This window comes from Metabacillus sp. GQ13 (genome assembly GCF_059758525.1).
Window position 1 is genome coordinate 230,685 of sequence record NZ_JCAXET010000007.1, and the last position, 53,424, is coordinate 284,108.

The 53,424-nt window shown below is 38.1% G+C and carries 48 protein-coding genes and 1 pseudogene (1 of these 49 cut by a window edge); 42 read left to right on the forward strand and 7 right to left on the reverse strand.

Features of this window, described 5'->3' with window-relative positions; translation table 11 throughout:
- The 5 genes from murA (AC6CHR_RS10935) to AC6CHR_RS10955 all read left to right on the forward strand — a co-directional run.
- Positions 1–353, forward strand: the final stretch of a protein-coding gene (gene murA, locus AC6CHR_RS10935; protein WP_498248748.1) for a UDP-N-acetylglucosamine 1-carboxyvinyltransferase. Its footprint begins 937 nt before the window's first position; only the last 353 of its 1,290 coding nucleotides appear in the window; its start codon lies beyond the left edge, outside the window; its stop codon occupies positions 351–353.
- 370 nt (positions 354–723) lie between these two features.
- Positions 724–2,007 (forward strand): transcription termination factor Rho, encoded by a 1,284-nt coding sequence (gene rho, locus AC6CHR_RS10940; RefSeq protein ID WP_498248750.1) that lies wholly within the window; start codon positions 724–726, stop codon positions 2,005–2,007.
- A 469-nt stretch (positions 2,008–2,476) separates the two neighbouring features.
- Positions 2,477–2,689 (forward strand): 50S ribosomal protein L31, encoded by a 213-nt coding sequence (rpmE, locus tag AC6CHR_RS10945; protein ID WP_498248751.1) that lies wholly within the window; start codon positions 2,477–2,479, stop codon positions 2,687–2,689.
- Between the two features lie 134 nt (positions 2,690–2,823).
- Entirely contained in the window at positions 2,824–3,444 is a 621-nt protein-coding gene (locus AC6CHR_RS10950) for a thymidine kinase (protein WP_498248752.1), read from the forward strand.
- A gap of 264 nt (positions 3,445–3,708) precedes the next feature.
- Positions 3,709–9,738, forward strand: a complete 6,030-nt coding sequence (locus AC6CHR_RS10955; RefSeq protein ID WP_498248753.1) for a lamin tail domain-containing metallophosphoesterase family protein — start codon at positions 3,709–3,711, stop codon at positions 9,736–9,738.
- 86 nt (positions 9,739–9,824) lie between these two features.
- On the opposite strand, the gene AC6CHR_RS10960 is transcribed toward AC6CHR_RS10955, so the two are convergent.
- Together AC6CHR_RS10960 and gloA2 are read right to left on the reverse strand one after the other, a co-directional pair.
- Positions 9,825–10,346 (reverse strand): MerR family transcriptional regulator, encoded by a 522-nt coding sequence (locus AC6CHR_RS10960; RefSeq protein WP_498248754.1) that lies wholly within the window; start codon positions 10,344–10,346, stop codon positions 9,825–9,827.
- A 183-nt stretch (positions 10,347–10,529) separates the two neighbouring features.
- The gene (gloA2, locus tag AC6CHR_RS10965; protein WP_498248755.1) at positions 10,530–10,916 is read right to left on the reverse strand and encodes an SMU1112c/YaeR family gloxylase I-like metalloprotein; all 387 of its coding nucleotides are present in this window, start codon (positions 10,914–10,916) and stop codon (positions 10,530–10,532) included.
- 312 nt (positions 10,917–11,228) lie between these two features.
- Between gloA2 and prfA the strand changes: the two genes are divergently transcribed.
- The 8 genes from prfA (at position 11,229) to AC6CHR_RS11005 (ending at position 18,392) form a co-directional block, all read left to right on the forward strand.
- Positions 11,229–12,299, forward strand: coding sequence for a peptide chain release factor 1 (prfA, locus tag AC6CHR_RS10970; RefSeq protein ID WP_498248757.1), 1,071 nt, complete (start codon positions 11,229–11,231; stop codon positions 12,297–12,299).
- Positions 12,300–12,305: 6 nt separating this feature from the next.
- Positions 12,306–13,202: a peptide chain release factor N(5)-glutamine methyltransferase gene (gene prmC, locus AC6CHR_RS10975; RefSeq protein WP_498248758.1), complete on the forward strand. Its 897-nt coding sequence runs from the start codon at positions 12,306–12,308 to the stop codon at positions 13,200–13,202.
- 274 nt (positions 13,203–13,476) lie between these two features.
- A complete protein-coding gene (spoIIR, locus tag AC6CHR_RS10980) occupies positions 13,477–14,142 on the forward strand; it encodes a stage II sporulation protein R (protein WP_498248759.1) in 666 nt (221 codons plus the stop codon).
- 179 nt (positions 14,143–14,321) lie between these two features.
- A complete protein-coding gene (locus AC6CHR_RS10985) occupies positions 14,322–14,765 on the forward strand; it encodes a hypothetical protein (protein WP_498248760.1) in 444 nt (147 codons plus the stop codon).
- Positions 14,766–14,931: 166 nt separating this feature from the next.
- The gene (locus AC6CHR_RS10990; protein ID WP_498248761.1) at positions 14,932–15,978 is read left to right on the forward strand and encodes an L-threonylcarbamoyladenylate synthase; all 1,047 of its coding nucleotides are present in this window, start codon (positions 14,932–14,934) and stop codon (positions 15,976–15,978) included.
- A 434-nt stretch (positions 15,979–16,412) separates the two neighbouring features.
- Positions 16,413–16,574, forward strand: a complete 162-nt coding sequence (locus tag AC6CHR_RS10995; RefSeq protein ID WP_498248763.1) for a hypothetical protein — start codon at positions 16,413–16,415, stop codon at positions 16,572–16,574.
- A 574-nt stretch (positions 16,575–17,148) separates the two neighbouring features.
- Positions 17,149–17,631: a DUF2798 domain-containing protein gene (locus AC6CHR_RS11000; RefSeq protein ID WP_498248764.1), complete on the forward strand. Its 483-nt coding sequence runs from the start codon at positions 17,149–17,151 to the stop codon at positions 17,629–17,631.
- 200 nt (positions 17,632–17,831) lie between these two features.
- The gene (locus AC6CHR_RS11005; RefSeq protein ID WP_498248765.1) at positions 17,832–18,392 is read left to right on the forward strand and encodes a manganese efflux pump MntP; all 561 of its coding nucleotides are present in this window, start codon (positions 17,832–17,834) and stop codon (positions 18,390–18,392) included.
- Positions 18,393–18,466: 74 nt separating this feature from the next.
- Here AC6CHR_RS11005 and AC6CHR_RS11010 read toward each other — a convergent pair whose 3' ends face one another.
- The gene (locus AC6CHR_RS11010) at positions 18,467–18,742 is read right to left on the reverse strand and encodes a YnaG family membrane protein (RefSeq protein WP_498248766.1); all 276 of its coding nucleotides are present in this window, start codon (positions 18,740–18,742) and stop codon (positions 18,467–18,469) included.
- Between the two features lie 169 nt (positions 18,743–18,911).
- Complete coding sequence (locus AC6CHR_RS11015) at positions 18,912–19,871, reverse strand: CobW family GTP-binding protein (RefSeq protein ID WP_498248767.1); 960 nt, start codon at positions 19,869–19,871, stop codon at positions 18,912–18,914.
- A gap of 212 nt (positions 19,872–20,083) precedes the next feature.
- On the opposite strand from AC6CHR_RS11015, the pseudogene AC6CHR_RS11020 reads away from it, so the two are divergent.
- The 5 genes and pseudogenes from AC6CHR_RS11020 to AC6CHR_RS11040 form a co-directional block, all read left to right on the forward strand.
- A pseudogene (locus AC6CHR_RS11020) lies at positions 20,084–21,499 on the forward strand (alkaline phosphatase); the annotation flags it as partial.
- Positions 21,500–21,952, forward strand: a complete 453-nt coding sequence (locus AC6CHR_RS11025) for an LPxTATN C-terminal sorting signal domain (RefSeq protein WP_498248822.1) — start codon at positions 21,500–21,502, stop codon at positions 21,950–21,952.
- A gap of 30 nt (positions 21,953–21,982) precedes the next feature.
- The gene (locus AC6CHR_RS11030) at positions 21,983–23,410 is read left to right on the forward strand and encodes an alkaline phosphatase (RefSeq protein ID WP_498248769.1); all 1,428 of its coding nucleotides are present in this window, start codon (positions 21,983–21,985) and stop codon (positions 23,408–23,410) included.
- Between the two features lie 141 nt (positions 23,411–23,551).
- Complete coding sequence (locus tag AC6CHR_RS11035) at positions 23,552–24,562, forward strand: permease (RefSeq protein ID WP_498248770.1); 1,011 nt, start codon at positions 23,552–23,554, stop codon at positions 24,560–24,562.
- Between the two features lie 36 nt (positions 24,563–24,598).
- Entirely contained in the window at positions 24,599–25,438 is an 840-nt protein-coding gene (locus AC6CHR_RS11040) for a TIGR03943 family putative permease subunit (protein WP_498248772.1), read from the forward strand.
- A gap of 287 nt (positions 25,439–25,725) precedes the next feature.
- Here the strand turns inward: AC6CHR_RS11040 and AC6CHR_RS11045 are convergent, their stop codons facing one another.
- Positions 25,726–26,178 carry an ASCH domain-containing protein gene (locus AC6CHR_RS11045; protein ID WP_498248773.1) on the reverse strand — a complete coding sequence of 151 codons (453 nt, stop codon included), beginning with the start codon at positions 26,176–26,178 and terminating at the stop codon, positions 25,726–25,728.
- Between the two features lie 388 nt (positions 26,179–26,566).
- On the opposite strand from AC6CHR_RS11045, the gene AC6CHR_RS11050 reads away from it, so the two are divergent.
- The 20 genes from AC6CHR_RS11050 to spoIID all read left to right on the forward strand — a co-directional run bounded on the left by AC6CHR_RS11050 (position 26,567) and on the right by spoIID (position 47,840).
- Positions 26,567–27,013: a low molecular weight protein arginine phosphatase gene (locus AC6CHR_RS11050; protein ID WP_498248774.1), complete on the forward strand. Its 447-nt coding sequence runs from the start codon at positions 26,567–26,569 to the stop codon at positions 27,011–27,013.
- 25 nt (positions 27,014–27,038) lie between these two features.
- On the forward strand, positions 27,039–28,328 hold the full coding sequence (locus AC6CHR_RS11055) for a methyl-accepting chemotaxis protein (protein WP_498248775.1): 1,290 nt from the start codon (positions 27,039–27,041) through the stop codon (positions 28,326–28,328).
- 59 nt (positions 28,329–28,387) lie between these two features.
- Positions 28,388–28,834, forward strand: coding sequence for a ribose 5-phosphate isomerase B (gene rpiB / locus AC6CHR_RS11060; protein ID WP_498248776.1), 447 nt, complete (start codon positions 28,388–28,390; stop codon positions 28,832–28,834).
- Positions 28,835–28,852: 18 nt separating this feature from the next.
- The gene (locus AC6CHR_RS11065; RefSeq protein WP_498248778.1) at positions 28,853–29,425 is read left to right on the forward strand and encodes a TIGR01440 family protein; all 573 of its coding nucleotides are present in this window, start codon (positions 28,853–28,855) and stop codon (positions 29,423–29,425) included.
- Between the two features lie 644 nt (positions 29,426–30,069).
- A complete protein-coding gene (gene glyA / locus AC6CHR_RS11070; RefSeq protein WP_498248779.1) occupies positions 30,070–31,311 on the forward strand; it encodes a serine hydroxymethyltransferase in 1,242 nt (413 codons plus the stop codon).
- A gap of 502 nt (positions 31,312–31,813) precedes the next feature.
- Positions 31,814–32,443 (forward strand): uracil phosphoribosyltransferase, encoded by a 630-nt coding sequence (gene upp / locus AC6CHR_RS11075; RefSeq protein WP_498248780.1) that lies wholly within the window; start codon positions 31,814–31,816, stop codon positions 32,441–32,443.
- 101 nt (positions 32,444–32,544) lie between these two features.
- Complete coding sequence (locus AC6CHR_RS11080; RefSeq protein ID WP_498248781.1) at positions 32,545–34,776, forward strand: S8 family serine peptidase; 2,232 nt, start codon at positions 32,545–32,547, stop codon at positions 34,774–34,776.
- A gap of 446 nt (positions 34,777–35,222) precedes the next feature.
- Positions 35,223–35,588 (forward strand): ATP synthase subunit I, encoded by a 366-nt coding sequence (locus AC6CHR_RS11085; protein WP_498248783.1) that lies wholly within the window; start codon positions 35,223–35,225, stop codon positions 35,586–35,588.
- Between the two features lie 21 nt (positions 35,589–35,609).
- Positions 35,610–36,344: a F0F1 ATP synthase subunit A gene (gene atpB, locus AC6CHR_RS11090; RefSeq protein ID WP_498248784.1), complete on the forward strand. Its 735-nt coding sequence runs from the start codon at positions 35,610–35,612 to the stop codon at positions 36,342–36,344.
- Between the two features lie 47 nt (positions 36,345–36,391).
- On the forward strand, positions 36,392–36,604 hold the full coding sequence (gene atpE, locus AC6CHR_RS11095) for a F0F1 ATP synthase subunit C (protein WP_146950229.1): 213 nt from the start codon (positions 36,392–36,394) through the stop codon (positions 36,602–36,604).
- A gap of 294 nt (positions 36,605–36,898) precedes the next feature.
- A complete protein-coding gene (gene atpF, locus AC6CHR_RS11100; protein WP_498248785.1) occupies positions 36,899–37,417 on the forward strand; it encodes a F0F1 ATP synthase subunit B in 519 nt (172 codons plus the stop codon).
- Entirely contained in the window at positions 37,414–37,959 is a 546-nt protein-coding gene (locus AC6CHR_RS11105) for a F0F1 ATP synthase subunit delta (protein WP_498248786.1), read from the forward strand. The genes atpF and AC6CHR_RS11105 overlap by 4 nt, the downstream gene beginning before the upstream one ends.
- A 15-nt stretch (positions 37,960–37,974) precedes the next feature.
- A complete protein-coding gene (atpA, locus tag AC6CHR_RS11110; RefSeq protein ID WP_498248787.1) occupies positions 37,975–39,483 on the forward strand; it encodes a F0F1 ATP synthase subunit alpha in 1,509 nt (502 codons plus the stop codon).
- A gap of 180 nt (positions 39,484–39,663) precedes the next feature.
- Positions 39,664–40,524: an ATP synthase F1 subunit gamma gene (gene atpG, locus AC6CHR_RS11115; RefSeq protein WP_498248788.1), complete on the forward strand. Its 861-nt coding sequence runs from the start codon at positions 39,664–39,666 to the stop codon at positions 40,522–40,524.
- A gap of 173 nt (positions 40,525–40,697) precedes the next feature.
- A complete protein-coding gene (gene atpD / locus AC6CHR_RS11120; RefSeq protein ID WP_498248789.1) occupies positions 40,698–42,116 on the forward strand; it encodes a F0F1 ATP synthase subunit beta in 1,419 nt (472 codons plus the stop codon).
- Between the two features lie 25 nt (positions 42,117–42,141).
- On the forward strand, positions 42,142–42,537 hold the full coding sequence (locus AC6CHR_RS11125) for a F0F1 ATP synthase subunit epsilon (protein WP_498248791.1): 396 nt from the start codon (positions 42,142–42,144) through the stop codon (positions 42,535–42,537).
- A 959-nt stretch (positions 42,538–43,496) separates the two neighbouring features.
- A complete protein-coding gene (locus AC6CHR_RS11130; RefSeq protein WP_498248792.1) occupies positions 43,497–43,727 on the forward strand; it encodes a DUF1146 family protein in 231 nt (76 codons plus the stop codon).
- Between the two features lie 289 nt (positions 43,728–44,016).
- Positions 44,017–44,745 (forward strand): YwmB family TATA-box binding protein, encoded by a 729-nt coding sequence (locus AC6CHR_RS11135; RefSeq protein WP_498248793.1) that lies wholly within the window; start codon positions 44,017–44,019, stop codon positions 44,743–44,745.
- Positions 44,746–44,777: 32 nt separating this feature from the next.
- On the forward strand, positions 44,778–46,079 hold the full coding sequence (murA, locus tag AC6CHR_RS11140) for a UDP-N-acetylglucosamine 1-carboxyvinyltransferase (RefSeq protein ID WP_498248795.1): 1,302 nt from the start codon (positions 44,778–44,780) through the stop codon (positions 46,077–46,079).
- A 747-nt stretch (positions 46,080–46,826) separates the two neighbouring features.
- A complete protein-coding gene (gene spoIID, locus AC6CHR_RS11145) occupies positions 46,827–47,840 on the forward strand; it encodes a stage II sporulation protein D (protein WP_498248823.1) in 1,014 nt (337 codons plus the stop codon).
- Positions 47,841–48,203: 363 nt separating this feature from the next.
- On the opposite strand, the gene AC6CHR_RS11150 is transcribed toward spoIID, so the two are convergent.
- Positions 48,204–48,590 (reverse strand): VanZ family protein, encoded by a 387-nt coding sequence (locus AC6CHR_RS11150; protein WP_498248796.1) that lies wholly within the window; start codon positions 48,588–48,590, stop codon positions 48,204–48,206.
- Positions 48,591–48,787: 197 nt separating this feature from the next.
- On the opposite strand from AC6CHR_RS11150, the gene spoIIQ reads away from it, so the two are divergent.
- On the forward strand, positions 48,788–49,735 hold the full coding sequence (spoIIQ, locus tag AC6CHR_RS11155; RefSeq protein WP_498248797.1) for a stage II sporulation protein SpoIIQ: 948 nt from the start codon (positions 48,788–48,790) through the stop codon (positions 49,733–49,735).
- A 22-nt stretch (positions 49,736–49,757) separates the two neighbouring features.
- Here the strand turns inward: spoIIQ and AC6CHR_RS11160 are convergent, their stop codons facing one another.
- Complete coding sequence (locus AC6CHR_RS11160; protein WP_498248798.1) at positions 49,758–50,222, reverse strand: VanZ family protein; 465 nt, start codon at positions 50,220–50,222, stop codon at positions 49,758–49,760.
- Between the two features lie 223 nt (positions 50,223–50,445).
- Here AC6CHR_RS11160 and AC6CHR_RS11165 point away from each other — a divergent pair, with 223 nt between their 5' ends.
- The 3 genes from AC6CHR_RS11165 (at position 50,446) to AC6CHR_RS11175 (ending at position 52,707) form a co-directional block, all read left to right on the forward strand.
- A complete protein-coding gene (locus AC6CHR_RS11165) occupies positions 50,446–50,628 on the forward strand; it encodes a hypothetical protein (protein ID WP_498248799.1) in 183 nt (60 codons plus the stop codon).
- 21 nt (positions 50,629–50,649) lie between these two features.
- Positions 50,650–50,955, forward strand: a complete 306-nt coding sequence (locus tag AC6CHR_RS11170; RefSeq protein ID WP_498248800.1) for a DUF4212 domain-containing protein — start codon at positions 50,650–50,652, stop codon at positions 50,953–50,955.
- Positions 50,956–51,057: 102 nt separating this feature from the next.
- A complete protein-coding gene (locus tag AC6CHR_RS11175) occupies positions 51,058–52,707 on the forward strand; it encodes a sodium:solute symporter family protein (protein WP_498248801.1) in 1,650 nt (549 codons plus the stop codon).
- Positions 52,708–53,424: the final 717 nt, after the last annotated feature.

Here is a 53,424-nt window from a genome sequence, read left to right on the forward strand (position 1 = left end):
TTTTAACAAGAGCTACAGGGACGAGTGTTGTAACCGATACTATTTACTCGGCCAGATTTAAACATATTGATGAGCTAAGAAGAATGGGCGCAACGATAAAAGTTGAAGGTCGTTCTGCGATTGTTTCAGGGCCAGCTAGACTTCAAGGTGCAAAGGTAAAAGCGAGTGATTTACGAGCAGGAGCAGCACTTATATGTGCCGGTCTTATGGCTGATGGAGTAACTGAAATTACCGGGCTTGAGCATATTGATAGAGGCTATAGCCAACTTGAGGAGAAATTAACAGGCCTTGGGGCAACAATTTGGCGTGAAAAATTAACAGATAAAGAAATTGAACAGCTGCAAAATTCCTAACTAGCTTTGGATTATACGGGTACCTATTGTCTTATAGGTATCGATTCATACAGTTAAAAATAAAGATACCTACCCTGAGGGAAAATGGGTGAAATTCCCGTTTTCCTCTTCAAAAACCTCATATTTATACTGGATTTTCTAAAAATGATTGATTAAAAGTGTAAAATAGGGTAAAAATAAAGAGTGCTGCGTTGAATGCATGAATGATAATCTACTTCAGGTTCACCTTCATTTTCCTTCACTATCCAATAAGTACGTATTTATTTCTCCATTGGTTCAACTAATGGTACATTTTTAAGCATATAGTAATGATCAAACCTAGATACCTATCTAGGTATTATATTGAAAAATAAAAAGAGTGGTGTTTTTTATGAATCAGGTCTCAATTTCTACTTTAGAAAATATGAAACTGAAAGAATTGTACGAGCTTGCACGTCATTATAAAGTATCTTATTACAGTAAGCTTACGAAAAAAGAGTTAGTTTTTGCTATTTTGAAGGCAAATGCTGAACAAGAAGATTTATTATTCATGGAAGGTGTTTTAGAAATTATTCAGTCGGAAGGCTTTGGTTTCTTAAGACCGATCAACTATTCACCAAGTTCAGAGGATATTTATATTTCTGCCTCACAAATTAGACGTTTTGATTTACGTAATGGGGACAAAGTATCTGGTAAAGTTCGTCCTCCAAAAGAAAACGAACGCTATTATGGATTGCTTCATGTAGAAGCGGTGAACGGTGAAGATCCAGAAACAGCAAAGGAACGTGTACATTTTCCAGCGCTAACTCCTCTTTATCCAGACAGACAAATTTACCTTGAAACAAAACCAAATGACCTATCAACAAGAATTATGGATCTTATTGCGCCTGTTGGTTTTGGACAGCGTGGATTGATTGTTGCTCCTCCTAAAGCAGGGAAGACAATGTTATTAAAAGAAATTGCTAATAGTGTGACAACAAACAATCCTGAAGCTGAGCTTATCGTCTTATTAATAGATGAAAGACCAGAGGAAGTAACAGACATTGAACGTTCAGTAGCTGGAGACGTTGTTAGCTCGACGTTTGATGAAGTTCCTGAGAACCATATAAAAGTAGCAGAGCTTGTCTTGGAAAGAGCAATGCGTCTTGTTGAACACAAAAAAGATGTGATTATCCTTATGGATAGTATCACTCGTTTAGCACGTGCTTATAACTTAGTTATCCCACCAAGTGGTCGTACATTATCAGGTGGTATTGACCCAGCTGCTTTCCATCGTCCTAAACGTTTTTTTGGGGCTGCTCGTAACATTGAAGAGGGTGGAAGCTTAACAATTCTAGCGACTGCTTTAGTTGATACAGGCTCACGTATGGATGATGTTATTTATGAAGAATTCAAAGGTACCGGTAACTTAGAACTTCATTTAGATCGTTCACTTGCAGAAAAACGAATTTTCCCAGCAATCGATATTCGTCGTTCTGGAACAAGAAAAGAAGAATTACTTGTACCAAAAGACCACTTAGACAAGCTTTGGGCAATTCGCAAGTCGATGACAGAATCTCCGGACTTTGTCGAAAAGTTCTTAAGAAAACTACGTCAAACGAAATCAAACGAAGAATTCTTTAGCAACTTAGATGTGGAAATGAAAGCAGCACCCAATCGTAATAATCGATCATAGGCGAGCTGCTTCACTTCTACACCCTTACTCATGTATTTTAAGAAAATTTTTAGCGATATTAAGTGTTGTACTTGCTGGCTCAGAGGTAAACCGAGGTTAACATTTTTAACTTTTTGGTAAATTGTTAAATTACGGTACTTGGATAGTCGACATCCAGCTCCAACAGTCCGACTTTGGAAAAGTCGGATGCCTAGCCCCTCGAGGAAAAAACTAAACCCTTTTTTCCTCGGCCATAAGCTGAATTGAAGGTAAAGAACACCTTCTATTCATGAGCGTCTTATTTGCCCTAGGCTGAACAGGCATTTCCGCTTTTGTTATTAGTAATATTTAACTTCGGCTTGCTTTTAGACCTAGCACTTGTTATAATTTCATCATGTGCTTTTCTAGTAATGACTCGTCACTCGGATGACTTATTCTAGATATTTAACTCTGTTTCGGATATGATTCAGGGCGGAAGGAGATGAAAAGAATGAAAACAGGAATTCATCCAAACTTTAATAAAGTTATGGTTAAATGTGCTTGTGGTAATGAATTTGAAACTGGATCTGTAAGCAAAGAGATCAAGGTTGAGGTTTGTTCTGAGTGCCATCCATTCTACACAGGACGTCAAAAATTTGCAGATGCAGGTGGACGTGTAGATAAGTTCAATAGAAAATATGGTATTAAACAAGAACAACAATAATAAGGTTTATCCAACAGGCAAGACGAATCTGCTCTTGCCTGTTTTTTCACGTCAACTTTTATAATTTATATAGATGATTTTAGGTACGGTCAATCAACTCGGATAGATTGACAACGAAGGGAGAGGCCGTTTTAATGTATGTAATGAAGCAAAGTGGTTGGCTCGAGGTGATTTGTGGAAGCATGTTTTCAGGCAAATCTGAAGAACTTATTCGTAGAGTTCGACGAGCGCAATTTGCGAAACAAGAAGTAAAGGTTTTTAAACCAGTTATAGATAACCGTTACAGTGAGGAAGAGGTTGTGTCACATAATGGCGTCTCGATTATTTGCAAGCCAGTTGCATCCTCCCTTGAAATTTTAGAACATATCACAGATAGTACAGATGTGGTTGCTGTCGATGAAGTTCAATTCTTTGATGAACATATTAGTGAGGTCATAACCCTTCTTGCCAATCAAGGATACCGAGTAATAGCAGCTGGTTTGGACCAAGACTTTAGAGGTGAACCCTTTGGTGTTGTTCCCGAATTAATGGCCATTGCCGAATTAGTGACCAAGCTTCAGGCAGTATGCTCTGTCTGTGGTTCACCTGCTAGCCGTACACAAAGACTCATTAACGGAAAACCTGCATCGTATCATGATCCAATCATCCTCGTGGGAGCATCTGAATCCTATGAACCAAGATGTAGACATCATCATGAAGTGCCAGGTTCTCCTGTGAAGGATTTTAAGAAAGAAAATAGAACATCAAAGCTATGAGCTTGGAGAAATGACTCCAAGCTCTTTTCTGTTTTCAACGATATTCCTTCAATTACACCAGATTAACTCGGTGCTCAGTCAACAAAATCTTCTTCTAAGTAATCATAATTTCCTCATTTACACACTTTTTAATTTTCAGCAAACAATTTACAAGAACTTAATATTCCTCATCAATCTTTAGAAACCTTTACACTCCTATTAAATTCTATTTACAATTTTCGATTAGTATTGACATGAATAGGTAGAGATTTTAAGGAGGATGTTATGAAAAAGCGCGAACTACGCCGAAAGGTCAGGAAATTATTTTTACTATTATCTATGGTTACGATCGTACTTGCTAACTTTATCTCGGTCATTCCCGTTCAACGGGTTTATGCAGAAGAAGTAATTGAGAGCAAGGATCTAGAGCAAACGGAACCAGGAGTAAACGAACCAGCTCAGGATGACGTTTTAACAGAAAGTCAAGATCAGCCTAATCAAGAACAACAAGAAGAAAAGCTTAATGAAGAAAAAGGCCAAAGTTCTGATGTAGAAACGACAGTAAAAGAAACGATAGAAAAAGAAGTGACACAACAATCAGAAGTGGACATAAAAGAACCAACACAAACCGTTGAACAGTCAAAAGAGACGGAGTCTATACAAGCTCCAGTAGTAGAAGAAGAAGATCGTGTAGAGGAACCAATTGTTGAAACGACTGAAGCAGTAGAAGAAGATTATACTAGTAATCCACAGCTACTCATAACAGAGATTTCTCCTGATTCAAAAGGGACAGATAACTATGAGTTTTTTGAGGTGTACAATAATACAAATCAGCCATTATCGCTAACGAATTACCATTTTATTTATCACTACACAGATACTGGTAAAGAAACGACATTTCCTATCCCCGCTACTACAATTGAATCCCAAGAAACACTTGTTTTTTGGTATAACAAAGCAGGACTTAATGTAGCTGATTTTAACAGCCATTATGGACTACAGTTAACAAGTGAGCAAGTGATTGAATACATGGATGGTTTTCCAGGCTTTGCAAATGGGGGCAATCGCGCCGCTGTTATTAAAGATCAGAATGGAAATGAAGTAACATCAGCAGGTTACCTACCAGGTGAAACGAATAACACTGGATTAGTTGTTCAATATAAATACCAACCAGCAAAAACGGCGATGGAAAAGCTTCAAGTATTGGCAGATCCTAGTCCGGGAACGATTGACGCTATTCAAGTTCCAACTAAACCGGTTGAATTAGCGGAACTCCCTGCTGATGCCGAAGCACCAATTATTGACCATTCAGCTATAACAGAAGGCAAGGCATTGGCGCCAATTAAAATAGAAGCGATCGTAACCGATAATCGTTCAACGCAAGATGTCACACTTCATTATAAGAATGAAGGTGATACCAGTTTTACATCCTTATCAATGACCAGAAATACAGAGAATCAGAATCATTATTCTGTTGAAATCCCAGGAGCTCAAGTACAAACGAATCTTGTTTATTACCTTGAAGCTACAGATGGTACACATACAGTTAAGACAGAAGAAAACTTGATTTCAGTTGAAATTCCAGAAGAGACATATAGTGAACAACAGCTTCTAATTACAGAATTATCACCAAACTCAACTGGTGGTGGCACCGATTATTATGAGTATTTTGAACTCTATAATAATACCAATCAACCACTACCTATATCTAATTATTCTTTTGTTTATAAGTATACCGATAGTGGCAACGAAGTCGTTTTCCAAGTTCCAACCACTACAATTGAACCGAAAGAAACACTTGTTTTTTGGTTTAATAATGGTGAGCGAACACTAGCAGAGTTCAACACAAACTTTGAATCAGATTTAACAAGCGATAACGTAATAGAATACAATTCTAGCTTTCCTGGATTTGCAAATGGAGGAAACAGAGCACTTCTTATCAAGGATAACGCAGGTACAGAGATTGTTTCGGCAAGTTATTTAGCTGGAGATTCTGATAACACAGGAGTTGGGATTCAGTACCTATTTCCAAATGCGGGAACTGAAATGGAAAAACTGCAGACACTTGCAATACCAACACCTGGAACAATCGAAGAGATTCAGGTACCAACAAAACCTGTTGAACTTGAAGAAGCACCAACAGATACCGAAGCACCGGTCATTACTCATACACCAGTTAAAGAAAGTGATGCATTTTTGCCAATCGTCATTGAAGCTAGTGTAAACGATGATAAGGCTGTGCCATTCGCTACATTGCATTATAAAAAAGAAGGAGAAGATACGTTTACTTCACTTTCGATGAATACAAGTACAGATTCTTCAACTTATACAGCGGAGATTCCGGGTACAAGTGTTGATTCTTCGATTACATACTATCTTGAAGCATCAGATGGAACAAATGTAGCGAAAACGGAAGAATATAAGATTACAGTAAAGAAAGAGGCAGTAGATACTAGTAAAATACCAAAATTTCTAGTAACAGAAGTGGTTCCAGATACAGCGAATGTTGATTCAGCAGATGGCTATGAATTTATCGAAATTTACAATAATACTGATAAAGACTTAAATTTCGGAGATTATAAAATTCAATATCGCTATGGAACAGATCCAGCTAGTGATGTTGTCTGGCCATCAATACCAGAGGATGTGGTCATTCCTTCAAAGGAAACCCTCGTATTTTGGATCATCAATTCAATGAATGGTGAACAGACCGTTGCCGATTTTAATGCCCATTTTGCTACGAATCTAGTAGAAAATAAAGATATCGTCAAAATTCAAAGTGATGGCATGGCAAATGGTAGCACGCGCGGACTAGTCGTTGCGACAAATACGAAGGAAGAAATCACGGTTTCCTATTACAACGAAGTGGCAAATGTCGATGATACTGTACCGGATAAAGGAATCATCTACAAATACCCAGAAGACGGTTCAACACAGTCAAGTAAAGTAAGTGCTGGGATCCAAGATGCTACTCCGGGAGCAGTAGAATCATACCAAGTTCCAAATCAACCAGTACATATTATAGATGACTCAGCACCTCCTACAATCATAAATAAAACAGCTGTTACAGAAGTCAATCAAACAGATGATATTGAAATCTCTGCAGAAGCGAATGATAATGTAGGGGTTAAAACAGTTCGCTTATTTTATCGGACAAACGATCAGGAATCATTTAATGAAACGCTATTAGCACTAGATTCTGAATCACAATTATATAAAAATATGATTTACGCTTCAGATCTGATTGCAAAAGAATATGTAGAATATTTCTTTGTAGCATCAGATGGAACAAACGAAGTGAAAAGTGACACATATAAGATTGATATCAAAAGCGAGATCGATGACTCAGATCTTCGTTTAAATGTAAAAAATGAAGACATTCTTGCTGGTAAAAAAGTTCTAAAAGGAACATCTAAGGTAGACGGACCAGATGATGTCTCACTATCTATTGATAATCAAAAGATACAGGAAGACACACATAAATCATTAGAAACGCAAGCTTATCTTGCGCTTGAAGTAAATGGTCTGAATACGTATTTCCAAAATGCAGTGACAATGGGAGACGATATTCTTTTCTTAATGGATAAAGATTGGTTATCACATTGGAAGACATTCACGATTCCTATAGAAGCTGATCGTCTTAAAATAGGAGACAATACGCTTACTGTTCGTGCCGGAAATAAAGCATCACCATTTCAATTAGAAGAAAATGAAGAAAATCGTGATGACTATAACATACGAAATGTTCGGTTGATTTTAGCGGATGGGACTGTATTAAGAGATACAGCAAAGGCTGATCCTGAGCAAGTATATGATATGGGTGATGATGGCACATACCGACCATTTGAGGATTTTACCTTTGCTATAACGGATGATCACACACATTCCAAAACATATACATGGGACACAACGAAAGTGGCAGATGGAGAGCATGTAATCAAGGCTCAAGACAAAGATGATGAAGTAACGTCGACAATATACGTTGATAATACTGCACCAGCCATCGACACAACGATAGATGAAGGCAAAGAATATAAAGGTGCTTTTACAATTGATACAGATGTAACAGACAAAATTGCTGGTGTCCATTCTGTACAAGTGATGCTTGATAATGAGCAAATTGAGGTGCCGTATGAAACAGCTTCTTCACAGCTTGAACCAGGTGAGCATCAACTGAAAATTAGCGCTGTGGACAAGGTTGGCAATGAGGCAGAGTTAATCGTTCCATTCTCGGTAAATAATGAAAATCCAAACAAACCTGAACTCATTTCACCAACTAATGATAGTGCTACTCTTGTAGAGGGTGATCCAACATTAAAGGTGAAAGTAACGGATCCAACAGGTGATGATCTTGATGTAACATTCTTTGAAGGTTACCAATATGATGCATCCAATATGAGTAATGTAAAAGCGTACAAACATGCAAATGATATCGAACCACCTCAAACAATGGTTCCTGAAGGAGAAGAAGCATTAACGACTGAAGACAGATCATTAGTATCTGAAACAGATGGAAAATACTTAACGACTGATTCAAGTACCCAATTTCCATATCATCGTTTTGATGTGACAGTAGATCCATCAGTTGATGAAAATGACCGAATTGAACTTTCTTGGCGTGGAAACTCGTTTGAAGGTAGAAAAGTCTCAATGTATGCGTGGAGTCATGAAAGCAATCAATGGGAATTGATAACCTATAAAATTGCTGGGAAGGAAGACTTTGATTTAACAGGGAATGTAACTGGAAATGAGTTTATTAAGGACTCAAAAATCAATGTCTTAGTGCAAGATGAAATTCCGAGTAGCCCAGAAGACTATGATTATACGTTTGTATGGATGTCTGATACACAATATTATGCGGAAAGCTATCCACATATTTTTGAAAGACAAACAAATTGGATTGCAGAGAAGCAGGAAGAATTGAAAATTGATTATGTATTCCATACGGGTGATCTTGTTGATAATTTTGATCAAGTCTCAGAATGGAATTATGCGGATGAATACATGGGAGTCCTCGATGAAAATAATATCCCTTATGGTGTATTAGCAGGAAATCATGATGTTGATCAATTATCAAATGATTACACGGAGTATTACAAGTATTTTGGCGAGGATCGATTCGAAGATAAATCATATTACGGAGATTCGTACAAAAATAATAGAGGTCACTATGACTTAATTTCATCAAATGGAAATGACTTTATTATGGTCTACATGGGATGGGGTGTACAAGATGAGGATTTAGAGTGGATGAATGATATTCTATCTCAATATCCTGATCGTAAGGCGATCCTAAGTTTCCATGAATACTTATTAGTTTCAGGAAACCGTAGCCCACTAGGTAATGATATTTTTGAAAAAGTTGTAGAAACAAACGAAAATGTTATTGCAGTTCTAAGTGGTCACTATCACGACTCTGAAACATTAGTGAGTGAAATAGATGATGATGGCGACGGAGTAGCAGACCGCGAAGTGTACCAAATGCTTGGCGATTACCAAGGTGGTCCTGAAGGCGGGCAAGGCTACATGAAGCTGCTGCATTTTGATCAGGACAATAACAGAATTATTGTTAATACCTATTCACCATATTTAGATGATTATAATTTCTATGATCCAGTTGAATTCCCAGGTAAAGATGAATTAATCATTAACCTTGATTTACAGGTAGACGAAAAACGAGTAGCTACTGACTACTTTGCCGTCAATATAAAAACAGATACTGAAATCGGTAAACAAAAAAAGACTCCAAGCGGAAATACAGCTGAAGTGACATGGAAAGGACTAACCGAAAATAATACGTACTCCTGGTATGCAGTCGCAGAGGACGGTTACACAGGAAAAACAACCTCTGACATCTGGACATTCACAAAAGGCGAAAATAACCAACCAGAAGGTCCAGGAGATGGTGGAAGCGACAAACCGGACAAAGGAACAGACGGCCCAGATGGTGGAAGCGACAAACCGGACAAAGGAACAGACGGCCCAGATGGTGGAAGCGATAAACCAGATAAAGGAACAGACGGCCCAGATGGTGGAAGTGACAAACCAGACAAAGGAACAGACGGCCCAGATGGTGGAAGTGACAAACCAGACAAAGGAACTAACGGCCCTAAAGATGGAAGCGACAACCTAAAGGATGGATCAAAAAAACCAGAAGGTCCTTCTAACAAGGACAGTTATCAAAAGAATGGCTTTGGTTTGCCAAGCACTGCGACAAATCTCTTTAATCTAATCGTGATAGGAGCGATTATTTTCGCAGTAGGAGGATTCCTGATCTTTATTCAGCGAAAACGAACTAGACTTAAACAGCAATAAGAAAGCTAAAAGAGGCTGGACCCTATTCGATGGGGTTCAGCCTCTTTCTCTATCAATACGAGCATTAAAAGGGATAGGAAACACCTCTACAAACTAAAAATTGAACTGATTAAATTTTTTCGTTTCGGCCGTTGTGGAGCAGTAGGTTGGTCAAAAACTAATACCTTATCTTTAATAGGTTCACGTTTTTGTTGGTTGCTTTCTAGTTTCTCTACTTTTTCTTCAAGCATCGTAATCTTACCTAATAGCTCTTCCATTTCTTTGCGATGTTGAAGGATTTGATAGGACACAACATCATCTGCCTTGCTGCGGATTCTCCGTTCCAGGTCATCTACTCGTTCGTTTAGAGCATTTACTTTGTTTGCATCAATCGATGCTGGACTTTTGACAACGCCTGTTCTACCCTTTTGAACAGGTTGAGAGATTGGTGTATTGGCAGCTTGGGCATTCGCTTGTTCTTGTATTTGTCTTAAGTGATCAATATCAGCATCGGTAAATTGATAATGACCAAGCTCATTTTTTTCTAAGTGCATACCTATTTGATCAACCCATCTCATAACCGTTCTCCGAGAAACACCAAGTAATTTTGCAACTGCAGCTGTACTCATTTCTTTTTCCTCCCCAATCGTAAAGTTTTCACCAATATTCAAGGAACAGATCCGATTTAAGAACTTATAGACTAGGTTTTCGACCTATAAAGGATAGTTCCTTTACGTTAGACAAAACTAGAATGGATTCGGCAAAGAAAGTGGAAGTTTTACAAAGTGCAAAATCATTGTCGATACGTAGGGTTATCCCTCATAAAGCTCAAGTGGTAAACCATCTGGATCTTGAAAGAAAGTAAACCGCTTATCCGTGTGTGGGTCGACACGAATGGGCTCAGCGGATACGCCTTTTTCAGTAAGCTCCCTAACCGCATCGTCTATATTGGGCACTTCAAAGGCTAAATGTCTAAGTCCAGCTGCCTCTGGTTGTGTCGGACGCTCTGGAGGGTTTGGAAAAGAAAATAGTTCGATTTGATAAGTGTCATTGACCATTAAATCTAATTTATAGGATTGACGTTCCTCGCGAAATACTTCAGCCAGGATCTTAAATCCAAGCGTCTCTGCGTAGAATTGTTTTGAAATTTGGTAATTTGTACAAATAATTGCGACATGATGGATTTTGTTAATCTTCATATGAAAGTGACCTCGTCTCTTTTCGTTTTTTGTTGGTGATCAGGTTTTCCTTTTCTCAACCGCTTTTCGTTTTAGTATCAGAATTTATATCTTTCCTTGTACTAAGTCTTGGTGTCTAGCTCCAGGCGCCATTGGCTCGAGGAAAAAACTTAAGGCATAAGACAATCCGTGATGGTTAAAGAGCAACCAACAGCCGCCTCGTCTAATGCTTTTCGCTTTGTGCTTTTCTTGTCAATATTCAATTTGCTTTTGACGCTTTAACTGACCTATACTATAATTATAACGTTATGCATGAAAATAGAGGTGAACAATATGTTAGATCGCTTACAATCGGTAGAACACCGTTACGAAAAATTAAATCAGCTATTGATGGATCCTGATATTATTAGTGATTCTAAAAAGTTGCGTGAATATTCAAAAGAACAGTCTGATTTACAAGAAACAGTTGAAGTTTATCGAGAATACAAAGACATCCGCGAACAAATTTCTGATACAAAATCAATGCTAAATGAAAAGCTTGATGCTGAAATGCGCGAAATGGCGAAAGAAGAGCTATCCGAATTAGAGGACAGTGAAAAAGATTTAGTAGCACGCTTAAAAATTCTTCTTGTGCCAAAGGATCCAAACGATGATAAAAACGTTATTGTTGAGATTCGTGGAGCGGCTGGTGGAGATGAGGCTGCGTTATTTGCTGCGAACTTATACCGTATGTATAGTCGGTTTGCGGAAATGCAAGGCTGGAAAATTGATGTGATGGAAACAAATGCTACTGGTACTGGTGGCTTAAAAGAAATCATTTTTATGATTAATGGGAAAGGTGCCTATTCGAAATTAAAATTTGAAAATGGCGCACATCGCGTACAACGTGTTCCTGAGACAGAGTCAGGTGGACGTATCCATACCTCGACTGCAACAGTAGCCGTTTTACCTGAGGCTGAGGAAGTCGAGATTGAAATCCATGACAAGGATATCCGCACTGATACCTTCACATCAAGTGGTCCAGGGGGACAAAGTGTTAATACGACGATGTCTGCTGTACGTTTAACTCACTTACCAACAGGTACAGTCGTATCATGTCAGGATGAAAAATCTCAGATTAAAAATAAAGAAAAAGCAATGAAAGTACTACGAGCACGTGTGTATGATAAATTCCAACGTGAAGTACAGGCAGAGATTGATCAAAATCGTAAGCTTGCCGTCGGAACAGGCGACCGTTCTGAGCGTATTAGAACATATAACTTCCCGCAAAACCGAGTGACGGACCATCGAATTGGATTAACCCTGCAAAAACTAGATCAAATTCTAGAAGGAAAGCTTGATGAAGTCGTTGATGCATTAAACATTGAAGATCAATCAAGTCGACTTCAAGCAGCGGAAGAATAAAAGCAAATGAATGTTGTATTCGAAGCCCTAAACTGGGCTTCTTCTTATTTAAAGGAAGCGGGAAGAGATGCAAATGCAGGTGAACTCTTGCTACTACACCATTTAAAAATGGAGAGATCATCCATGTTAGCCAACCTGAGACTGGTCCTCTCAGATGAGCAACAACAAGCATTTAAAACTGACGTGATCAAACATGTGAACGGAATTCCTGTACAATATTTGATCGGCTACGAAGAATTCTATGGAAGACGCTTCAAAGTAAATAAAGAGGTGTTAATTCCGCGCCCCGAAACCGAGGAATTAGTTGAAGGGATTCTAAAAAGTGCCACAAGACAATTCGCTGGAACTGAACAGCTACAGGTGGTAGATGTAGGAACAGGAAGCGGAGCAATTGCGATTACGCTAGCCCTAGAGAATTTGCGTTTTCAAGTCACAGCGATAGATATCGCAGCAGAATCGCTTAAACTAGCAGAAGAAAATGCCAACGAGTTAGCTGCAAACGTCCAATTTCTCCACGGAGATCTACTAGAACCAGTCTCTCATCATTTGAATCAAATTGATATACTAGTATCAAACCCACCCTATATACCTGACGGCGAAATCGATACCTTATCCCCTGTTGTCAAAGACCATGAACCAATGCGCGCCTTAGCAGGAGGACAAGATGGTCTAGACTTCTACAGAAGACTGACCACCGATATGCTACCCTTGCTAAGCCCAAATGCACTCATTGCCTTTGAAATAGGCGCCGGACAAGGACAAGACGTTAAACACCTACTCGAGCAAGCCCTACCAACAGCTAAAGTAGAAGTTGTATATGATATAAATGGGAAGGATCGAATGGTGTTTGCGTCTGCAGAGACTAACTACGGGGGCCAACTACGGGGCCAGTCCCCAAATTAGTTAAATTCGCAAAATATAAGAGAAAATGAATAGTTTGAGGGCCAGTCCCCAAACCAGCTAAACCCACCAAACATAAGAGGGGAAGGATGATTTGATTCATTCTTCTCTCTTTTTGGTATCTACCGGGGCCAGTCCCCAAATTAGTTAAACTCGAAAAGTATAAGAGAAAATGAATGGATTGGGGCCTGGCCCCAATCTAGCAAACTATTTTTAAAAAAGTAGTTTAACAATCTCTCACGCTGTCCATACTGTTTACCAAGGGAGCGTGAGTGAAATGAAAAAACAACTACTTGTACTTATATATATCTTCTTATTACTTATAGGAGCCATATTAAACTTATATAAAGAACCTGTCGCTGCTAGTGGCCAGGAACAAATGGTAATACCAGACGAAGCGATTCGGTTACGAATTTTAGCCAATAGCAATTCGGATGAAGATCAGCAATTGAAACGAAAAATCCGTGATGAAGTAAATAAGGAAATTACCCAGTGGGTGGCTGAACTAACTTCAGTAGAAGCGGCTAGACAATTGATTCAATCAAGACTTCCGGATATTGAAGCAATTGTTGAGGATACACTTGAAAAGGAAAACAGAGAGCAAACGTATTCTGTTAATTTCGATAATGTCAGCTTTCCAACAAAGCTTTACGGAAATTTTATCTATCCAGCTGGTGAATATGAAGCGATTTTAATCAGCCTTGGTGAAGCAAAAGGTGCAAATTGGTGGTGTGTGTTATTCCCACCACTATGCTTCTTAGACTTCTCGAATGGTGAAGCAGTTAAAGCTGAGGAGCAAGAAGAAACAGAAACAAAGCAAACGAATGACGAAGATAAAACAACTGAAAAATTAGTTTCACTACTAGAGGATGAAGAAGAAGAAAAAGAAGAAGTCGAAGTCAAATTTTTCTTAGTAGAATGGTTCCAAGGATTATTTTCATAGAATGGTTAAAAGAGTGGGGGCCAGTCCCCACTCTTTTATTTTGCCCGCCAGTTCTGACTGTTAGCGATAATGTAGTGGAGAAATTGCTAAATTGGGGCCTGTCCCCAATTTCAAAAAAAATGCATAAAACTAGTGATTACCTCATAGAGTTGGAGTAGAAATCAAAACGGGGTGATTGTGTGTTTTATCAATTGAAGGTTGTGGAGGAAAGTGATCTTGCGAAGCTAGCTAGTTTTGTTGAAAAGGCAGGGGTTAGTTCAGAGGGATTTGAAAGTTTACTAGATTATTTTGTGATAATGGAGAATGGTGAGAATGAGGCAGTTGCTTGTATGGGTGTTGAGCCGGTGGATGAGCATGGATTATTACGCTCGCTTGTTATATCGGACAAGCTGAAGCAGGCCCATATTTTAACGCTCTTTCAAAGTATTCAAACGTTAGCAGAACAAAAAGGGTTAACACATTTATACTTAGTGACAAACAAGGAAGCATCTGTTCAATTTCTTTCTATAATGGGCTTTGAGGAAATTGAGAAAGCGTCCATTCCACAACAGTTGCTATCTTTAAATCATATGAGAGAGTCTTTAAAAGAGGCAAATGCTAAGGTGATGGTAAAGTCTTCATAATGTGGATATATCCACATACTTTTCCACATTAAAACAAGCCTTATCCACAAATTGTGGATAAGGCTTGTTTTAATGTTAATATTTATATATAATTCCAAGAGTTAAGCATCTACTAAGTTCAATGATACCAAGTAGAAATGAACGGTTTACAAGGGAGTAAGTACATATGAATACAAAGCTATGGGTTGTGGATGATTTAGCTGACTTATCCACTAGTTATCCACAAATTTTGCAAGCAGCTACATTACTCAAGGAAAATGAAGTCGTTGCCTTTCCAACTGAAACGGTTTATGGATTGGGAGCCAATGCTTGTTCGGATGAAGCAGTACAGAAAATTTATCAGGCCAAAGGCCGACCTAGTGATAATCCATTAATTGTCCATATCGCTTCAATCAACAAGTTAGCTGAAATTGCTAAGGATGTTCCAAACTATGCGTATCAATTAATCGACCAGTTTTGGCCAGGACCGTTAACGCTTATCCTACCCAAAAAAGGTGAGCAGCTCTCAACACTCGTAACCGCCGGTCTAGATACTGTAGGTGTAAGAATGCCAAATCATCCAATCGCTCTTGCGCTAATACAGGAAGCGGATGTTCCGGTCGCCGCACCAAGTGCGAATCAATCTGGTAAACCGAGTCCAACATACGCTTCACATGTCTTCCATGACCTGAACGGGAAAGTAAGTGGAATAGTTGACGGTGGTGCAACTGGAATTGGCGTAGAATCAACTGTACTTGACTGTACAACAGAGATACCAACGATTTTACGACCTGGTGGTGTGACAAAGGAACAGTTGCAAGCAGTAATTGGGGAAGTAAATCTAGATCAGGCGCTTATGGAAGATGATCATGCCCCAAAAGCTCCTGGTATGAAATATACGCATTATGCCCCAAACGTTCCGGTCATCCTTGTAAACGGAAGTCGTGATTTTTTCCAAAAGCTTATTAAACAACAACAAAGCGAAGGAAAAAAGGTCGGTGTGTTAACGACTGAAGAGGGTATCGAGACTCTTAATGCTGATAAAGTGTTTGCCTGTGGAAGTCGCAAAGATTTAGATTCTGTTGCAGCTCAGTTATTTAATGTATTACGCAGATTTGATGAAGAAGACATTGACGTTATCTTAAGTGAAAGTTTTCCACAGACTGGAGTCGGAGAAGCGATTATGAATCGGTTACGGAAAGCAGCGGGTAATCACGTAATAGACGAAGTGTGAATTGAATAGCATGATTTTAATTACCCAAGGTTGTTTATTTTGCAGCCTTGGGATTTTTATTGCCGACCTTCAGCGAAAATACCAAATTAACGCAAGAACTAGGACAGAATGATGGGGATCTGTAAGAGGTAAACCAAATGGATATTACGATCTATTTATCTATTTGGGAGAAATCTACCATGGAAAATGTTGTATAATAAGTAATGAATACAATTACTTATGCGAAAAGCAGTTACTATGGTTTAGATTTATCCATGAACAGAGATCTACCTGTAAATATACTTTTGACAGTAAGCCTATCGGTATCCATTATTCGTTTTTACATTAATACATATCTAGATTAACTATTAATGTAACTTCCTTAGAAATCTAGTTGATCTCTAAAATGTACTTTTACACTTACCAATTTTTTAATGAAGAGGGGGAGATTAAACATGGAAACAAAAAATAGTACGGAACAGGTTATAAGCGGAATGATGAAATTTTTTAATGATCATCCGGTGCAAACTCTTTCCTTAACCGCGATCCTATTAATTGTTCTATTTTTAGGATCAGTAAAAGCAGGACAAAATATTGGAGATGCCTTCTGGGGCTAGTCACGAGTGTTTTGTGATTGACGTTTTTGATGGGTAAAGTTGAGAATCGAAGTTAAAATAAGAAATTGTCAGTAATGAATCTGCTCCTTTAAACAGGACTAGGTTTATGCTGACTTTTTTAAAGACGTTGTTTACGCGAAAATTGATGGTTTTCATAAAAGTATACCGGCTCTATTTTTCACTAGAAAAGATCGATTTACGGGATTAATAACCGACTCATTTCAGTAAGAAAAAAGTGAACACTGCATAGAGATAATTTAGTGTTTCATTTAGCCAAAAGCCTTACTACATTTCGTTTGTAGCAAGGCTTTTAATCAATGATTTTTACCCTCATGTTTGAATGCTGTGAATATAACGATCGGTTTAAGCACCCATAGTAAAAGGATAAATAGTTACAAACTCTACTCTACTAGAATGATTGCTACGATATTTTTCAATAGGTCAAGTGAAATCATCATTTTCACGTGGGGATTTTGACATATTCCATTAAAAAAGTCATAAAAACGTCACTTATGTAAAAGTTTTTGGGCATATATAATTACACTTATGCTCAAAAAAGAAGGGATGTTTTAATTTGCCAAGTAATAAAAAAGAAGGTATCATTTTCGGACTATTTATGTGTTTTGGAATGGTGTTTATAATGACAGCTTACAACACAGCTTTACACGGATTTTCATCAATGACAGTAGGGAGTTTAGTGATTCAATTTATCGTAACATTTATCGTCGCTTTTATCGTAGAGTCATTAGTTGAACCACAAGCGCGTAAACTTGCATTATCACTCCCGTATGATAAATCAAAAGAACTCAACTTTATTTTGGCGATTGGTTTTTGTATGGTCCCTATTATGGTTCTTATTATGTCAGTATACGGACTTATTTTAAAATCATCTATAGTAGGTATTGAAGGTTCACTTTTCACAGCGTACCTTAAAACAGTGGGTCTAAACTTTATCGTCGCTCTTCCAGCACAATTACTAATTGTTGGACCAATCTCACGTAAGCTATTAGCAAAATACATTAAACCATCGACACAAAAAGCAGAATTAAACGTGTAAAAACAAGCAAGCTACTTTTCACTTAGTAGTTTGCTTGTTTTATTAGAACATACAAAATGAGTTTTAATGATTTGCCTTGCTCTAACTAAGTTGGCCGTACTATGAAGGAATGCGGGTTTGCCTCTTTTCCTGCTCTTATCTTGTTCTATTCCAAATCAGCTACGCATAAAGATAAGTAGGCGTGTCCGAGGAGGGTAATCATGACAGTAGAAGCGATTATGGGTGAGCTTGCACCATTATTCATTATGGCATTAGCATTAGGAATGGATGCATTTTCTGTAGGCCTGGGCATGGGCTTAATTAAATTAAGATTTAGACAAATATTCTATATCGGTATAATAATTGGTGTGTTTCACATATGGATGCCATTAAGTGGTATGTTAATAGGTAGGCTGCTAAGCGATCGATTTGGAACAATCGCTACTTTTTTAGGAGGCGGATTATTAATTTTACTCGGTCTACAAATGGTCATGGCTTCATTTAAGAAGGATGAAAAACCGCTCATTACACCAGTAGGATTTGGATTAATTGTGTTTGCTCTTAGCGTTAGTTTGGATAGCTTTTCCGTAGGCTTAAGCTTAGGGATTTACGGTGCGAAGACTATTTTGACGGTCGTCATTTTTGGAGTCGTTAGTATGGTGTTGACTTGGATTGGGTTACTAATAGGTAAACGAGTTCAAAATTGGTTAGGTTCTTATAGTGAAGCACTGGGTGGAAGCATTCTCTTGGCGTTCGGTGTAAAATTGATGCTACCTTTTTAAGTGTGCCACCATTATACATAGCATGAATAAGAGCCTGGTGCCCTCCAAGCTCTTTTTGTTGATTCAATGGAAAGTCAAACACCAAATATCACGGTACCAAAAACCATATATAGAAACGGAAATAAAATTAATCCAGAATTGGCAATGATCGATACTAATGTTAAAGACTTCTTTTTATTTTCATATGCTTTTAATGACAAGAAGAGCCCAGCTGAACAGAAAAGCAGTGGGAGAAAGACTACAAGACCTTGGAATTTTTCCAATGTAACTATTTCAAATAAAAAGTTAAGGATTAGCAATAGTGGTAATAAAAAAAGAAAATAAGAGATAAGTGTATAATGTTTTTGCATTGACAAAACCCCTTTATATCCGTAATTGGTATGTAGTCACAATTGTTTACATATCCACCTTATCACATTTATCCCTTAAAATGGATGGGATAAAACACGAATGAACCACATTCTACCTAATTACAGGGTTCAAGTTTGCAAAAAAATGATATAAGTAATATCTATCTATCTAAACTTCGGAAAAATGGTTGGTGATCGTTTCCTTCACATTCAAGCTATTAATATTGTTACCAATTAAAATGATAACTGGAGTTTGGCTTTTCGTTGATTCTAGTTTCTCTAAAGTCAACCTACCTGATGCAAATTGGAAGGCATAGAATGATGGGTCCTCTTTGAATGTAATGATTCCCTTTCCGCGGAAGATCTCCTTTGGTAATTCCTTCAACCACTTTTCAAAAACACTTTTCGAAAATAGCGGTAAGTCCTCCATTTTCATAGCTTTAATGGTAGCATGTGCTGTATGAGAGTGGTCGTGCTCTTCAACTGGATGATTTCGAGTCGAGACATTCATTGTCTGCAATCTCGTTTTCAGTAATTCCTCTGTTGCAACTTCACCAAAGGTAGACAGGACAATTGGAGTATCAACGTCAACAGTCTTTTTCATTTGCATGATGATTTTATCGATTTTTTTTGCCGAGACTAGGTCTGTTTTATTCAAAACAAGCAATGATGAGGTAGTCATTTGTTCCTTCAGTAAGGTGCGGATTTCCTTTGAACTAGAAAAAATACTTTGGTATTCAAGAAATTGACTGGCATCAACTAGGCTGATGATCGACTTTATCGTAAAGTCGTCAATAAAGCCGGGGCTTGCGATCGCTTCGACAATTTCTGTAGGGTTGGCAACACCCGTTCCTTCAATTAATAATACATCGACAGGATTCTTCACAAATTGCGCGAGTGTCGTTTTTAAATCCTCCTGTATCGAGCAGCAGATACATCCATTTAAAAGTTCATAGGTATTCTCGTTTTCAAACAAATGACTTTCGACATTTGTATCACCAAGTTCATTTAAGATAATCCCAATTGTTTGCCCACTCTTTTTACAATCCTCAATCATTCTCTTCAGTACCGTCGTTTTTCCACTACCTAAGAATCCGCTAATAATATAGACAGCTATCGCTCGTTTCATAAAAAACCCCTCACTTACTTTTTATTTACTAATAGGAAGCATTACGATTAGTCATCATTAATGATAGAGTATATCTGGTAGATCGACAACCAATAGTACAAAAATTTACAAAAAATTTACCAAATCTACAAAATATTTAAATCCCACCTTAACATTGTATATCTACTATTAAAATTGTATGAAAAATAGATTAGGGGAGGAATGGAATAGTGATAGTGAATAGAAAATTCTCTAAAAAGCTAGTCACCATTGGCGTTCTATCGTCATTAGTGATTGGTAGTTTAGCAGGAATAAATCAAGATTCTGCTAAAGCAAACAGTGAAGCAATACCAGAAATAAAAAATGTGATTTTTCTAATCGGTGATGGAATGGGGCCGTCTCCTATTACGGCACATCGATATATGAAGGATGATCCATCAACAAAAGCAATGGAGATGACTGAATTCGACAAGTATTTAGTAGGGATGCAAACAACTTATCCCGAGGATCCGTCTCAGAACATTACCGATTCAGCTTCTGCAGCAACGGCAATGGCGTCTGGAATCAAAACTTACAACAATGCGATCGGAATGGATCCCAATAAAAATCCATATGAAACAGTCCTTGAAAAAGCAAAAGAAGACGGAAAGGCAACCGGTTTAGTCGCAACTTCTGAAATTACTCATGCAACACCAGCATCATATGGTGCACATGATGAAAGTCGTAAAAATATGGATGCAATCGCAAATGATTATTTTGATGAGTTAATCAATGGCAATCATAAAATTGATGTTTTACTAGGTGGAGGTTCATCAAACTTTATCCCTGAAGATGGACGGAAAATGGATGATCGTAATTTAGTAGAAGAGTTTAAAACAGATGGTTATAGCTATGTGACAACAAAAGAGGAATTACTAAATGATGAGAACGGGCAAGTGCTAGGCTTGTTTGCAACTGGTGGTCTACCGAAAATGATCGATCGCCCTGATAGTATTCCTTCTTTAGAAGAAATGACGTCTTCGGCAATTGATCGCTTAAGCCAAGATAATGAAGGTTTCTTCTTAATGGTTGAAGGAAGCCAAATTGACTGGGCAGAGCATGATAATGATATTGTCGGAACGATGAGTGAAATGGATGATTTCGAAAAAGCCTTTAAAGCAGCAATTGATTTTGCTGAACAAGATGGTCACACGTTAGTGGTCACAACGGCTGACCATGCTACAGGTGGATTATCATTAGGTGCTAATACAAAGACTTCACCAAATGGAGATTACAATTTCCATGTCGGACCTATTAAAGCATTCAGCAAAACGCCTGATTACATAGCAGCTGAAATTTTCGCTGCAGGTACTGACGCAGATGTAGAGGCAATCATGCAAAAACATATTGATGCAAGCTTTTATAACCAAATCACTACCGAAGAAATTCAAGCAGTAAAAGACGCTGTTGCAACGAACAATGGTACCGACATCGATAATGCAATAGAAGCGATCGTAAATGAACATTCCGTAACTGGTTGGACAACAGGCGGACATACAGGTGAAGATGTACCTGTCTTTGCATTCGGTCCACAAAAAGAACGATTCGAAGGGCTAATTGACAATACCGACCAAGCAAAAATAATCTTTGCCTTACTAGAAGAAAATAAAATACCAGTAACAGAAGTTCCGGATCCAAATGAAGTTCCAGATCCAAACGAAGTTCCGGATCCAAATGAAGTTCCAGATCCAAACGAAGTTCCCGATCCAAATGAAGTTCCCGATCCAAATGAAGTTCCAGATCCAAACGAAGTTCCGGATCCAAATGAAGTTCCAGATCCAAACGAAGTTCCAGATCCAAATGAAGATCCCGATCCAAACGAAGTTCCGGACCCAAATGAAGTTCCAAATCCAAACGGAGGAACAGTCAAACCAACTGATGAAACGAAATCATTAACGGATAAGACGACAACTGCAGAAAAGGGATCTGTTTCAGACAGTAGATTTAGGTTGCCACAGACGGCTACAGAAGTATTTAATCTATTAGCGATTGGCTTACTAGTCTTAGTAGTTGGTGGCGGAATTGTCCTTTATCAACGAAAAAAGGCAAAAGCAAATTCGTAACATATTAGAGAGAGTAGGAGGAGAAAATGGATGGTTTTTAAACGATCAATAACGAAAAAACTAGTAACTGCAGCCGTACTATCTTCAGTGGTCATTGGCAGTTTTGCGAGCTTAAATCAAGATGCTGCAAAAGCAGAAGATGAATCAGCAGCTAAAATAAAGAACGTCATTTTTCTAATTGGTGATGGGATGGGGCCTTCAACGATAACGGCCCACCGTTACATGAAGGATGACCCATCAACAAAAACAATGGAGCCATCAGTGTTTGATAACTATTTGGTAGGAATGCAAACAACGTATCCCGATGACCCTTCACAGAAAATCACAGATTCTGCATCTGCTGCAACGGCGATGGCATCTGGTATCAAAACATACAATAATGCGATTGGAATGGACCCAGAAAAGAATCCGTATGAAACCGTTCTTGAACGAGCGAAGGAATATGGAAAGGCAACAGGTTTAGTAGCAACGTCTGAAGTGACTCATGCAACACCTGCCTCCTATGGAGCACATGATGAGAGCCGTAAAAATATGGACGCGATTGCTGATGACTACTTTGATGAGTTAATTGCAGGCAACCATAAAATTGACGTTATTCTTGGTGGTGGTTCAAAGAACTTCATCCCTGAAGATGGACGTAAGAAGGATACTCGTAATCTAGCGGAAGAATTTGTTAATGATGGCTACAGCTTTGTCACCAATAAAGAGGAATTAATCAATGATGACAATGGTCAAGTATTGGGTTTATTTGCAACAGGAGGTATTCCGAAGGCAATTGATCGTGATGACTCAATCCCTTCATTGGAAGAAATGACAAGTCAAGCAATTGAGCGCTTAAATACCGATGAAGATGGTTTCTTCTTAATGGTTGAAGGAAGCCAAATTGACTGGGCAGAGCATGATAATGATGTCGTTGGAACAATGAGTGAAATGGATGACTTCGAACGTGCATTCAATGCTGCTATCGATTTCGCTAAACAAGATGGTGAAACGTTAGTCGTTACAACTGCAGATCACGCGACAGGGGGGCTCACTTTAGGATCAAACACTAAAGCAGCAGCTAATGGTGACTACAATTTCCATGTCGAACCAATTAAAGCTTTCACTAAGACTCCAGACTACATAGCAGCCGAGATCTTTGCAGCTGGTACAGGTGCTGATGTCGAGTCAATTATGCAAAAATATATTGCTGGCTCATTTTACAGTAAAATCACGACAGAAGAAATCCAAGCTGTTAAAGCAGCAGTTGAAACTGGAAATGGTACAGAAATTGACAACGCAATCGAAGCAATTGTCAACGACCATTCCGTAACAGGATGGACAACAGGTGGACACACAGGCGAAGAAGTTCCTGTCTATGCATACGGACCTGAAAAATCTAGATTTAAAGGATTAATCGACAACACCGATCAGGCAAAGATTATTTTTGGCCTATTAGAAGAGAATCAAACAAAATAGATTAAATATCAAATCCTCGGTTAAATAAAAATGTAATAACATACGAAGAGTAGAAAGCCAACATTTGGGCGTGGCTTTCTGCTTTTTCTAATCTACCTAAAGAGAAGCAAGCTAATACCTGGATAAAGGGGTTTTTAATAAATGAAAACAACAATGTTGAAACAGTCAAAGGAGTTAATCGGTTTAGCGCTTGTCGCTCTTTTCATCTACTTTTTTATTTTTTGGGACTACAAAGCCTTTCAAACACAGATCACAATCCCTCAAGATTGGTTGAATTTAAATACCATCTTCTTAAGCATCGTGATTGAAGCGATTCCGTTTATTTTATTAGGTGTATTTGTTTCATCACTCATCCAAATCTTCGTATCGGAGGAAATGGTAAAGAAGTATATTCCTAAGAATATGATTATTGCCGTCCTGCCAGCCGCCCTCCTTGGTGCTATCTTCCCTGTTTGTGAGTGTGCGATTGTGCCAGTTGTAAGAAGATTAATAAAAAAAGGGATGCCTTTACATGTTGCATTTGTTTTCTTAGCATGTGCGCCGATTCTAAACCCTGTAGTAGCAGCATCAACTTATTTCGCCTTTCGCTCTAACACAAGTATTTTAGTTGGACGAATGGGACTAGCATTTGTTTTATCAATGGTCATTGGACTCGTATTGTATGTATTCTTTAAAAATAGTGATCAATTAAAACATACATCAGAGGATTTAATTGGGACACAAACAGAATTACCCAAAACGCTTAATGTCAACAAGTTAAAGGCTACTCTTTATCATGCTAGTGATGAGTTTTTTGATATGGGTAAATACCTGATCATTGGTGCTTTTATTGCAAGCTTATTCCAAACATTCTTAGATAGAGAGATTCTCCTCAATTTAGGAGCAAATGAGTACACATCACCACTTGTCATGATGACTTTTGCTTTTGTTCTATCGCTGTGTTCTGAGGCAGACGCCTTTGTAGCGGCGTCATTTGGTCATGCATTTGCCCCAGGTGCCCTGCTTGCGTTCCTTGTATATGGACCGATGCTCGACTTGAAAAATGTGATTCTCTTATTTGCTTATTTCCGAACAAAATTTGTTCTCGTATTTATTGTTATCGTAACAGTAGTCGTTTACTTAGGGGTTATCCTCTACCAAATGACTTTCTAGTTAAGGGAATTTTATGAAATGAACGGAGGAAACAGGATGGAACAAACAACTGATTTAGGCTTCCAAAAATACATTCGCGGAATTATTTTAGTCGGATTTACCTTACTCTTATTTAAATTAGTCATTTCAGGTGACATTACCAATTTTATCGCGCCTAGAATGCTGCCATTTGTTTATTTTGCAACAGGAATCTTCCTTGTATTAGGGATTTTGCAAATATGGCGAAGCGATTCCAAGAAGGACTTAGATATTTACTGTGACTGTGGTATCGATCATAGTCGAAAAAAGTCACCAATTAAATCACTATTGGTTTACGCTTTATTTTTATTTCCTGTTTTAACAGGATTTATGTTCCCAGAAGTGATCCTCGACAGTTCGGTGATTGCAAAAAGGGGAATGAACCTTGGAACCGCCAGTACACAAACAGAGCAAGTGCAACCAACAAATACAAGTGAACAAGAAGGAACAGAAGCAAAAAGTGTCGATGAATTATTCCTCGAGGGCTTGCTTAACCGTGATAAAATAGTAGTAAGAGATGATGAGTATTCAAAAATAACCAATTATATTGAAACAAATCTAGATAAATTTGCCGGAAAACAAATTGAAATGGTTGGATTTGTCTACCGGGAACCAGATTTTAAGCCAGATCAAATGGCAATCTCAAGATTCACCGTATCCTGCTGTGTCGCTGACCTTCAGGTAATGGGCACATTGGCAACCGGAGAAGCGGCCAAGCAACTAAAAAATGACGAATGGGTCAAAGTCACCGGAACCATCAGCAAACAAAAAAGAGACGGCCAAGAAATACCAGAAATCAAAATTAACCAACTAGAAAAAATCGAAGCACCTTCAGATCCTTATATTTATGTGTTTTAGCTAAGCTCTTTTCGTAAACCTTTAATGCACAAGACTAATAAAAATCGGCAATTGGATTTTTATTGTCCTACACAAATCACAGTAACAACAATAAGACTCAATAAACCAGCGAAAAGAGTCCTAAGTATAAATGGAATCTAGTAGGCAGTGTAATAAAAATCAATATTCAAAGGGAAAACAACATGTTTCTAATGGCTCTAACCAGAATAGTACTAAATAAACCAACAATAAAGACAGCAAATTCGACAACATAGAATTTGCTGTCAAACTAGAAAATCACCTATTACTTATTTTTTCACATCAATTAATTCAAACCGCTCACATACTAGCATCATATCCTCTGAAAACTCAAGCCCTAAGTTAGCCAACTCTTCAGTAAAGAATTCTTCATGAACTTCTTTCCAATATCGATATGTTTTATCCCCTTCGCCTTCAGCGATAGCAAAATCCTCTGGAACTACATTCATTGGCATTATTTTCACATCGACTGTTTTAATAATCGCTAAAGGGTGGTCTTTGCTATTTAAGATTACACTATATTCTTCAACAGAAGGAATGGGCTCGTTTTCACGTTCATACAAAATGAAGGCTGAACAAGTAGCCGTTTTAACACCATCTATGACCAATTGAGCTAAATGGTCAGGATTAGCTCCAAAGGGCCATGAACTTACTAAGGTTGGTTTTTCTTTACCTTGGGATCTCCAATATTCATCCCAATACATTTGTGCTAGCTGGTTCATAAATGTTTCTCCCCCTATCAAAATGACTATCTAAAATAAATAATATCATGTAGCTTAAGATCTTCTAAAGTCTTTTCATCAGTAAACTTGGTAAGACAATGGATAAAGGTTGGTCTTAAACTAATTTAAGTTAATTGAGCGAACTGGATTAGAGTTCCCGTCAATCATGATCTTCAAGAAGTGAGAGCTTAGGGTAAAAGGGTCAGTACGTTTATCTATACAGGCGGGAGGAAAAAATTTTATAATGTGAAGTAGAGTGAGTGGGTTCGATTATTTAACTAACCCAAATTGAGTTACAATAATGACACGATAGATAAAAATAAAAAATTAATAATCAGACTATTTTATTAATAACGTTTCCATTATAATGAAGGAAGGAATGAGTCGCATGACTAAAGTACTATTCATTTGTACCGGTAATACATGTAGAAGTCCGATGGCGGAGGCTTTGTTTCAACAACTAAAAAGTTCAGGACAGCTTGAAGCAAAATCAGCAGGAGTGTATGCAATGGATGGAAACAATGCCACAGGTAATACAATTGAGGCATTGAAGGAAAAAGGGATAGAGATCAACCATCAATCATCTACTCTTAGCAATGAGTTAGTTGATTGGGCGACAATTATCTTAACGATGACGAATAATCATAAACAAGCTGTCATTGATCTCCATCCACACGCAGGTCGAAAGGTCTATACACTGACGGAATATGTCGCAGAAGACGATAATTTGGTAATGGATATTACCGATCCCTTTGGTGGATCTCTTCATATCTATCGCCAAACGGTAGCAGATTTAGAAGTGTTAATTAAAGCGTTATTAAAAAAAATTGAGTAATAGGAAATTTGGGGGAGAAACAACGATGCAGAAAAGAAAGAAGTATAAGTTTAGTTTACGACTAAAGCTTGTCCTATTCATCACTGTTTTAGCGGTCATAACGTATGCAACAAGTGGATTTTTTATTTATTTTCTAGTGAATTTTGCTGATCATTTAATCCCTAAAGAAGTATTTACCTTACTTACATTAATCATGGGGATCCTATGGTCAGGCGTTTTAGCTTATTTTGGTGCTGGTATCCTCACAAAAGCGCTACAAAAGTTAGAAGGTGCTGCTAATCGGGCTGCTGAGGGGAATATTCATGAGGATGTCGAAGTACCAAAAAGTGATGATGAAATTAGAGGACTTACACTAGCCTTTAATGACATGCAACAGAATATGAGAAATATGGTGAAAAGTATTGAATCGAATTTTCATCTAACAAGTGAACAGGTAAAGGAATTGACGATTGCATCAAATGCTGCATCCAACCAAGCCGAAGTCATCCAAGGGACAGTACAAGAAATTTCACGGGGAGCAGATCAATCAGCTATTTCGATTCAAGAAACAGCGACATCGGTTGAAGATATAATCGAATTTGCTTCACAGGTTGAGGAAAAGGCAGCATCTTCAGAGAAAATGTCTAAGGAAATGGTCACCTCACTTACTGAAAGTAAACAGGTATATGATTCGCTCATAACGGGTATTCAAACATTAGCAGGAGAAAATGAGAATTCTATGACAGCTGTCCGTCGATTAGAAGAGCATGCCAATGAAGTATCATCCATTGTTTCACTAGTTGGTGACATTGCCAATCAAACAAATTTATTAGCATTAAACGCATCAATCGAAGCTGCGAGAGCTGGAGAGCATGGAAAGGGCTTTGCTGTAGTAGCTGAAGAGGTAAGAAAACTTGCAGATGAAAGTGCTCATGCTGTAAAAGGAATAACAGGATTAATCCAAAATATTCAAGATGAAGTTCAAAACGTAGTCGGTCAGATTGGTGAACAAGTCGAAACGGCAAATAATCAAGCAGAGAACGGACAAGCTTCAGCAAGAATGCTTGAGGATACAAGTCAATCGATTATGGAAGTAGCAACAGCAGTCAACCAAATTAGTGACCTCATTCATCAACAGATGAATTCACTGCAAATGACAGGTTCACAATCCGAGGAAGTCGCTGCAATTGCAGAAGAAACGTCAGCTGGTGCACAAGAAGTTGCGGCAACGATTACCGAACAAACGGAAAAAATTGAGTATATGAACAAACTTGGTGAAAAACTAGCTGAAAGTTCTGAAGAGTTAAGAAAAACAATTGATCGTTTCATTATATAAGAGATAGAATAAAGAAAGAGAAATCTATTTCAAATCAAATCAACCTTTAGGAGGACATAATGAAAGTAGCAGTTGCTTCAGATCATGGTGGACTAAATATAAGAAAAGAAATCATCTCTTTACTTGAAGAGTTAAATATTGAGTATGAGGACATGGGATGTGAATGTGAATCGTCAGTGGATTATCCTGATTATGCTTTACCAGTAGCTGAAAAGGTAGCAAATGGCGAATTCGATCGTGGGATTCTTATTTGTGGAACAGGAATTGGCATGAGCATTTCAGCCAACAAAGTAAAAGGAATTCGCTGTGCGCTTGTTCATGACATGTTCAGTGCCCAAGCAACACGTGAGCATAATGACAGCAACATTTTAGCTATGGGTGAGCGTGTTATCGGGCCCGGGCTTGCACGTGAAATTGCCAAAATCTGGTTAACAACAGAATACCAAGGTGGGCGTCATGCGACACGAGTGGGCAAGATTACGAAATACGAAAACGAGCATCAATAAAAAGGAAGTCGTATATTAATGACAAATCTTGAAACTTGGCAACAGGATCTCTCTGACCTTTTAACAGACTTCCAAGCCCAAGCAAAATTGAAAAAAAACGATCTGCTTGTAATAGGGTGTAGTACAAGTGAAGTCATTGGTAAAAAAATTGGAACAGCAGGATCCGAAGATGTGGCGAAGATGATTTTTGATACCTTAGCCAATTTAAAAGAAACAACAGGAGCGCACCTTGCCTTTCAATGTTGTGAGCACCTGAACCGCGCACTCGTCTTGGAGAAGGAGGTAGCTACTACCTTGGGCTTTGAAGAAGTCACGGTCATCCCAGTTCGAACCGCGGGTGGAGCAATGGCCACTTACGCCTATCAACAAATGGAAAACCCAGTCATCGTGGAATTCATCAAAGCAGACGCAGGCATCGATATTGGCGATACCTTTATCGGTATGCATCTAAAACATGTCGCAGTACCAATTCGCAGTAAAATTAAGCAAATTGGCTCCGCACATGTCACGATGGCAAAGTCACGACCTAAACTAATCGGTGGCACCAGAGCCGTATACGAAGCAACACCAGAAAATAAATCATGTCACTAAGAAAGAATCAACAGCAACTAGGTTGATTCCTTTTTTTCGTTTTGGGGAAGTATTTAGGTAATTGATCTTGCCGAAAGTGACTATTTTAGGGTAGTTTGAGTGATTATCTCGAGGGAATTCCCAGTGAACATCTAGTTTGACAGGCGGATAGCTCTGAAATCTATCAACTTTGCCCAATAGATCTTAAATAGCCATCGGCCTATAGTCGATCATGTGTACATTTAAAGCCTCACAATTATGCCGAAAAGGCTATCAACCTTCACAAACATTACACGAACTCGCCAAACAATAAGCATCCCCATCTCTAATCATCAAAATATTCAATTATTTATATTGACTTTGTAAGAAAAAGTAACGACAATAGACATTATCCAATTGTACAACTAACAATTAATACTCATCACATCAAGAAATAGGAATGATCACAAAAAGAGTATGATAACGAATGATGATGTCTTTAAACGAGGTTAATATTCGTATTTGGAGTCATATTTCACAAAAAGAGACAAAATCGAGAAAAATATTTCAGAAAAACTTTTACAATACAGCTACTAAACGTGTACAATATAATTGGAAATAAACGTTTAAAGCTTTGTAAGATAAATCCAATACTATAGGTTTTGAATGAAGGGAGTAACAACCATATGAAATATTTACAAGATCAAGATGCGAAAATTTTTGAGGCCATTCAATTAGAGCGTACTCGTCAGGAAACGAAGATTGAACTTATTGCTTCTGAGAACTTTGTTAGTGAAGCAGTTATGGAAGCACAGGGTTCAGTCCTTACAAACAAATATGCAGAGGGTTATCCTGGTCGTCGTTACTATGGTGGCTGTGAGCATGTAGACGTTGTTGAAGATATTGCAAGAGATCGTGCGAAAGAGATCTTTGGTGCTGAGTATGTAAATGTACAACCGCACTCAGGCGCACAAGCAAACATGGGCGTTTACTTCACTATTTTAGAGCATGGTGATACAGTTCTTGGTATGAATTTATCACATGGTGGTCACTTGACACATGGTAGCCCGGTTAACTTTAGTGGCGTTCAATACAACTTTGTTGAATATGGTGTTGATGAAGAAACACACCGTATCAATTATGATGATGTATTAGCAAAGGCGAAAGAACATAAGCCAAAACTAATCGTTGCAGGTGCAAGTGCATACCCTAGAGCAATCGACTTCAAAAGATTCCGTGAAATCGCTGATGAAGTTGGCGCATATTTCATGGTGGATATGGCTCATATTGCTGGATTGGTTGCAGCAGGTTTACATGAAAATCCAGTTCCTTATGCTGACTTTGTCACAACAACTACACATAAAACACTTCGTGGACCACGTGGCGGAATGATTTTATGTAAAGAGGAATTTGGTAAGAAAATTGATAAATCGATCTTCCCTGGTATTCAAGGTGGCCCTCTTATGCACGTGATTGCAGCAAAAGCTGTTTCATTTGGTGAGACCCTTCAAGAAGACTTTAAAACATATGCAGCAAATATCATTGACAATGCAAAGCGTTTAGCTGAAAAATTACAATCAGAAGGACTCACATTAGTTTCTGGTGGTACTGATAATCATCTATTATTAGTTGATGTTCGCTCGCTTCAATTAACAGGTAAAGTAGCTGAGCATGTCCTAGACGAAGTCGGTATTACTGTAAATAAAAACACAATTCCTTTTGAAACTGAAAGCCCATTTGTAACGAGTGGTGTACGTATTGGTACTGCTGCTGTAACAAGTCGTGGATTTGGCGTAGAGGAAATGGATGAAATCGGAAGTATTATCGCCTTTGCTCTAAAAAATCACCAAGATGAGGCAAAACTAGCAGAAGCAAAACAACGCGTAACAGATTTAACAAGCAAATTCCCATTATACCGCAATCTATAAGAAATAAAGAACGGACGACTTAGTGGATAAGTTGTCCGTTTTTTTTGATCATCTTGAAAGAATCTGCTGAAAGTAAATAACCCCACCTCTTTAATCCACCCCTACATATAGTTAAGGAATGGCAGGAATTTCAATGGACATGTATAATTAAAACAGTGACAGTGTTCACCTACAGATTAATTATTAGAATAGTCTGTTTATTTTACAGGAAATAAGATATCTAAATAGCAAAATATTTACTCGAGGATTAACTTGAAACTAAAGACGATTTTCTGTAAAATCTATTGAGGTGTTAAAGAAGCTTTTTTACTAAGGTTATGCTTTTCAAATGAGTTTGAACGTAGCTAATCTTTGTGAACTTTTCGCCCGACTTACTCAAATTATTTTCTGCTAACGATTGGATTTTCAGTCTTAGAGCAACTATTTTTAACAAGGTTGTTTTCGCAAAGATTGTTTTAGAAAAGAGCCTTAACAAAGACCATAAAGAAAAGGAGATGATTTGATGGGGAAAGTATACGTTTTTGATCATCCATTAATTCAACATAAACTTACATATATCCGTGATAAAAAAACAGGAACAAAAGAATTTCGCGAGCTTGTCGATGAAGTAGCAAGTCTAATGGCTTTTGAGATTACTCGAGACCTACCATTAATGGAGGTTGAAGTTGACACACCTGTATGTACAGCGAAATCAAAAGTACTTTCAGGGAAAAAACTTGGCATCGTGCCGATCCTACGTGCAGGATTGGGAATGGTAGATGGAATTTTAAAACTAATCCCAGCGGCGAAGGTTGGACATGTTGGTCTGTATCGTGATCCAGAAACACTCTTACCAGTTGAATATTATGTAAAGCTACCATCTGACATTGAAGAACGTGAGTTAATTGTCGTAGATCCTATGCTTGCAACAGGTGGATCAGCAGTTGAAGCCATTAATAGTATTAAAAAACGCGGTGCGAAAAACATCAAATTCATGTGCTTAATCGCTTCACCAGAAGGTGTGGAAGTAGTAAAAGAAGCACATCCTGATGTTGATATCTATATTGCAGCATTAGATGAAAAACTAAATGATCACGGCTATATTGTCCCAGGCTTAGGGGATGCTGGCGACCGACTTTATGGAACAAAATAATAATAGCAATATAAGAGGCTGACTCACGTAGTTAGCCTTTTTTTCTTTACCTACATGTTTTTTCAATCCTTTGAACAAACTACTACTGAGGTGGAAAAAACATGTTCAACATGAAAAAAGTAATCATTCAATCTCTCCTACTAGTATGTATTCTCTCATTGCCGACGTATGTAAAGAGTGAGACATATCCTACAAGACCACCCCTTCCAACAGATACCCAAAAAGGAAATCAGCGAGTTATGTTGATCGTTGAAAAATCCGAATTCAATAAGATAGAAGAAAAAATACAACGTATTCCTGAACTTACGATTCAACACAGCTATCAACACGTATTTTATGGTTTTTCGGTAGAAGGTCCAAAAAACTTGCTAAAACGGTTAAAGGAAGATCCTGCTGTTCTTCATACAAGTCCTGTTGTTCGTTATGCAACTCATATCAATGAAAGTGTTCCGTTTATCGGTGGAGAAGAGGTAAGAGGTCTATTTGACCGTGAAAATAAACGACTAAGTGGCAGAGGTGTCAAGGTGGCGATCATAGATACTGGTATTGACTACAATCATCCTGATTTGTCTCGAAATTACCAAGGTGGCTATGATGTAATTGACGGCGATAATGATCCAATGGAGTCATTGGCAAAGGGGAAAGGGGCAACGATCCATGGTACACATGTTGCTGGAATTATTGCAGCAAATGGTAGACTAAGGGGGATTGCGCCAGAGGCAGATATTTATGCATATAGAGCGTTAGGTTCCGGCGGAATGGGTACGTCCGAGCAAGTGATTGCAGCAATAGAAAAGGCAATGGTTGATAAGGTAGATATTATCAATTTATCATTAGGAAATAGTGTAAATGGTCCTGACTGGCCTACTAGCCTGGCACTTGATCGAGCAGTTGAGTCAGGGATTGTTGCTGTGACCTCTAGCGGCAATTCCGGTCCAGATGTTTGGACAGTAGGTTCACCTGGCACATCAGCAAAGGCAATTTCTGTGGGAGCTTCAACACCACCATTGAAAATGCCATACATAAAGATTGCAGGTGTAAATAAAGATATTCCGATCAATCCTCTACAAGGAGCAAAACCTTGGGAACTAAAGAGTTTAGATGAAATCGTTTTTGCGGGATTGGGAGAAAAGCAAGAATTAACTGGGGAGATGCGAGGGAAAATTGTCTTGCTAGAAAGAGGAAAGATCACCTTTACAGATAAAGCACTTTATGCAAAACAAATAGGCGCAAAAGCAGTTATTATTTACAACAATGTAACGGGAGATTTCTCAGGAGCTTTAGAAACAAAACTAGATATACCTGTTGTTTCAATTTCAAAAGAAGATGGTCTAGCAATAAAAAAGAAAATCAAACAGAATCCACGTATTCGGACTTTATATAGAAAGGAAGAAGATGGACTTGCTTCATTTAGTTCCAGAGGGCCAGTAACAACTACCTGGGCGATAAAGCCTGATGTCGTTGCGCCAGGAGTAGCGATAGAAAGCACTGTTCCCGGTGGCTATTTATCTTTACAAGGAACAAGCATGGCTGCACCACATGTTGCAGGTGCATGTGCACTCATCATCCAAGCTCACCCAAATTGGAATCCAGAACAAATTAAGGCTGCGATCATGAATACAGCGAAGGTATTAGCAGACGAACAGCAAATAAGGTTAAAGCCTAATGAACAAGGTACTGGAAGAATAAATATAAAAGACGCGATAGAAGCAGAAGTTCTTATTTACCCAGGTTCACTTACATTTGGACAATACAAAAAAAATAACCCTCGGACAGAAAAAACACAAAAGATAACAATTGATAATCAATCAAATCGCGATCAGACGATTACCTTTCAACAACCAAAAAACAAGACGGGAATTCAATGGAAGCTTCCTACTAGTGTAACTGTTAAAAAAGGCGGGAAAAAGAATGTTGAGATAAGCCTAGATTTGACCCCTAGTCGTATAAAACAAGGGATTCACCAAGGTTGGTTGCAACTTAATCAAGGGAAGAACAAATTAGAGCTTCCCTATATGTTTGTTATAGATGAACCGAACTACCCGAGAGTAATGGGATTTGAATTTGCTTTAGGTGATCAACCAGACTCCTATAAGTATCAAGCCTATTTACCTGGTGGCGCAGATGAATTTGGAATTGCTTTATATGATCCAGACACATTGAGATTTGTTGATTTCTTAGATTGGCAAAAACAAGTTCCAAGAGGGGTTGTCGAAAAGGAGATAAAGCTAGATAAGATTAAGATACCGAAAACTGATTATAAAGCGATCATATTTGCGAAGGAAGATGGTCAGGAAGATCAGATTGAAGTAGATCTTTCACTAAGTGAATAATTCACAACATATAGTGATGTCAAGAGGGAAACTAGTAAAAATGTGAACGAATTGTGATGTTTTAAATAGATTGTGAATATTTTAACTTTAAACGGATTGACACAAACTATCTGCTATTGTATGCTAAATTAGGGTATTATGAGAAGGTTTACAATTCCAATTTAAAACCCGTTTTCAACCCCTAAATCCATTATAAATCAAGTAGCGAAGATTTATAGAATGTGCCAGAATGACACCATCCGCTACATGAAATGGGCCTCATGTCCGCGTTTCTTTCCCAATTAGTAGCTTTCATTCTAATTGGTGCATTTGGAGGAAAATGGATGGAAGATTTACACCAATAATCCACCGACTTTTGGTTATAGGCCTTCTACTTGGACTAGCTGCTTACATTTAGGCCATGCTTAAATTAGTCCACTACTTTTTCTCAGGAGATTAAATATTTCATGTTTGATTTACAACTGATGTTTCGCAGATATCGCAAGTACATTTTTTATCTACTTGCCCTTTATGTAATAGGTTGGGGCTTTACGGAATATCAGTCCGTGTTTCTAGGGTTAATGCTAGGGACAAGTATTAGTCTGTATAATTTGTGGGCAATGGTTAGGAAAAACAAACAGTTCAGCCTTGCTTTAGAAGAAGGAAAAAAGGCATCATTAGGAACAGCTTCTAGAATGGCAGCTGCTATTGTCGCTGTATTCTTCGCTTTGAAGTTTCCGGACTATTTCCATTTGATTAGTGTTATTTTGGGATTAATGACAATGTACATTGTTATTATGATAGATTTTGCAATACAACATTCACGCGCATAGCTTGGAAGAGAGGTGAATCTATTGGATCACGGAGCTCCTGTGAGAGAGTTTTTAGGTTTAACTTTTAATTTATCAAACGTATTAATGATTACGATTGCTAGTCTTATCGTATTCTTAATTGCATTCTCGGCAACAAGGAACCTGAAAATGGAACCGACAGGAATGCAGAACTTTGTAGAATGGATTGTCGATTTTGTGAAAAATATTATCGGCAGTACAATGGACTGGCAAACTGGTGGACGTTTTATAACGCTGGGAATGACCTTATTAATGTATGTTTTTATATCAAATATGCTAGGTCTACCATTTGCTGTCGTAGTTGACAATGATCTATGGTGGAAATCACCAACCGCAGACCCAGCCATTACGTTAACACTAGCAGTTATGGTGGTCAGCTTAACACATTACTATGGTATTAAGATGAAGGGTTTTAAGGCATATGGAAAAGAATTTTTCAAACCGATGTCTTTCATGTTTCCACTCAAAATCATTGAAGAATTTTCAAACACCTTAACACTTGGTCTTCGTCTTTATGGTAATATCTACGCAGGTGAAATTCTTCTAACGTTACTTGCAGGACTTGCAGTAAATGGCTATGATTCAGGCATATTTACAGGTATTTTCGGTACAATCGTAGCGGCTTTACCAATGATTATTTGGCAAGCATTTAGTATTTTTATTGGATCTATCCAGGCATTCGTATTTACGATGTTAACAATGGTCTATATGGCACACAAAGTGAGTCAGGACCATTAATAATAAATAATTAAAAAAGTATTTAATACTCAAGGAGGAATTATATAATGGGAGCTTTAGCTGCTGCAATTGCAATTGGATTAGCTGCATTAGGTGCAGGTTTAGGTAATGGTATGATCGTGTCAAAAACTGTTGAGGGGATTGCTCGTCAACCAGAAGCGAAAAACGCGCTTCAAACAACAATGTTCATCGGGGTTGCGTTAGTAGAGGCGATTCCAATTATCGCTGCTGTTATTGCATTTATCGTAATGTTCCAATAATAGTTTAAGTCTTTCTTAATACCGGTTCATGGTGGCGAAGTCGTCTCAAGTGAGAACCTTCGCCTTTCCTTTATCCGGTATATTATCATGTAAAATTAGTATGAGCTTATGTATTCAACAATTATTACGATTAGTAGACTTCCACATTTATCATGAAGGAAACGTATTCTTATCCTCCTCATTTTAGTAGATGGAACTGCTATGTCTAAATATTCATTTCGATAACCATTTAAGTGGAAAATTATGAACTATCATAACCCATCATGGAACTCTTGAAGGGAGTGAAACCGAGCTATGTTAACTTTTGATCTTGCAGTAGGGGCTGGAACTGGTCTTAATACAGGTGATATCCTATTTCAACTTGTCTGTTTCTTAATCTTACTTGCATTGCTAGGGAAATATGCATTTGGTCCAGTTATGAACATCATGAAGCAACGTGAAGAACATATCACAAATGAAATTACTAGTTCTGAGGAAAGAAATGTAGAAGCGAAAAAACTTATTGAAGAGCAACGTGAGCTTTTAAAGCAAGCGCGCTTGGAAGGTCAGACTTTAGTGGAAAATGCGAGGAAGCTTGGTGAGCAACAAAAAGAAGATATTATCCAAGCTGCTCGTTCTGAAGCTGGTCGACTTAAAGATGGTGCTCTTAAAGAAATCGAGCAAGAAAAAGAAAAAGCTGTTACAGCATTACGCGGGCAAGTTGCATCATTGTCAGTATTAATCGCTTCTAAAGTGATTGAAAAAGAATTGGATGAACGAGAACAAGAAAAATTGATAAACGACTACATCAATGAGGTAGGCGAAAGTCGATGAGTAAAGAAATCGTAGCGAAACGTTATGCAGTAGCTCTTTTTCAGTTAGCAAAAGAACAAAACAAAATCGATCATTTTGAAAAGGATTTGCTTGTTGTGAAGGAAGTTTTTACAACAAACAAAGAACTTTTGAATGTATTTAATCATCCTAAAGTTAGCATTGAAACGAAGAAGTCACTTGTAATGGAATCATTTGCTAGCCTGTCACAATCGGTAGTGAATACACTATTACTATTAGTTGATCGTCATCGGATTGATTATGTAGTTGATATCGTTGCTTATTACGTAGCAAGTGCGAATGAAGCTCGTGGTACTGAGGATGCAATTGTATACTCCGTTCGACCACTTTCTAAAATTCAATTAGCTGCAATATCATCTTCATTTGCTGAAAAAGTTGGGAAAGTTTCATTGCGTTTACAAAACGTAGTCGACGAAGATCTATTAGGTGGTCTGAAGCTACGAATTGGTAATCGTATTTATGATGGAAGTATTAGCGGTAGGCTAGAACGAATAGAGCGACAATTAGTCGCAAATAGATTGTAGATAGGGGTGAAACTCATGAGCATCAATGCTGAAGAAATTAGTTCGCTGATAAAAAAGCAAATCGAAAGCTATCAGTCTGATATAGAGGTTAGTGATGTAGGTACTGTAATCCAAGTAGGTGATGGTATCGCTCGTGCTCATGGCCTCGACAATGTCATGGCTGGAGAGCTCTTAGAATTCGCAAATGGCGTTATGGGTATGGCTCAGAATCTTGAGGAAAATAACGTTGGTATTATTATCTTAGGACCTTTCACAGATATTCGTGAAGGTGACGAAGTACGCCGTACAGGACGCATCATGGAGGTTCCTGTAGGTGAAGCGTTAATCGGTCGTGTTGTAAACTCATTGGGACAACCAGTTGATGGACTAGGTCCGATTGAAACAACAAAAACAAGACCTATCGAAAGTCCAGCACCTGGTGTAATGGATCGTAAATCTGTTCATGAACCACTTCAAACAGGTATTAAAGCGATTGATGCACTTGTACCTATTGGACGTGGACAACGTGAGTTAATTATCGGTGACCGTCAAACAGGTAAAACATCTGTAGCAATTGATACAATCTTGAACCAAAAGGATCAAGATATGGTTTGTATCTATGTTGCGATTGGTCAAAAGGAATCTACCGTTCGTGGAGTAGTTGAAACACTACGTAAGCACGGGGCATTAGATTACACTATTGTTGTTACTGCTTCAGCATCACAACCAGCACCAATGTTATACCTAGCTCCTTATACGGGTGTAACAATGGGAGAAGAGTTCATGTATAACGGTAAGCACGTTCTTGTCGTTTTTGATGATCTTACGAAACAAGCTTCGGCATATCGTGAGCTTTCATTATTACTTCGCCGTCCTCCGGGTCGTGAAGCATACCCTGGTGATGTGTTCTACTTGCATTCTCGCTTACTTGAGCGTGCTGCAAAATTAAGTGATGCAAAAGGTGCAGGTTCATTAACTGCATTGCCATTCATTGAGACACAGGCTGGTGACGTATCGGCTTATATTCCGACTAACGTTATCTCGATTACTGATGGACAAATCTTCCTTCAGTCTGACCTCTTCTTCTCTGGCGTACGTCCAGCGATTAATGCAGGTTTATCTGTTTCTCGTGTTGGTGGTTCTGCACAAGTTAAAGCGATGAAGAAGGTTGCTGGTACTTTACGTCTAGATCTAGCTTCTTATCGTGAACTTGAATCATTTGCTCAGTTCGGATCAGACCTTGATAAAGCAACACAAGCAAAATTAAACCGTGGTGCACGTACTGTTGAAGTACTGAAACAAGGTTTAAACAAACCATTAAAAGTAGAAAAACAAGTAACAATCCTATATGCGTTAACCCGTGGCTTCATAGATGATATCCCTGTAGCTGATATTACTCGCTTTGAAGATGAATTTAACGGATATTTAGATCAAAATCACGCAGCACTACTTGAAGAAATTCGTACAACTGGCGGATTACCAAAAGATGAAGAGATGAAGGCAGCAATAGAAGGATTCAAGAAGACCTTCGCTGTTTCTGAGTAAGTATCCTAAACATTCAAGATAACTAGTTTTAGTGGTAAGCATTAGCGTCTATCATCTTTCGAGGAAATTAAGAAGATTAACCTCTAAATTAGAGAGAGTTTTCTTATTTGTCCAAATGTAAAAGTTCGCTGCTGCTTTTCACTAATTCTGATGATTTTAAATAAAAGGTGGTGAGACCCTTTGGCATCATTACGCGACATTAAGTCAAGAATTACTTCAACAAAAAAGACTAGCCAGATCACAAAGGCAATGCAAATGGTTGCAACTGCAAAGCTTAGCCGCGCAGAAGCAAATGCAAAGAAATTTGTACCTTATATGAATAAGATACAAGAGGTTGTTGCAAGCATTGCAAGTGGTAATTCTGATGTTACTCATCCAATGCTAGAAAGCAGACCGGTTAAACGTACTGCTTATTTAGTGATTACGTCAGACCGTGGATTAAAAGGAGCATTCAACAGTAGTGTTTTACGTGCTGTTTACCAAGCAATTGAAAAGCGCCAACAGTCGAAAGATGAGGTTGTTGTCATTGCAATTGGTAAAATGGGGCGTGAATTCTTTAAGAAGCGTGGAATAAATGTAATCTCTGAAATCACTGGCGTTAGTGATGATACATCTTTTGCTAGTATTAAGGATATTGCAAGTAATACAGTAAATATGTTCATTGATGGTTCATATGATGAACTATATCTATACTATAACCACTTTGTAAGTGCGATCCAACAAGAGGTTACAGAGAAGAAGCTCCTTCCACTATCGGAAATTTCTTCAAATCAAAACAAACAAACTTCATATGAATATGAGCCGAACCAAACTGATATTTTAGAAGTGTTGTTACCACAATATGCTGAGAGTCTCATCTACGGGGCATTACTAGATAGTAAAGCCTCTGAGCATGCAGCACAAATGACAGCTATGAAAAATGCAACTGACAATGCGAAAGAACTTATTAATGGTCTTACATTGACATACAACCGCGCACGACAAGCTGCGATTACACAAGAAATCACAGAAATTGTTGGCGGAGCGGCGGCATTAGAATAGGTGAAAAATTTTATGTATTTTGTACTTAGATTAGTGTCTAGCTCCAGGCGCCATCGGCTCGAGTCATAAGCCAATCCTCTCTGAAAGGTAAAGAGCACCTTTCTGAGAGGCTCGTCTTATTCTTGTCGCCGATAAGCAGGCGTCTTCCGCTTTTCAGATAAGGAGGGAAATCGATGAATAAAGGACGCATTACTCAAATTATGGGTCCGGTTGTTGACGTAAAGTTCGAAAGAGGTCAGCTTCCAGACATTTATAATGCCCTTACAATTAAAACTGACACGACTGAACAGGGAGTCGGTATAGATTTAACTTTAGAAGTTGCCCTACACTTAGGTGACGATTCTGTACGTACAGTTGCTATGTCTTCTACAGACGGACTTGTGCGTGGTACGGATGTTCTTGATACAGGTGCACCTATTTCTGTTCCAGTAGGTGATCTTACATTAGGTCGTGTATTTAACGTGTTAGGTAATAGCATTGACCTTAATGAACCAATTCCAGCAGGTGCTCGTCGTGATCCTATTCACAGGGAAGCACCTAAGTTTGATCAACTTTCAACAGAAGTTGAAATTCTTGAAACTGGAATTAAAGTTGTAGACTTACTTGCTCCTTATATTAAAGGTGGTAAAATCGGTCTATTCGGTGGTGCCGGTGTAGGTAAAACTGTATTAATCCAGGAGTTAATTAACAACATCGCACAAGAACACGGTGGTATTTCCGTATTCGCTGGTGTTGGAGAGCGTACTCGTGAAGGAAATGACCTTTACTATGAGATGACGGACTCTGGAGTTATCAAGAAGACAGCGATGGTATTCGGTCAAATGAATGAGCCACCTGGTGCACGTATGCGTGTAGCATTAACTGGTCTTACAATGGCTGAATATTTCCGTGATGATCAAGGACAAGACGTTCTTTTCTTCATGGATAATATTTTCCGTTTTACTCAAGCAGGTTCAGAGGTTTCTGCCCTACTTGGTCGTATGCCATCTGCCGTTGGTTACCAACCAACCTTGGCAACAGAAATGGGTCAATTACAAGAGCGTATCACATCTACTAATGTAGGTTCTGTTACATCTATTCAAGCAATTTATGTTCCTGCCGATGACTATACGGATCCGGCTCCTGCAACAACATTTGCTCACTTAGATGCAACAACAAACCTTGAGCGTAAATTATCTGAAATGGGTATTTACCCAGCGGTGGATCCTCTTGCTTCAACTTCACGTGCACTGTCACCTGATATCGTTGGAGATGAGCATTATGCTGTCGCTCGTCAAGTACAACAAACATTGCAACGTTATAGAGAGCTTCAAGATATTATCGCGATTCTTGGTATGGATGAGCTTAATGATGAAGACAAGTCAACGGTTTCACGTGCTCGTCGTATTCAGTTCTTCCTTTCTCAAAACTTCCATGTTGCTGAACAATTTACAGGACAAGAAGGTTCATATGTTCCTGTTAAAGAAACAGTTCGTGGCTTCAAAGAGATTCTAGAAGGTAAGTATGATCACCTTCCAGAGGATGCGTTCCGTTTAGTAGGTCGTATTGAAGATGTAATCGAAAATGCTAAGAAAATGGGTGTAGAAGCCTAATTTTGGGACCTAGGAGGGTATGAGTATGAAGACAGTATTAGTCAATGTCGTTACTCCCGATGGCCCAGTTTACGATGCAGACGTAGAAATGGTGAGTGTAAAAGCTCAAAGTGGTGAGCTTGGAATTTTACCAGGTCATATTCCTATGGTTGCGCCATTAGAAATTGGAGCAGTTCGCCTAAAGCAAGGGAGCGGCACTGAATACGTTGCTGTTAGTGGCGGCTTTATTGAAGTACGTCCTGATAATGTAACGATTTTAGCTCAAACAGCTGAAAAAGCAGAGTCCATTGATGTGTCTCGTGCAGAAGCAGCTAAGAAACGTGCTGAAGAGCGTCTAAATCATAAAACAGATGAAATCGATTTTAAACGGGCTGAATTAGCACTTCGTCGTGCAATCAACCGTTTAAACGTAACGAAATAATAGGAAAAGGATGGTATCAGCAACTAGTTGCTCACATACCATCCTTTTTTATTGGCTCTTTTTAAACATGTGTTGTTCATAGATATAGTAAAATTGGTTTTTATTTGTACGAATAAGTACCCTACAGAAACAATTATTTATATCAGCGAATAGCACGAAGGTTATTTATTATCTAGGCTATGTTAAAGCATGTTGTTGATGGAAAGTGAATGTTTGGAACGGAAATCAACCTTTAATTTTAACAGAGCCATTAACTAAAACGATTAGACGATCTACCAAATCTTTTGAATACTAGAGAAATCCAGTAGCAAATGATAGCGAAGCACTGTTCATTTGGGAAAAATATGAATCCCAAGGTTTAATCGATATTTTAAAAGATAGACGTCTAACCACTCTAGGAGTGCTTGTTTTCAATTTGAGTCTTAAAACGACCTATTATATAACTTCGCTTTATATTACTCTTATAACAGCCTTAAAGTAGCTAAGAACCCACATCATATTGAATTGTATTTGCGGCCCTCAAAAAATGAACAATCGATACTTAAAATCAGAGATATTGTAACAAATTATACATATGATATCAGCCAATAACTCAAAATGTATAGTAAACTAAAAGAGTTGGATAAAATTGTAACTTTATTTGCCTACTGTAAATATAACCACTATTCATTAAATTTTTATTAAATATAATAATCAATCATGTTACCTCCAATTTTATATATAATGATCAAGGGAATGTCTTGAGGATAAAATTGGAAAGGAACTTATTTTTGCTTTTAGTCAATTAGAAACTTGTTTTTTTGAAGAAATATTGTATGATTTAAATTGCTTTGTGTTTTAAGAGTTCATTTACAGATAGTAGGTTCTTGTAATAAAGACATTTTAATTTTTTACAGAAACTAAAACGTTAAAAATGAATTTTATGAAACAGCTATATGATTAAGTGGAGGGATGATCAGATGCCCGATTATGGCCAGATGGCTTTAATTAGTATGCTTGTACATATTGCCTTCATGATTGTAACCTGGTGGGCATTACAAGCTTTGAACATCGAAAAATGGATCAAGACGGGCAAAGTAATCCAAGCTAAAACTCTTTTAATCCTTTTGACAATTGCGATCGGATCAATGGTGAGTAACTTTTTCCTAGATTATTTATTATGGGCGCAACAGCTACCTATCTTGTTTTAAAGCTGTTTGTGAACGAAGCTTGTCCATTATTTTTTCTGAATTAGTTTGTAGGTATTTTGAACGGGGTATGACATACATAGAGCAACCCTAAGGAAAGTGATACTTGCCTGATTTGAAATTTGAAACAAGTGTTTTATCGGTAGTTAGTAGCTTAAAGGAGGCTTCTTGCTAGTTTTAGCAATTTGTATCATCCTAATCATTAATGGAATGTCTAATTTTGACGACTCTTTCCACGTATGGGGATTTCTTATCCGGTAACAATGTTACTAAGGAGAGGAAGTGACCATATATGAAAAAGATAGAGATAATGACAGTGGTTTTAACGATGTTTATTGTATTCACCTTGGTGGCTAATCATATAGGAGCAGAAGGAAATGATTCAAAAATATCACGAATAGCTACAGGTATGGAGAATCAGAAGATCCATATTGATGAATGGTCCTTATACTCGAAAAAAAATGTCGAGAAAAAAACAATCAATGAAGTGAAACTTCTTGCAAAGCAATATCGTCATTATAATTGGAAGTTCGTCCAAGATAATAAGGTGTATAAAGCAATCGGTATTTTTAAAAATGAGAAAAGAAATATAACTGAGAAGCTTCAAATTCTTACTACCCTCACAAACGATTATTCACAGTCGTATATCCTTTATGAGGTTAAAGGCATGGACATGCAAAAAAACTGGAATAAAATGAATGACTATTTCCAACAACAAGCTTTCGACATCTTTCATGGAGATTCTACAACTTTTGCTTGTGTGAAAGGATCTATTGGTGATATGATGAACATTAGTTTGTATGAAAAGTCAAATCATTTGCTGAAGGAATTTGAAGCTAGTCAAATTGAACAACTTCGGGAAAAGAATTTTCTCTCAATATCAGCTAAAACAACAGAATGGGAAGATTTTATTCCAACCACAAACAATGAAATGAACATTCAAATTGCCTTGAGAACTGACGGATTGGGCGATAAAACTACGGTCGTTGTAGGAACACCAATCATTACGTCTGAATATTAATATAGAGAAATCGGGACGCGGAGGGGAATACTTTGGAAAAAATCATCGTCCGTGGCGGTCGAAAGCTAAACGGTACTGTAAAAGTAGAGGGAGCAAAAAATGCCGTTTTACCTGTTATCGCTGCATCTTTGTTAGCAAGTGAAGAGAAAAGCATAATCTGTGATGTACCTACGCTCTCCGATGTGTATACAATTAATGAAGTTCTGCGACATTTAGGCGCAGACGTCCACTTTGAAAATAATCAAGTAATTGTAGATGCATCTAAAGAGCTATCAACGGAAGCACCGTTTGAATATGTACGAAAAATGCGTGCGTCAGTATTAGTTATGGGAGCACTTTTAGCTCGTAACGGTTGTGCACGTGTTGCATTACCTGGTGGTTGTGCAATTGGATCTCGTCCAATTGATCAACACTTAAAAGGTTTTGAAGCAATGGGAGCTTCAATTAAGGTCGGAAACGGCTTTATTGAGGCAGAAGTAGACGGAAGACTTAAAGGTGCAAAAATTTACCTTGATTTCCCAAGTGTTGGTGCTACTGAAAACATTATTATGGCTGCATCTCTTGCAAAGGGTACAACAGTTATTGAAAACTGTGCTAAAGAGCCAGAAATTGTTGATTTAGCGAATTACATCAACGCAATGGGTGGAGTCATTCGTGGTGCAGGTACAGGTACGATCCGTATTGAAGGTGTTCCAGCGCTTAAAGGAGCAAAACATACAATTATTCCAGACCGAATTGAGGCTGGAACATTTATGGTTGCTGCTGCTATAACTGGTGGAAATGTTTTAGTTCGAGGAGCTGTTCCAGAACACTTAACATCTCTTGTTGCTAAGATGGAAGAAATGGGAGTTACTATAATAGAAGAAGAAGACGGTCTTCGTATCATTGGTCCAGATAAATTAAAGCCAATTGATATTAAGACAATGCCACATCCTGGTTTTCCAACAGATATGCAATCACAAATGATGGCTTTGCTTCTACAAGCAAAAGGCACAAGTATGATTACAGAAACTGTTTTCGAAAATCGTTTCATGCATGTGGAAGAATTCCGTCGTATGAATGGTGCGATTAAGATTGAAGGACGTTCGGTTATTATTAATGGACCGGTTGTCTTGCAAGGTGCAGAAGTTGCTGCTACAGATTTACGTGCTGGTGCAGCATTAATTCTTGCTGGTTTATGTGCAGAAGGCCATACACGAGTTACAGAACTGAAACATCTTGATAGAGGATATGTAGACTTCCACACTAAACTTGCTGGCATTGGTGCTGACATTGAACGTGTGAAAGAAGAAATGCCGATAAAGTCTGACCAGCAAGCAGCTGTATCAGATTAATTATATGCCTTCATAAAAGAAGCAGAAGTCTTAACTGGCTACTGCTTTTTTTAATGACTAGAGAGAAAACTTGAAAAAAGCTTTGGCAGTAGTCCAACTTTGAAAAGGTCGGATGCCTAGCCCCTCGAGGGAAAAAGAAAACCACTTTTTCCTAGATCATAAACCACTCATGAATTAACACCTAGAGCCTCTTATTTGCCTAAGGCTGGTCAAGGCGCTTGCACTTTTGTTTACGACTTTACTAGAGTACCTATATTACTAAAAATATATACATTTTTCTTTCGTAATGTGGAAAAATTCTACAGGATATTTTGGCATCTAGGCTCTTTTCTAAAAGTTTGTTGCTCTAGTCCGATTAAAAATCGACTTTTGGGTTTTTTATGATCTAAATTGAAGCAATGTCAAAGAGATAGTAGAGTCATTTAGAGAAAAGAGCACGAAGATACACTTAAAACGTGTAGATTAGTACTTTGTACGGAAACCAACACTCTTTGCGAAAACAGTATACATCTAAAAAGGCTATTTCTTTCAAGTAGCCTTTTTCTATATGTTTATTCACCCCACTAAGAAACTTTGCTCCTCTTTTTCATACTTAAAATCCTTACTTAGCTTAGCTTTACCATCTATCGTAAAAGTTTGTTAGCCGGAGTACTTTCCTGTCATAATTGCTTGTCCCAGCCCATAAGATGATTGTAGACATTCAAACATTCAACCTAAATCTTATTGGAGGCCTTACACATGAAACCAATTAAACCAGTTCTCTTTGCTCTAGGAGGATTATTTATCATCATTCTACTAATCCCCACATTACTAGTTGCTCCTTTTATGGATCAATCCAAGGGAAAATTAGGTGAAGAGCTATCAATAACGAAAAAGGATGAAATTCCTGTGTTAGCAGAATCACCAGTTGCAGTGGCTGTCTACCGAAGCGAATCAAAAGAAATACAAAATATCCCGTTAGAAGAATATGTGATTGGGGTAGTTGCCTCAGAGATGCCTGCGGAGTTTGAAACAGAGGCTTTAAAGGCACAGGCCTTGGCTGCACGAACATATATCACAAAACAGATTATGAACGAACAGGCATTGAGTGCACCTGAAGGGTCTGTCGTTACAGATACTCAAATGCACCAGGTCTATAAGAACCTTGAAGAACTAAAAGGAATTTGGGGAAAAGATTATACATGGAAGCTAAATAAGATCACAGAGGCTGTAGCGGCAACCCAAGGAACGATTCTTACATATGACAATAAGCCAATCGATGCTCTGTTCTTTTCCACAAGTAATGGCTATACAGAAAATTCTGAAGCGTATTGGCAGGAAGCATTTCCATATTTGAAAAGTGTTGAGAGTACATGGGATCAGAAATCTCCTAAATTTTATGATCAAAAGATCGTTTCAATAAAGGAGTTTGAAAATAAATTAGGTGTTTCAATCGGATCCAAGGGGTCTGTCGGGAAAATAACCGCTTTAACTCCAGGAAAACGTGTTGCAACTGTAGAAGTAGACGGGAAAAAGTTTACCGGTCGTGAAGTGAGAGAAAAACTTGAATTAAGATCCTCCGACTTCACCTGGGAGATCAAAGGTGACTCTGTTGTCATCGAAACGGAGGGATTTGGGCATGGTGTTGGAATGAGCCAATACGGGGCAAACTTCATGGCTGAAGGGGGAAAAAGTTATAAAGATATTGTCTCACACTATTATAAGGGAACGGCGGTTACAGAGGTAGAACCTTTTTTAACTAAATATATGGCGAAAAAGTAAAGGGGTTGGTCCCTTTACTTTTTTTGGTTTTTGTTTGTTTTAAAGGAGATTAATTACAAAGTAAGGATCTAAGTATATAAATTTAGCCTAATATAGGGCTCTTTTCGTGTTGTTACTTTTTCTTTTAATATGAAAGTATAATTAATTATAAAAGAAGGCTCTTTTCGCAAAGGTTGTTGTTTTCCGTACCAAGTACTAAAGTACTTTAAGGATATCTTCGTGCTCTTTTCGCTAAATTACTCTGATATCCCTTTGGACATAGCTTCAATTTAGATATAAAAATCCAAAAGCCGATTTTTATTCGTTCTAGAGCAACAGACTTTTAAAAAAGAGCCTAAAAGAAAAATCCAGGGACCGATTTTTCTAAGGTTTAGAGCTTTTTCCTTTTTTTGAAAAGAGCTTCCTCGCAATCAAATAAGAAACTCCAACGCCTATCGTGTCCTTTACAAAGTCGATGACAGTTGCTGAACGAGCTGGTACAAACGATTGGTGGATTTCATCTGTTAACCCATAAAGGATGGCAATCGAGGCTGCGATCATGCTGGCACGCTCAGTCCATTTACCGTTGACCATACATGCGAGGGCAATTAACCAATAAAGAATGGCAAATTCAATTAAATGTAGCGATTCTTTTAATAGAGAATCAAATGAAAATGGTGTATTAACAATCGCATCAGCGGGATTGCTTGATAAGACCCAAATAAGAATCATATACAAAATTGGGAATAAAGTAAAAACTAACTTCTTCATGCAATGAACTCCTTTTTTATAATTGTTAGAGAGAGAAAACCCAATAATGAAGCGGTTCTATCCTACATAATTAAAAAATTTAAATATTCCATACATATTATTATAAACAATACACATACTAAATTTTAAAAAAGTTTTTTAGGATATGTATATAATACTGCAAATCTGATCAGAATGGTTTTTGAGGTGATGATAGAATGAGAGAGGAAGAAAAGAAACGTACTTCTCAAACAAAGGTTCAACAATTTTTTAGAAAACGTTGGGTATTTCCGGCAATTTACCTAATGAGTGCAGCAGTTATCCTTACAGCAGTATTATGGTATCAAAACATTAGCAATGATGTAGCAGAGGATTTACTATCTTCTGAACAAGAAGAAAATGCAATGGATAATCCCGAAGCTGTAGAGGTAAATGCGCTAAAGGAAAATATCAAAATGCCTGCACTAGATCCAGATGCAGTCAATGTTGTCAAAAAGTTTTATGATCCAAACGCTTCAACTGAAGATCAGGAAGCAGCACTTGTTTACTATGAGAATTCTTATAGAATGAACAAGGGGATCGATATTGCTAGAGAAGATCAAAAAGAGTTTGATGTTGTTGCATCACTAAGTGGTACAGTAACAGTTGCTAAGAAGGATCCAATCCTCGGAAATATCGTTGAAATTGAGCATGAGAACGATATTGTAACTGTTTATCAGTCTTTAGCAGAAACTACTGTACAAGCTGGCGATAAGGTTGAACAAAGTGAACCAATCGGTAAAGCTGGTACAAATCTTTATAATGAAGAGGATGGCATTCATGTACATTTTGAAATTCGTCAAAATGATACAGCTGTTAACCCTCTAACATTCATGGATAAGCCGGTAACATCCATTGAGGAAGCTACTAAAGAAGAAGTGACTCAAGAGGAAATTACTCAAGAGGAAGCTCCAGATAAAGATGCTGAAGCTCCAAAAGAAGATACTACCACTCCAAAAGATGACGTAGGATCAGATGACAAGTCTACCGAAGAATCTCCAGAAGCAGATAAGGATGCTGAAAGGGAAGAATCTCCAGAAGCAGATAAAGATGCTGAAAAGGAAGAAACTGAAGGTAGCGAACAATCTAATGAGCCTGAAGCATCAAATACAACTCTAAATTCATAAACGATCTGATACGAGGTTGAACTCAATTAAGTTGAGAACAGCCTCGATTTTTTTGTTTAGAAGAGTGAAATAGACTAAGATAAACCCTCGATAAAAAATAACCAACTATACCGCCAATTGTATTCAATAGCAAATCATCGACATCAAAAGCACCAACGCGTGTAAAAAACTGAATGACCTCAACCAATAAGGAACTTCCAAACGTTAGTCCAACGATTAAGATGAAAGAGGAACGTAGTCTAATCGACAATAACGGCAGGAAAAAACCAAAGGGAACAAATGCAAGAATATTCCCGACAAATTGATCGGTGAGAGACAGATGGGTAAAATGAGCAAAGTAGCCTACTATCGTTTTAAATGGGACGAGGTTATAGGTTAGTAAGCCATTAACAGATACTCTGTAAGCTGAAAGAAATAACAAATAACATAGTAAAGAAAGATAGCTTACAAATAAGATGAGGTAGATAGAGTAGATAAATCGTTTCATTTAATCCCTCCAAAAACGGATTAGTAACTATCAGTTACCCTCGAAACATGTCGAGCGAAAAATAGCATTCAATTACCTTTTTTACCACATATATATTGACCTTATATAGTGAGGGCTTCATAATAATACTAGTCAAATCAATTATATGATACACCATAAATGAATAGGAGGTGTAATTCGTTATTCATGAAATGGCAACGCTTACATAGGGAGGGTAATGTTATTGACAATATTAATACTGATGCTAGTTATCACCGGATTTAGCCTAGTAATGGGCTTGAGAAAACGTAAACCTCAATTTTTACTTATACCTATCCTATCACTACTAGTCTACTTCGTTGTACAAATAGCGCTTGTACCAGCACCATTTTTTGAAACAGTAAAGTTTATACTTAGCTTATCTTAAAATCAATCTGGAGGTGGCTGTATGAAGAAAAAAATTGATAAGAAAGTGGCTGACGCATACTTTAAAGAGCGGACACGAAATATTGTTATCTTTTTGGTGATCGGTTTTCTCTCTTCATTTGGGGTCGTTCTATTTGCAGAATTTTTTAGTGGATTCACAATTAATGGCTTTCCTTTTCATTACTTTATGGGAGCCCAAGGTGCTGTTGTCATATTTATTCTCTTATTATTTATTAACGCACGTCTAAGTGATTCAATTGATCGAAAGTATGGAATCGATGAAAGTAAAAATAAATTGCTTAGTGCTGGTAAAGCTGTTGATCATTAAATGGCACTACTATTGAAGTGTAGTAGCGAGTGTATGAAGTGTTCGCTTACATGTTAGATGTTGTGTTGATACGATAAGGGCTACTGTGGAGGGGGATCTACATTGGACGGACAATTTTTAGTGTCATTAACGATTATTTTGTTAACGTTTGCTTTATATATAGGAATTGCTATTTATAATACAGCGAAGGAGACTTCGGATTTTTATGTAGCTGGTCGTGGTGTACCACCGATTTTTAATGGGATGGCAATTGGTGCGGACTGGATGAGTGCGGCCTCGTTTATTGGGATGGCTGGAACGATTATGCTGTTAGGATTTGATGGGCTAGCATACATAATGGGCTGGACTGGTGGGTATCTCCTTCTTACGTTCCTATTAGCACCACAGCTACGTAAGTATGGTCGTTACACAGTACCTGAGTTTATTGGAGATCGATACAATAGTCATTACGCACGGGTGATCGCTGCAATCTGTACAATTATTATCAGTTTTACCTATTCAATCGGACAATTATCAGGCTCAGGAGTTGTTATTGGCCGACTTTTTGAGATTGATGCGAAGGTAGGAACGATGATCGGCGTTGTGTTAATTGCCATCTATTCAGCATTTGGTGGAATGAAAGGAATTACATGGACGCAAGTAGCACAATATATCATATTAATTATTGCCTATCTTATTCCTGTTATTTTCATGTCCCTACAAATAACGAATAACCCAGCACCATGGCTATCCTATGGAAAAATTGTCGAGGAAATGGGTGTACTTGATAGACAGCTAGGAATTTCTGAATACTTCGCACCGTTTACAAATGGGACGAAATGGCAGTTCTTAGCATTAATGTTTACGTTAATGGCTGGAACGGCAGGGCTCCCACATGTTATTGTGCGCTTTTACACCGTTTCAACAATGAAAGCTGCTAGATGGTCTGGAGCTTGGGCACTTTTGTTTATCGGAATTTTATATTTATCAGCACCAGCGTATGCAGCATTCTCTAGGTTTATTTTAATGACAAATGTTGCTGGTAAAAAACTCTCAGAATTACCTTCATGGACGGAATCATGGGTAAATACCGGAAAGCTGCAAATTGCTGATGGAAATGGTGATGGGATCTTACAGTGGAGTGAATTGATTATTTCCAATGACATTGTCGTCATGGCTACACCCGAAATTGCCAATTTAGGGATGTTTGTTATTGGTTTAGTAGCAGCAGGTGCAATGGCTGCAGCATTATCTACAGCAGGTGGCTTAATGATTTCCATTTCATCTTCCTTTGCACACGATATTTATTACCGTGTTCTGAGGCCAAATGCAACCGAAAAGAAACGATTAGCAGTTGCTCGTTGGTCGATTGTTATTGCTACATTATTTGCGGGCTTGATCGCGTTAAATCCTCCTGGTGCTATTACGCAAATTGTAGCTTGGGCCTTTGCCCTTGCATCAGGTACATTCTTCCCAGCGCTATTAATTGGCGTCTGGTGGAAACGATCGAACACAGCGGGCGTTATTTCAGGAATGCTTGTTGGCTTAGCGGTCACATTAACGTATATCTTAGCTTCAAAATACGGAGGCTTTTCCATAGCAGGAATCATCGACACAGGAGCCGGTGTCTTTGGAGCAACAGCGGCAATCATTACAAACGTGGTGGTATCATTATCTACCAAGCCGCCGTCAATCAAAACACAAGAGGAGGTACTAAACCTTCGCTACCCTGAGCAAATGACCTATAAGGATGGAGACGTATGGATGGACTAACATGAAAAGCGCAAGTCTCCCGTTCAGCTACGGATGAACGGGAGCGCTCCGTATGAGATAAAGGAAACACGATGAGCGCAAGTGATTCGATGTTGACTTATCGTAGGAGGAGAGTGAAGTTCAGAAGTCGCTGGGAGCCTGGATCTAGACACCATGAAAAGCGCAAGCCGCCCGTTCAGCTACGGATGAACTGGAGCGCTCCGTATGAGATAAAGGAAACACGAAGAGCGATAGCGATTCGATGTTGACTTATCGTAAGGAGGAGGGTGAAGTTCAGAAGTCGCTGGGCGTCTGGAGCTAGACACCATGAAAAGCGCATATATATTCTGATACTTAATTATAAGGACAATGATGGAGCTACACTGTCATTGTCCTTTTTCTATTGGAACGTGGTTTGACAGATGATGTATGTAAGGCTTCTAGGAAGTGTTAGGGATATTTATGTACATCCACTCCTTCAAATACGATAAATGGGAAAGAACGTAATGAGAGTCTGTACAAACGCGTTAAAGTGGAAACAAACGTAATAAGAGTCCATTTAGATGCAACAAAGTAGAGAATGGACGCAACAACGAGGGAAACAGACGCATTTTAAAGTAGAAAGGTATTTTCCCCATTGCGTAAGGAAAAAGAACTGCACTTTTTCCTAGTGTGGAACTTATGATTAGGGATTTTTTGGGGGATTTAGGTAGTGGAAAAAGAAGTTCACTTTTTCCT

Coding starts and splice junctions, on each gene's coding strand:
- spoIIR (WP_498248759.1), top strand. CDS start 13,477: ATGAAAAAACAACTACTTGTACTTATATATATCTTCTTATTACTTATA.
- rho (WP_498248750.1), top strand. CDS start 724: ATGAATCAGGTCTCAATTTCTACTTTAGAAAATATGAAACTGAAAGAA.
- AC6CHR_RS11085 (WP_498248783.1), top strand. CDS start 35,223: ATGTTTGATTTACAACTGATGTTTCGCAGATATCGCAAGTACATTTTT.
- atpA (WP_498248787.1), top strand. CDS start 37,975: ATGAGCATCAATGCTGAAGAAATTAGTTCGCTGATAAAAAAGCAAATC.
- AC6CHR_RS11055 (WP_498248775.1), top strand. CDS start 27,039: ATGCAGAAAAGAAAGAAGTATAAGTTTAGTTTACGACTAAAGCTTGTC.
- rpmE (WP_498248751.1), top strand. CDS start 2,477: ATGAAAACAGGAATTCATCCAAACTTTAATAAAGTTATGGTTAAATGT.
- upp (WP_498248780.1), top strand. CDS start 31,814: ATGGGGAAAGTATACGTTTTTGATCATCCATTAATTCAACATAAACTT.
- AC6CHR_RS11040 (WP_498248772.1), top strand. CDS start 24,599: ATGGAACAAACAACTGATTTAGGCTTCCAAAAATACATTCGCGGAATT.
- AC6CHR_RS10955 (WP_498248753.1), top strand. CDS start 3,709: ATGAAAAAGCGCGAACTACGCCGAAAGGTCAGGAAATTATTTTTACTA.
- AC6CHR_RS11135 (WP_498248793.1), top strand. CDS start 44,017: ATGAAAAAGATAGAGATAATGACAGTGGTTTTAACGATGTTTATTGTA.
- prfA (WP_498248757.1), top strand. CDS start 11,229: ATGTTAGATCGCTTACAATCGGTAGAACACCGTTACGAAAAATTAAAT.
- prmC (WP_498248758.1), top strand. CDS start 12,306: ATGAATGTTGTATTCGAAGCCCTAAACTGGGCTTCTTCTTATTTAAAG.
- AC6CHR_RS11130 (WP_498248792.1), top strand. CDS start 43,497: ATGCCCGATTATGGCCAGATGGCTTTAATTAGTATGCTTGTACATATT.
- AC6CHR_RS11010 (WP_498248766.1), bottom strand. CDS start 18,742: ATGCAAAAACATTATACACTTATCTCTTATTTTCTTTTTTTATTACCA.
- AC6CHR_RS11080 (WP_498248781.1), top strand. CDS start 32,545: ATGTTCAACATGAAAAAAGTAATCATTCAATCTCTCCTACTAGTATGT.
- AC6CHR_RS10960 (WP_498248754.1), bottom strand. CDS start 10,346: ATGAGTACAGCTGCAGTTGCAAAATTACTTGGTGTTTCTCGGAGAACG.
- AC6CHR_RS11170 (WP_498248800.1), top strand. CDS start 50,650: ATGAAGAAAAAAATTGATAAGAAAGTGGCTGACGCATACTTTAAAGAG.
- AC6CHR_RS11150 (WP_498248796.1), bottom strand. CDS start 48,590: ATGAAGAAGTTAGTTTTTACTTTATTCCCAATTTTGTATATGATTCTT.
- AC6CHR_RS11050 (WP_498248774.1), top strand. CDS start 26,567: ATGACTAAAGTACTATTCATTTGTACCGGTAATACATGTAGAAGTCCG.
- glyA (WP_498248779.1), top strand. CDS start 30,070: ATGAAATATTTACAAGATCAAGATGCGAAAATTTTTGAGGCCATTCAA.
- AC6CHR_RS11105 (WP_498248786.1), top strand. CDS start 37,414: ATGAGTAAAGAAATCGTAGCGAAACGTTATGCAGTAGCTCTTTTTCAG.
- atpE (WP_146950229.1), top strand. CDS start 36,392: ATGGGAGCTTTAGCTGCTGCAATTGCAATTGGATTAGCTGCATTAGGT.
- AC6CHR_RS11065 (WP_498248778.1), top strand. CDS start 28,853: ATGACAAATCTTGAAACTTGGCAACAGGATCTCTCTGACCTTTTAACA.
- AC6CHR_RS10990 (WP_498248761.1), top strand. CDS start 14,932: ATGAATACAAAGCTATGGGTTGTGGATGATTTAGCTGACTTATCCACT.
- AC6CHR_RS11125 (WP_498248791.1), top strand. CDS start 42,142: ATGAAGACAGTATTAGTCAATGTCGTTACTCCCGATGGCCCAGTTTAC.
- AC6CHR_RS11005 (WP_498248765.1), top strand. CDS start 17,832: ATGACAGTAGAAGCGATTATGGGTGAGCTTGCACCATTATTCATTATG.
- rpiB (WP_498248776.1), top strand. CDS start 28,388: ATGAAAGTAGCAGTTGCTTCAGATCATGGTGGACTAAATATAAGAAAA.
- atpD (WP_498248789.1), top strand. CDS start 40,698: ATGAATAAAGGACGCATTACTCAAATTATGGGTCCGGTTGTTGACGTA.
- AC6CHR_RS10950 (WP_498248752.1), top strand. CDS start 2,824: ATGTATGTAATGAAGCAAAGTGGTTGGCTCGAGGTGATTTGTGGAAGC.
- atpF (WP_498248785.1), top strand. CDS start 36,899: ATGTTAACTTTTGATCTTGCAGTAGGGGCTGGAACTGGTCTTAATACA.
- AC6CHR_RS11015 (WP_498248767.1), bottom strand. CDS start 19,871: ATGAAACGAGCGATAGCTGTCTATATTATTAGCGGATTCTTAGGTAGT.
- spoIIQ (WP_498248797.1), top strand. CDS start 48,788: ATGAGAGAGGAAGAAAAGAAACGTACTTCTCAAACAAAGGTTCAACAA.
- AC6CHR_RS11160 (WP_498248798.1), bottom strand. CDS start 50,222: ATGAAACGATTTATCTACTCTATCTACCTCATCTTATTTGTAAGCTAT.
- AC6CHR_RS11030 (WP_498248769.1), top strand. CDS start 21,983: ATGGTTTTTAAACGATCAATAACGAAAAAACTAGTAACTGCAGCCGTA.
- AC6CHR_RS11045 (WP_498248773.1), bottom strand. CDS start 26,178: ATGAACCAGCTAGCACAAATGTATTGGGATGAATATTGGAGATCCCAA.
- gloA2 (WP_498248755.1), bottom strand. CDS start 10,916: ATGAAGATTAACAAAATCCATCATGTCGCAATTATTTGTACAAATTAC.
- AC6CHR_RS10995 (WP_498248763.1), top strand. CDS start 16,413: ATGGAAACAAAAAATAGTACGGAACAGGTTATAAGCGGAATGATGAAA.
- AC6CHR_RS11035 (WP_498248770.1), top strand. CDS start 23,552: ATGAAAACAACAATGTTGAAACAGTCAAAGGAGTTAATCGGTTTAGCG.